The organism is Streptomyces sp. NPDC094147 (genome assembly GCF_044764265.1).
Classification (GTDB): domain Bacteria; phylum Actinomycetota; class Actinomycetes; order Streptomycetales; family Streptomycetaceae; genus Streptomyces.
In genome coordinates this window covers 228,724-285,356 of record NZ_JBIWHT010000007.1, presented here as the reverse complement: position 1 = coordinate 285,356, position 56,633 = coordinate 228,724, and the positions used below count along the sequence as shown (strand labels likewise).

Genomic DNA, 56,633 nt, shown 5'->3' with positions numbered 1-56,633 from the left:
AAACCGGGCTGGTCCTCACGCCACACCCGACATGAACCCGAAAGGGTCAGTAGGCGGCGCTGTGGATACGCCAACTGCCGCGCCGTGAGGTAGACGCCACCCCAGTCCACGACGAGCGCCGCCGCGTACAGGGCGGTCTGCCAGCCGCCGCCGATCAGTGCACCGGCGATCAGGAGGGTGCAGCCGCCGAGTACGGGAGGCCAGGACACCCTGACCTGGCGTTGTAGCCCCGCGTCGCCCCGTGCGAGGTAGCCGTAGAGCACAAGCTGTACGCAGCGCACGACCAGGTAGGCGCAGGCGAGGACCGCGGGTCCCGTACAGCCCGCCGGTAGCGTCGTGCCATGCCTGCGCCCCCTGACAGGCCCTGCCATAACGCCTCCTCGTGCCGAGCGGACGTGTCGTCACATCCAACCGGCGCGAGCCCAGTTGGCACCACCGGTGATCGTTTCCGGTCAGAGCACTAACGGTCGCGACAGCGAAGATCCAATATCTGGAAGTTGCTGATCACGGGACTGGTGGGTCGCGAGGTGTGCCGACGCCTCGGCGCATGTGGGAGGCCGAGTCGGCAGTGCTGGCGGTGGATGCCCTCACGTCCTGTCCGCAGGCAACCCTTCGACTCATTGATCTAGGCTTCCCAACCAGGTGACCGCCTGGAAGACCTTTAGGTACGTTGGCTCCCGTGAGTGAGACAGGAGAAGGACCAGAGCAGAGCAGCGGCGCGCTGCCGGAGGAGTCGATGGGGGTCGTGGAGGACACTCAGAACCTGCACGTGCTCACCAAGGCGGCAGTCGTCGCTGGGATCAAAGCTCTGAAGGCTCAGCGCATCCACGAGCACTTCCCAGCCTACCTTCAGCTACGCAAGTTGGCCGTTGCCGCCGACTCTCCGACGAACATCAATCCTGACTGGAAAGAAGTCAGCGACCTACTGAAGATGCCTGGTGGGCCGCCCACCAAGCCGCACTACCGGCCATTCAGCTCGGTCAACCGCAAGGACGAGGCAGGTTACTGGTACAACCGAAACCTTGCCGGAAGCTACGCCCCGAAGTCCATGAGGGCAACCTCGAACTTCATGCTCAATGCGAGCGGCGAGGGCTACGAGCTTCCGACCGATCACGCCCGGCAGGCTCTTACGAGGCTACTGAAGGGGGCGAAAGTTCCTGCCTGGGCTCTGGCGGCCTACTTCCTGCGCAACTATGGGTTTGTCTTTGAGGGCGAGGGCGGTCACGACGAGCTGATCACTGCCTTAAAGAGGGAATTCGGCTTCGAGCAGGGAACTGACTTCGACCTACTCTTCGACGAGCAGTCGATTCAGTTCACCGGCACCTGGTTCGAACCGTTCAACCAGGCGACCGGAAATGAATCCCAGCAGGATGGTGCACTCGATGACTGACGTGACCCTGATCAAGGGCATCCGGGAGTTGAACGCCGACGACCTGGACATCGGGTACGTCGCGCGCGCTCAGGCGTCGCATGGGTCCAGCGCCCCGGACGCCCCGCTGCTCCAGTCCGACGATCCTCGGCTTGAAACGATCCTCAGGCTTCTACGGCGTTTCGGGGGCGTGATTCTGAGCGGTCCCCCCGGTACCAGCAAATCGTGGTTGGCGGGTCAGGTCGCGGACAAGATCACGGGCGGCGATAGCGCCCGCCGTGCCGATATCCAGTTTCATGCGTCGTACCAGTTCGAGGATTTCATGGAGGGCTATCGCCCCAAGAAGGACGGCAGCGGGTTCGAGCCTCGCGACGGGGTATTCCTCCGCCTGGTGCGAGAAGCGCAACAGAATTCCGATGCGAACTATGTGATCGTCGTGGATGAATTGAGTCGTGCCGACGTCGGTCGTGTATTCGGTGAGGCACTCACCTACATCGAGCGGTCCAAGCGTGGCCAGCGGTTCAACCTGCCGTCCGGAGAGACCGTCTCGATCCCGCTGAACGTGTATTTGATCGCCACGATGAACCCACTTGATCGTGGCGTTGACGACGTGGACGCGGCGTTCGAACGACGGTTTGCGAAGGTCGATATGCCCCCCAGTCGAGATCTACTGGAGCACATTCTCGACAGCAACGGCTTCCTCGATGACAACATCCAACGGCGCCTACTCGGCTGGTTCAGCAAGATCAATGCCCGTGCAGCACAGACGCCAGCGGCTGCCCTTGGGCACGCGTATTTCGCTGACGCAGTCGACTCAGAGACCCTCCAAGAAGTCTGGGACTACCAGCTGAAATACCACGTTGACCGCGCGTTCAAGTACGACCCAGAGACCCGCACTGCAATGGTCAACGGCTGGTCAGCGATCTTCGAGACATCTGACGACGACAACCAGCCGCCGACTGCCGAGGAAGGCGGACCGGGGACTGATGCAACATGACGGTCCTCCCGCCTGATCGACTTACCGAGCCGAACCGGACCGTCATCCCATGCTCGGAGTATGGGATTATTAATGTTGCCCAGGAGGATATTCTCGGGCAAGACGGGCGCCTTGCTCTAGCACCTGGAGTACTGAACCACTACGTGCGAGTCGACTTCAAGGACGGCGAACTGCGTCTCGCCGCTAAGGGCATTACCGGCCTGATGCCGCTCACCAACCGAATCGCGATTCAGGTACGCCCGCGGTTCCCGGTCCGAAGTCTTACACACATGGTAACCGTGGCCGGCTTCGCACCAGCGGTGCTGCCGGCGCTGCGCGAGTACAAGCCGACCGACCAGTGGAATGACTGGCTTCTCGATGTGATGGCGGACGGGCTACTCTCCGCGTTGGACACCATCGCCCTTAACGGATTCCTTCGCACCTACCACCGCCGCACCGAGGACGGGTCCTACCCCCATGGCCGCATCGGCACCACGGCCACGATGCTCCGGTTCGCAGCGCGCGGTATGAACCATCGGGCGCAGTACTCCTGGTTCGAGCGGACCATCGATAACCCGCCCAATCGCTGCCTGAAGAGCGCCGTTTCATTCCTGCACAGCCGTTACATGAACGCGCCGCGCCACAAGGGCGTGCGAGGACGCGTAGCGCGGCTCGGGGAGGCACTGCGAATTCTCGAACATGTGACCCTGGAGAGCCACCCAATCAGCCTCAATGACCCGCAGGTGCGTGCTGAGGCTCCCATTCCCGAGACGCGGTCGTACTACCGATCCGCGCTCGATCTTGCCGTGGCAATCCTCAATCGCCGCGGCATAAGTCTCGACGCTCGTACCGGCGACCTCACCATGCCAACGCTGCTCGTGAAGACTGAGGACCTCTTTGAGCAGTTCGTCCGAGTCAGCCTACAGGCGGCGTTGGCCGACCATCCGAACCTGGCCGTCCTCGATGGCAACCGGGATCCTGGTCGACTGCCACTCTATGAGGACCTGCCAGATGCCGCGCGGCAGGTCCTTCCTGATCACGAGGTGCCGACAAAAAATGGCGAGCCGCCATACGCTGAGCCTGACATCGTGTTCCGGATGGACGACCGCACACACCCCATGGTCGCCGACGTGAAATACACCAACGTCAAGAACTTGGCCGACCGCTCCGAGGTCGAGCAGATCGTGCTCTACGGCATCCGTTACAGGAGTCCAGTTGTGATGACCATTCATCCGCGCCGAGCCGACGCGAAGAAGGGTCTCCACGTTGTCGGACGCATCGGATCAGTGGTTGTCGCTCAGTATCGGGTCGATCTCGGTGCCAACGACCTGGAGGCGGAGATGGCAGAGATGGCTACGAAGATCAGCGAGCTGATCGCTTCGTAACCCCCTTAGCCTTTCCCTGTTTCGGCACCTCCGGCTCCGGCACAAGCGGTACCAGGTCGACACCGATCGCGTCCTGGCCCATCGCAGTCGCGGTCTTCAGTGTGGTTCCGGTACCCATGAACGGATCAAGCACGACGCCACGGGCTGGGGTGCCGTGGCCGCAGTCGGTCCAGCCCACGGTCTCCTTCTTGGCGAAGGTGAACTCGCGGAAGTAGCCACCGAGAGCCGCCTTGGCTTCGGCAGCAAGCCGTTGCACCTCCTGCGTGTTCCGCCCGGTGCCGTTCTGGAACTTGGTGGCCTTGCCGACGTCAGATACGCCGGTCGCTTGGATTGCGCGAATGTGGTCGGGCGTCAGCCCGTGCTCCTTCGCCAACTCCATGGCACGGCGGGCCTGTGGCCGCTGCGGATCAAGTTGGTCGGTCCGCTCAAACACGCGGGTGCGGGGCTTGCCGCAGGTAGAGCACACCTGGGGCGGGCAGCCAAGCATGACAGCGCGGCGCACCAACTCCTGCGGGTATGGGGCAAGGTGTGTACCCATGTTCCGCTCGGGCATGATCTTCCAGACGTCGCCAGGGTTAGCACCGTTGCCCATGTACTCGCTGTAGCCGACCAGGTCGTAGTAATAGTTCGGCTTCAGGGCAAGGTGAATGATGTATTCATGGCGGTTTGCGAGGCGGTTCTTGGCCGGCTCGGGCATCCCGCCGTCCTTGGTCCAGATGATCCGGTTGCGGATCAGCCAGCCGCGCTGAACGGCGTCGAACTCCAGCAGCCCGGGGATGCCCATGAGCGACCGATTGTAGTAGGTGTCGCCGACATTGAGGAAGACCGAACCGGTCGGGCGGAGTACTCGCCTCCACTCGTCCAGGCATTCCATCATTGCCTCGACGTACGCCTGCGGCGTCGACTCCTGGCCGATTTGATCCTTGTGTCCGTAGTCACGCTTCTGCCAGTACGGGGGCGAGGTGACGATCATGTCGACCGAATTTTCCTTTAGTCCGGTCTCGCGGGCGTCACCAGTGACTACCTCCGCACCGGCGGGCGAGAGGGCCTTTTCCCAGTCCTCCAGACCGCTGACTCCGACCGTCGACAGGTTCCGCGACGTGACGGGCTTCGCATCATCAGCCTCAAGAGCCAGGGACACTCTCTTCTCCTTCTGCCAGTCAGCTGGCCTTCAGTTTGGTGAAAACGGGTGGAGGGGTCACCTAGGCACGACGGGCGTCGCCCTTCGCACACCCTCCGCCTGGGAGACTAGACGCGACCACCGACATTAGCCTCATCGGCGCTGCCCCGCGGGCAGGTCATGCCCTCATCCCTCTTCCCCGATGTTTCGTACGCCGAGACTGCCGAGAGCATGGGGAACCTCCAGCAGGGCATCGCGCTCCACGAGATCGTGATGAGCGAGGACGGGGCGCCAGCCACCCTGGTCGCGTCGGAGCACTCGGAAACCGCCCTGCCTGCCAGGTCGATCCGCTGCGCACCGACACTGGAATGTTAGCGCGTTAACGCTCGGATTGCAAGCGTGCTAACGGTAGGATGGCTTCCCTATGACCCCCGAGACCGAGCTGAAGCGCGCCATGCAGGAGGCTGACCCGCGCAAGCGCGCCGCACTCCTCGCTGCCTTGCTCGACCAGTTGGAAGCGGCGCGCAAGGATGCACTGACCGCACGTGATGCCACGGCGAGGGAACTACATTCGGCTGGTGCCAGCGGTGCGGAAATTCAGCGCCTCCTGGGCATCTCTCACGGCAGGGTCAGCCAGATTCTGTCGGGCTGGGACCAGCGCCGGGGCAAGGCTGCCCGCTAGCCGCGCCTGGCATCTCCCCGGCCCAGTTCCTCACGCACCTCCTGCCGCTGCTGGCCCGTCTACTTCTCTCGCGGCTCCAGCTCGGCTCAGCGGCGGCTGTTAAGTCGCCGATCATAGGCGGGGCAGGGTACAGGCATCGTCGGATCAAGGAACAGGTCCCACAGCGCCCGGACCAGGGAGTCCAGCAGGTCCGGGGAGTCCTCTGCCTCACCTTGGCCGACGAACGTCATCATCTGCTCCTCCAGCTCGGCGTACCTCCGAGCCGGACCGGCATGGTGTACGCGCGCCCGCTCGTACAGCTGCGCCACCGGCGCAACCCGCGCCCGCTTCCTGAGGTGCCGACTTGTATAGCGGTAGCGGAACGTCGTCGAGTTGGCCGCTCGTAGCGTTTCCGTAGGACGCCGGGCCGGGTGGCTCGTGAGGTCCCTGCCGCCGTTCCTGGCTGGCTCATCGGGAGTGTGCCGCCGTTCCGGCGGCGCCATGGAGAAGGTTCGCAAGGACCTCGCCCGCGATCTGGTGGCCGAGGTCCGTACGCTCGACAAGCAGCTCGTCGCCAACGCCACGGACCGCGAGACGCTCGTGACAGCTGCGAAAAGCACGCTCATGCACACGCCGGGGATCGGACCTGTGCTGGCCGCACGACTGATCGCCCACGTCGGACGGGCCAGCCGCTTCCCTACCGCCGCAGCGTTCTCGAACTACACCGGCACCGCCCCCGTGGAGATCGCCAGTGCCGACAAGTCCCGCCACCGACTCTCCCGGTCCGGAGACCGACAGCTCAACTGCGTTCTCCACACCATCGCCATCAGCCAGATTCGCATGCCTAACTCGCCCAGCCACGTCTACTACCAGCGGAGACTCTCCGAAGGGAAGACGCCCAGGGAAGCCCGGCGCTGTCTGAAACGGCGCCTGGCCGATCACGTCTGGAGGGTCATGCTCGCCGATGAACGACGATCCGTCCTCCTGTCGCCATCCCTTGACAGACACAGAGGCACTCCCGGCGGGCGGAGGCCGTCCGTACTCTGCTGGACCGTGGCGACGAGGACATCGTCATCCAGACAGCCACCACCCGCCCGAGAGTGCTCGGCCTGCCGTTCACCCGCTGGTCGGTGAAGAAACTCGCCGCCTGCCTATACCGGGCCCCAAACGGTACATACGTATCGGCTGTCGAGACCTGCGGTGTCTGCTGCTCCGGCGCCAGATCACCTTCCAGGGCACGAAGACGTGGAAGCAGTCCACCGGTCCGGACGCGGAACCCCCTCCTCGGCAGCCTCAAATCTAGGAGATCCCACAGGGGAGACCAAGACGAGCAAACCCCTTGGGGTACAAGGGCCCCCACACCTCAGTGGGCACCGATGTGCCCACTGATAGGCACAAAAAACGCCCTCCGAAACTGCGTTTCAGCAGGTCAGAGGGCGTTTATGGAGTGGAGCCTAGGAGATTCGAACTCCTGACATCTGCCTTGCAAAGGCAGCGCTCTACCAACTGAGCTAAGGCCCCGGATGAGGTGTTGCGGGAACAGAGTACCGGGTGGAGCGGGGGATCTCGCAAAAGGATTGGGACTCCCGGTGGACGACCACTCTCCGTAAGATGCTCGGCGAGGTTCGCACCCGTGAAGCGGCCTCACTGGGGAAGCGATGGGGAGACGCGCAATGGACGCAGCACAGCAGGAAGCGACCGCCAGAGCCAGGGAGCTTCAGCGCAGCTGGTACGGAGAGCCGCTGGGTGCGCTCTTCCGCCGACTGATAGACGACCTGGGGCTCAACCAGGCCCGGCTCGCCGCTGTACTCGGGCTCTCGGCGCCCATGCTGTCGCAGCTCATGAGCGGGCAGCGCGCCAAGATCGGCAATCCGGCCGTGGTGCAGCGCGTCCAGGCCCTGCAGGATCTGGCGGGACAGGTCGCCGACGGCAGTGTGAGCGCCGCCGAGGCCACCGACCGCATGGAGGAGATCAAGAAGTCGCAGGGCGGCTCGGTGCTGACCAACACCGCCCAGACGACGTCCAGTTCGGGCGCCCCGACGGTGCGTCGCGTGGTGCGCGAGATCCAGTCGCTGCTGCGTTCCGTGGCGGCCGCGGGCGACATCATCGACGCCGCCGACACCCTCGCCCCCGCCCACCCCGAACTGGCAGAGTTCCTCCGGGTGTACGGCGCCGGGCGCACCGCGGAGGCGGTCTCGCACTACGAGGCGCACCAGAGCTGACAGGGTCCGATCCAGGGGGGCGCCGGGTGGGTGAGGTCTTCGCCGGTCGGTACGAGCTGATCGACCCGGTCGGACGGGGCGGGGCCGGGGCCGTCTGGCGCGCCTGGGACCGGCGCCGGCGCCGCTACGTGGCGGCCAAGGTGCTCCAGCAGAGCGATGCCCACACCCTGCTGCGGTTCGTCCGCGAACAGGCCCTCCGGATCGACCACCCGCACGTCCTGGCCCCGGCCAGCTGGGCCGCGGACGACGACAAGGTCCTGTTCACCATGGACCTGGTGACCGGCGGCTCACTGGCCCACCTGATCGGCGACTACGGGCCGCTGCCGCCCCGGTTCGTGTGCACCCTGCTCGACCAGCTCCTCGCCGGTCTCGCCGCGGTGCACGCGGAGGGCGTCGTGCACCGCGACATCAAACCGGCCAACATCCTGCTGGAGGCCACCGGAAGCGGCCGCCCGCACCTGCGGCTCTCCGACTTCGGCATCTCGATGCGCAAGGACGAGCCCCGCCTCACCGAGACCAACTACGTGGTGGGGACGCCGGGTTACTTCGCGCCCGAGCAGATGATGGGCGCGGAGCCGGACTTCCCCGCCGACCTGTTCGCGGTCGGCCTGGTGGCGCTGTACCTCCTGGAGGGCCGCAAGCCGGACGCGCGGGCACTCGTCGAGTACTTCGCCGCCCACGGCACTCCAGGAGCCCCGCAGGGCGTCCCCGAGCCCCTCTGGCAGGTTCTGGCCGGGCTGCTCCAGCCGAACCCGCAGAACCGGTTCCGCACGGCCACGGGGGCCCGCAAGGCGCTGGCGCAGGCGGTGGAGCTGCTCCCCGAGCAGGACCCGGACGAGGAACCCGTCGAGGTCTTCGACCAGATCGGCCCCCTGCCGCCGGGCTTCGCCGAGGAAGGCCCCGACCAGCCGACCCCGGACGCGCCGGTCTCCGTACGGCAGAGGGGAGCACATGAACACGGCCATATAGGGCACGATGCGTCCCAACAGGGCGCACACTCTGATGAGTTGGCGTCCGACTACGCGCCACAGGGCACCGGCAGCCTTCCGCCGACCCCGCCCACGCCCCCCACCCAGGCCCCGCCTCGGGCGTACCCGTACCTGCCACCGCAGTACGAGCCGACCCCGAGGACCCCGGCGACCACCCCGTACACGGCTCCCTACCCCAACGCTGCGCCGTACCCCAATGCGGCGCCGCCGCCCCAAGTTCCCGTCCGGGGCGGCGATTTCAGGCCGCGGCGGCCGGGCCCGCCCGTCAAGGTCGCGGTTCCGGTGCTCCTGGTGGCGCTGGTGTGCTTCGCGGTCGGCTTCTGGGCGCTGACGCAGACCTGAGAGCCCGGGAGCCGCGGCGGTCAAGGACACCTACCAGGAGGCGGGCGGCCCGAACCCCTGCGGCGCCGGGGCGGCCGCGCGCCTGCGGGCCACCAGCGTCCACACCCCGAGCCCCGCCACCAGCACCGTGCCCGAGCCGATTCCGGCGGCCGCGAGAAGTTTCATCGCGCCGTCGTCGGCAGAGGGGGCGGCCGTCCCGAAGTCGGGCGCCCGGCCCGCGTACGCCGGGCCGGATGCCGCCGCGCCCCGGACGCTCAGCCGCAGGCTCACGTCGTACGGCGTGTTCCCGAAGGTCTGCCCGACCTCGGGGCTGAGCGACACCGCCAGGTAGTAGGAGCCGCTGAAGCGCATCGCCGAGACCGCGTCCGACGGCGCGAAGCGGTTCTCGTAGGCGACCGGCGCGAGCGGGTCGAGCGCGGCCTCCTTCTGCTTGCCGTCGTACGGCGCCGACGCCCCGGAGACCGGCCCGCGCCCGGGGTTGTAGAGCTGGAGGGACAGCGCGTTGCCGACGTAGCCGTCCTTGGCGGTCGCGATGCTGCCCAGGCCGGCGTCGGCGAAGAGCTGCTGCCCCCAGTCGAGCGGCACGCTGAAGAAGAGGGTTTCGCCCGGCTGGATCGTGTCCCTCCACTGTCCTTCGGACAGTGCGGTCGCGTCGTGGAAGCCGCTGCCGCCGTGGCGTCGCTGCGGGGCGCCGGCCGGCGGGGCCGGTGACGCGGAGGGCCAGCCGGTGGGCGCCGTGCTCGGCCCGGCGGTCTTCCTGGCGGGCTCGGTCGAGTAGCGCAGGTCCAGGCCCCAGTCGCCGGGCGTGGAGGTGGCGTCGCTCTCCCGCTCGACCACCATGTAGTACGTGCCCGGCTGCTGACAGGTCGACAGGCTTTTGCGCAGGGCTCGGTAGGCGTAGGCGGCGACGGGGTGCGGGTACTGCGCCGAGCCGATCGAACGGCGCTGGGAGTCGCAGTCGTTGCCGTCGGCGTCCTGGAGCGACACCTTGATGGAGTCGCCGTAGGCGAGCTTCGCGCCCGGGGGTCCCGGCACGGCGACCGCCGACACATAGGCGTCGCTCTCGGCGTCCAGGACGACCTGGAAATAGAGCTTGCCGTTCGGCTTGATGACCGACCTGTAGGCGGTGGCGGACCGCAGGAGGGGCCCGTCGGTGTTCTTCGCCGCCCCCGCCACGTCCCGCACACCGTCGGGGTACCGGTACGGCTGCGGCTGCCCGGCCGCGTGTACGGGTCCCGGCGCCGCGAGCAGCGCGCCGAGCGCTGCCGCGACCGCCCCGATCCTGTGCGCCGCCGTCCGGGACCTGCTGTGCCTCGTCCTCACGTCGCCCCGCCCCATCTTTGCCCTCGCAAGTCAATTATTCGCTTACGTGAACTAGCTCGCGCCCGGGACCGCTCCCACCCCCCGGGACAGCACGAAGCCCCGGCCACATCAGTGGCCGGGGCTTCGCAACTGGGTCTTCGGTCTCACACACCCGAACCTGCGGGCACGGAGTCGGTCGCCTCCGTCCACAGATCCTGCTCGGCGCGATCCGCCTGGATCTGGCGGTACACGAGGAGCCCGCCGATGGCGGCCAGTGCGACCAGGAGAAGCTTCTTCACCGCGCGACCTCGTCTTTCCTTGACGTAAGGGACCTCTGCCGCCCGACTATACACACCGATCGATATCAATCGGTGATGGTCCATCCGTGTGTAGTTGATCGGAAGATCCGCCGATACGGTGCGTCGCTCCTCGCCTCCTCCGCACTGCCCGCACATCATCGGATACAACGCAATTCGGGCAACCCAAAAGCACACACTGCTCACGGAAGAAGCGAGGAATCATGGCAACCAGCAAGCTCACGACGTGGTGGACCTCCCTCATCAGCGCGCTCGTCGCCCTCTTCGCCGCCTTCGGCTTCGCCGGCCAGGCATCCGCCGCCGCCCCCGCGGCTTCCGTACCGCAGAACGACGTGACGCACAACCGGAGCGAACCGCCCGCCTCCGTTGCTCCTACCGTGCACTGGGCCCTGCCGGCCCCCTCGGCCCTGCCGCCCACCATGAAGCAGCGCATCCGCGCCGAGGCCCACGGCGCCTCGCCCTCCTCCCGGCACCGCGCCGACGTCCACGACGGGCCCGAGGGGCCGCAGGAGCCCGGCGGAACCGGTGCGACCGCCACGAACACGGCGCCGGCGGGCGACGACGAGCCCGAAGACTCCACCGGGGCCGAGGCCCCGACCCCCTGACCCACCCCGCTCCGCCCGAGCTGCGAGCCCGGCAACTTCCCCAAGTTGCCGGGCTCTTCGGTGTTTCCGGGGGCCTGGCGCGCGCCCCTCTCCCTGCCCGGCCGCCCACGACGGGACGAAGCCCCCGCACACCGTGCCCCTACGGTCCGCGAAGCGATCCCGCAACCTGGGGCCTGCGACCCTCAGGCCCGCGCCGCCACCCCGCCCCCGGCCTGACACCCCTCCCCGGAAACGCCGAAGACCCCCGGGTATTCACCCGGGGGTCTTCGTCACTGTGGGGCTAACAGGATTTGAACCTGTGGCCTCATCCTTATCAGGGATGCGCTCTAACCAACTGAGCTATAGCCCCGCCGCGCTCTGCGGGATGTCCCGCGCGCTGACCTCTGAAGATTAGCGCACGGGACGGCCAGTCCCAAAATCGATGGCCGAGCGGCTGTGAACTGCGGCTACTCGTCCTCGGCGAGCGTGAGCTCGATGCCGCCCACGAAACCGGCCGAGAGGTTGTAGATGAAGGCGCCGAGCGTGGCCAGCGCCGTGGCGAGCACCACGTCGATCACCGCGATGATCGACGTGAAGAGCAGCACCCGCGGCAGCGACAGGAACGACTGGAGGTCGAAGCCGTTGGACTCGTTCGAGCCGGTGGCCTCGCTGATCGTGCCGCCGACCGTGGAGAACACGCCCATGGCGTCCATGACCATCCACAGCACCGCCGCCGCGATCACCGTGCAGATGCCGAGCGCGATGGACAGCAGGAAGCTGACCTTCATCACCGACCACGGGTCGGCCTTGGCCACCCGCAGCCGCGCCTTGCGCGTACGGGGCGTCGTACGCGCCCCGGTACGCGGCCGGCGCACCGGCTCGGACCGGCTGCCCCGCTGCGGCGCGGGATACGCCTGCGGCGGGTGGTAGGGCTGCTGGCCCTGCGCGGGCCGCTCACGCTCGCCGGGCAGCGGCCCGTTGGCGTGGCCCTCGTACTCCGTGCGGCCCTGTGGCCCCCGGGTGTCCGTCACCGTTACCCCCTGGGAGTCCGCGGCAGAGCCACGGGCACCGTTCGCTCCGGAAGCGGCCGCTCCGGCGCCCGTGGCTCCACTCACGCTTTACTCCTCGTGCTCCCCGGCCGAGGGCTGGGCGCCCTCGGCAGCAGCCTCGGCAGTAGCGCCCTCGGCGTCGTCGGCCCCGTCGACCTCTTCGGCCTCGCTGCCCGCCTCGGCGTTACGGGCGATACCGACCACGGCATCGCGCTTGCCCAGGTTGATCAGTTGGACGCCCATGGTGTCACGGCCCGTCTCCCTGACCTCGTTGACTCGCGTGCGAATCACACCGCCGCCGAGCGTGATGGCGAGGATTTCGTCGCTCTCCTCCACCACCAGCGCGCCGACCAGCGAGCCCCGGTCCTCCACGATCTTGGCGGCCTTGATGCCGAGGCCGCCGCGGCCCTGGACGCGGTACTCGTCGACGGGAGTGCGCTTCGCGTACCCGCCATCGGTTGCGGTGAAGACGAACGTACCGGGCCGGACGACATTCATCGAGAGCAGTTCGTCGCCCTCGCGGAAACTCATCCCCTTGACGCCGGAGGTCGCGCGTCCCATCGGGCGCAGCGCGTCGTCCGTCGCCGTGAAGCGGATGGACTGCGCCTTCTTGCTGACGAGCAGCAGATCGTCCTCGGCCGAGACCAGCTCCGCGCCGATCAGTTCGTCGTCGCTGCCGTCCGCGGTCTCCCGCAGATTGATGGCGATGACACCACCCGAACGGGGCGAGTCGTAGTCCTTGAGCGACGTCTTCTTCACCAGGCCGCCCTTGGTGGCCAGGATCAGATAGGGCGCCGCCTCGTAGTCGCGGATCGCGAGGATCTGGGCGATCTTCTCGTCCGGCTGGAAGGCGAGCAGGTTGGCGACGTGCTGACCGCGCGCGTCACGTCCCGCGTCCGGCAGCTCGTACGCCTTGGCCCGGTAGACCCGGCCCTTGTTGGTGAAGAACAGCAGCCAGTGGTGCGTGGTGGAGACGAAGAAGTGGTCGACGATGTCGTCCTGCTTCAGCTTGGTGCCCCGCACGCCCTTGCCGCCGCGCTTCTGCGAGCGGTAGTCCTCGGTCTTGGTGCGCTTGACGTAGCCGCCATTGGTGATGGTGACGACGATGTCCTCTTCGGCGATCAGGTCCTCGATGGACATGTCACCGTCGAACGGCACCAGCGCCGAGCGCCGGTCGTCGCCGAACTTGTCGACGATCGCGGCCAGTTCCTCGCTCACGATCATGCGCTGGCGCTCGGGCGAGGCGAGGATCGCGTTGTACTCGTTGATCTTCGCCTGGAGCTCGTCGTGCTCGGCGACGATCTTCTGGCGCTCCAGGGCGGCCAGCCGGCGCAGCTGCATCTCCAGGATGGCGTTGGCCTGGATCTCGTCGATCGAGAGCAGGCCCATCAGGCCCTCGCGCGCGATCTCGACCGTCTGGCTGCGCCGGATCAGGGCGATGACCTCGTCGATCGCGTCCAGCGCCTTGAGCAGGCCGCGCAGGATGTGCGCCCGCTCCTCGGCCTTGCGCAGCCGGAACTTCGTACGCCGGACGATGACCTCGATCTGGTGCGTCACCCAGTGGCGGATGAACGCGTCGATCGAGAGCGTGCGCGGCACGCCGTCGACCAGCGCCAGCATGTTGGCGCCGAAGTTGCTCTGCAGATCGGTGTGCTTGTACAGGTTGTTCAGGACGACCTTGGCGACCGCGTCCCGCTTGAGGACGATCACCAGGCGCTGGCCGGTACGGGAGCTGGTCTCGTCACGGACGTCCGCGATGCCGCCGACCTTGCCGTCCTTGACCAGGTCGGCGATCTTCTGCGCCAGGTTGTCCGGGTTGGTCTGGTACGGCAGTTCCGTGACCACCAGGCACTGGCGGTTCTGGATCTCCTCGACCGCGACGACCGCGCGCATCGTGATGGAGCCGCGACCGGTGCGGTACGCCTCCTCGATGCCCTTGCGGCCCACGACCAGCGCGCCGGTGGGGAAGTCGGGGCCCTTGATGCGCTCGATCAGCGCGTCCAGGAGCTCCTCGTGCGAGGCCTCCGGGTTCGCCAGGTACCACTGGGCGCCCTCGGCGACCTCGCGCAGGTTGTGCGGCGGGATGTTGGTCGCCATGCCGACCGCGATACCGGCCGAACCGTTGACCAGGAGGTTGGGGAAGCGCGCCGGCAGGACCGTCGGCTCCTGGTTGCGGCCGTCGTAGTTGTCCGTGAAGTCGACGGTCTCCTCGTCGATGTCGCGGACCATCTCCATGGACAGCGGCATCATCTTGCACTCGGTGTACCGCATGGCGGCGGCCGGGTCGTTGCCCGGGGAACCGAAGTTGCCGTTGGAGTCCACCAGCGGCATGCGCATCGACCAGTGCTGGGCGAGGCGCACGAGGGCGTCGTAGATCGAGGAGTCGCCGTGCGGGTGGTACGTACCCATGACGTCACCGACGACGCGGGCGCACTTGTAGAAGCCCTTCTCGGGCCGGTACCCGCCGTCGTACATGGCGTACAGGACACGGCGGTGGACGGGCTTCAGACCGTCCCGTACGTCCGGCAGCGCACGCGAGACGATGACGGACATCGCGTAGTCGAGGTAGGAACGCTGCATCTCCGTTTCGAGCCCGACGGGCTCGATGCGCAGAACAGGGCCTTCCTCGGTGGGTTCAGCGGTCGCGGGAGTGTTCTCGTCGGCCATTGCTGGTTCTCAAGTCCTTTCGAAGCGGTCAGCGACAGACCGAGTCAGATGTCGAGGAAGCGGACGTCCCGCGCGTTGCGCTGGATGAACGAGCGGCGTGCCTCCACGTCCTCGCCCATCAGCACCGAGAACAGGTCGTCGGCCTGGGCCGCGTCGTCCAGGGTGACCTGGCCGAGCACCCGGTGCTCGATGTCCATGGTGGTGACGCGCAGCTCCTCGGCGTTCATCTCACCGAGACCCTTGAAGCGCTGGATCGAGTCCTCGCGGATCCGCTTGCCGTTCTGCTTGCCGAGCTCGGTGAGCGCGTCGCGCTCACGGTCCGAGTACGCGTACTCGAAGTCGTCCCGGCCCCACTTGATCTTGTAGAGCGGCGGGCGCGACAGGTAGACGTGCCCGGCCTCGACCAGCGGCCGCATGAAGCGGAACAGGAAGGTCAGCAGCAGGGTGTTGATGTGCTGGCCGTCGACATCGGCGTCCGCCATCAAGATGATCTTGTGATAGCGGAGCTTCTCGATGTCGAAGTCCTCGTGGACCCCGGTACCGAACGCCGAGATCAGCGCCTGGACCTCGGTGTTCTGCAGGATCTTGTCGATCCGGGCCTTCTCGACGTTCAGGATCTTGCCTCGGATGGGCAGGATCGCCTGGTACATCGGGTTGCGGCCGGACTTCGCCGAACCACCGGCGGAGTCACCCTCGACGATGAAGATCTCGCACTTGGTGGGGTCGTTGGACTGGCAGTCCGAGAGCTTGCCGGGCAGCGACGCCGACTCGAGCAGCCCCTTGCGGCGGGTCAGGTCACGCGCCTTGCGGGCGGCGACGCGGGCCGTCTGCGCCTGGATGGACTTGCGGATGATGTCCGCGGCCTCGTTGGGGTTGCGGTCGAACCAGTCGGTGAGGTGCTCGTGCACCACCTTCTGGACGAACGTCTTCGCCTCGGTGTTGCCCAGCTTGGTCTTGGTCTGACCCTCGAACTGCGGCTCGCCCAGCTTGACGGAGATGATCGCCGTCAGACCCTCGCGGATATCCTCGCCCGAGAGGTTGTCGTCCTTCTCGCGCAGCAGCTTCTTGTCACGGGCGTACCGGTTGACCAGGCCCGTGAGCGCGGCGCGGAATCCCTCCTCATGCGTACCCCCCTCATGCGTGTGGATGGTGTTCGCAAAGGAGTAAACGCCCTCGCTGTACTGAGAGTTCCACTGCATCGCGATCTCGGCCGAGAGGAGTCGCTCCTTGTCCTCGGCCTCGATGTCGATCACGGTCGGGTGGATCAGCTCGCCCTTGCGCGAGTTGAGGTACTTCACGAAGTCGACGATGCCGCCCTCGTAGAAGTACGTCACCGAGAGGGGCTGCTGCTCCTCCGCCTCATCGGTGGAGTCCGCGCCCGAGACGGCCTTCGCCGACTCGCGCTCGTCGGTCAGCGTCAGGGTCAGGCCCTTGTTGAGGAAGGCCATCTCCTGGAAGCGCCGCGACAGCGTCTCGAAGGAGTACTCGGTGGTCTCGAAGATGTCGCCGTCGGCCCAGAAGGTGACCGACGTGCCGGTCTCCTCGACGGCTTCGTTACGGGCGAGGGGCGCCGTCGGGACACCGAGCTTGTAGTCCTGGGTCCAGCGGTGGCCCTCCGTCCTGACCTCGACCGCGACCTTCGTGGACAGTGCGTTCACGACGGACACACCGACACCGTGCAGACCGCCGGAGACGGCGTAACCGCCGCCGCCGAACTTGCCGCCCGCGTGCAGGACGGTGAGTACGACCTCGACGGCGGGCTTCCCCTCGGAGGGAATGATGCCCACGGGAATGCCACGGCCGTTGTCGATCACTCGTACGCCGCCGTCCGCGAGGATGGTGACGTCGATCGTGTCCGCGTGTCCGGCCAGAGCCTCGTCGACGGAGTTGTCGACGACCTCGTACACGAGGTGATGAAGACCACGCTCACCGGTCGAGCCGATGTACATGCCGGGTCGCTTGCGGACCGCGTCCAGACCTTCGAGGACGGTAATCGCGCTGGCGTCGTACGAGGCGGTGACCTCGCCGTTCTCGCCGACGGCAGTGGACGGGGTGTTCTCGTTGGGGTTGCCGGAATCGGCCACGAAGCGCCCTTTCTGGCACAGCACAAGCCTTCCCCTGTCAGGCAGGAGCGGCTGCGTCGTTCAGCGATGGTCAGCGTCGGGCACCGCCCGTGGGGGCAGGCGTCCGTCCGCTTCTTTCGGTGCGTCCCGCGAGGACGGCGGGATTATTGACCAGTCTACCGGTAGCGCCGACATGAATGGGGGTTTGCCGGTACCTGAGTCCGCATGTGCCGCCCTGAGCGGGCGCCTACCGACTCCCCATATTCGGGGAGGGGCCCCAAGAGCCTCACACGGGCTTTCAGCGCTTCGACCTGTCAACCTCCGACTACGGTGAGGGACGCCCCATGCCCCTCACGCGGTTTCAGGCCCCTCACATGCCCCGTTTTCGCAGGTCACCAGGGGTGCGGCGGAGACGCGTGGGACACCCCTCGGCGGGCCCGGACGTCTCCTCCGTCGCGGACGCCTCCTCTATACGGAGGTCGTCACGTCCCTATAGAGGTCGTCGCGAAGGAATCCGGGCACCGGCTCGCCCGGGGCATGCCGGCAGGCATCACCCGTAGGTGTCGCCCGGCCCGGTGCTCCCCGGCGCGCGCAGCTTCCCGTAGCGCTGCGGCGGTCCGCTCGGGCCGAACACCTTGATCAGCCGGACCGTGCCCTGCCCCAGGTCCGCGTTGAGCCGCGCCACCAGCTGAGGGGCGAGCAGCCGCAGCTGGGTCGCCCAGGCCGTCGAGTCGCACTGCACGGTGAGGACGGCCTCGGTCTCGTCGTACGACTGCGGCACGCAGTGGTTGGCGAGGTCGTCGCCGACGATCTGCGGCCAGCGGCCCATCACACCGCCCACCGCGGCCGGCGTCTCCCAGCCGCGCTCGCTGATCAGCCGGTTGATCGCGGCCCCCAGCGGCAGCGGGTCGCGCCCGTCCGCCCGCGCGCCGGAGCGCAGTCCGCCGCCCCGCCGGGCCTGCTTCTTCTGCTGCGCGGCCGCGCCCCGCGCCTTGGCCTGCTCCTTGGCCGCGCGCAGCGCGACCCGCGCCAGATCGACCCCGGAGGACTCGGGCACCTTCGGCGGCTCGGCTGATTCGGGCGCCTCGCTCATACCCGCGTCACCTCGCCCGCCGCGACCTCGTAGCGCACACCCGCGAGGATCCCCGGAACGTCGTCGTCCACCGCGGCCGTCACCAGGACCTGCTCGCCCGGAGCGACCAGCTCCGCGAGCCGTTCGCGCCGCTTGGCGTCCAGCTCGGCGAACACGTCGTCCAGGACGAGCACCGGCTCGTTGCCCTCGGCCCGCAGCAGGTCGTACGAGGCGAGCCGCAGTGCAAGGGCGTACGACCAGGACTCGCCGTGGCTCGCGTACCCCTTCGCCGGAAGCTCGCCGAGGCGCAGCGAAAGATCGTCGCGGTGCGGCCCGGCCAGCGTCACGCCCCGCTCGATCTCCTGCTTGCGGACGTCCGCGAAAGCCGCGATGAGCTGGCCGTACAGCTCGTCGCGGGTGTGCCCGGAGCCCGGCGCCGACGGCTTGTACTCCAACGCCACCGGCCCACCGCCCGGGGCGAGTTGCTCGTACGCCTTGTCCGTCAGCGGCTGCAGCGCGGCGATCAGGTCGAGGCGCTGGGCGAGGAGCTCGGCACCGGCCTGGGCGAGGTGCTGGTCCCACACGTCGAGTGTGGACAGGTCCATGCCACGGCCGCCGTGCCGGCGGGCCATCGCGGCGGACTTCAGGAGGGTGTTGCGCTGTTTGAGGACCCGGTCGTAGTCGGAGCGCACCGCGGCCATCCTGGGCGAGCGCGCGGTGATCAGCTCGTCGAGGAACCGCCGCCGCTCGCCGGGATCGCCCTTGACCAGCGCCAGATCCTCCGGGGCGAACAGCACAGTCCGTACGATCCCCAGCACATCGCGGGGTCTGACCTGCGAGGACCTGTTGATACGGGCCCGGTTGGCGCGGCCGGGGTTGAGTTCGAGCTCGATCAGCTGGGAGCGCTCGCCCTGGGTGACGGCCGCGCGGATGACGGCCCGGTCGGCGCCCATGCGTACCAGCGGCGCGTCGGAGGAGACCCGGTGGCTGCCGAGCGAGGCGAGATAGCCGACGGCTTCGACCAGATTGGTCTTGCCCTGCCCGTTGGCCCCCACGAAAGCGGTGACGCCCGGGTCGAGCGGAACCTCGACCCGGGCGTACGAGCGGAAGTCGGCCAGCGAGAGATGCGTGACGTGCATGGTGTCGCCGACCTCCCCCGGCTGACCTACTGCTCTTTACTGCTACTTGGACTCGACCGCGTGGCCGCCGAACTGGTTGCGCAGCGCGGCGATCATCTTCATCTGCGGGGAGTCGTCCTGCCGGGACGCGAAGCGCGCGAACAGCGAGGCGGTGATCGCGGGCAGCGGCACGGCGTTGTCGATGGCGGCCTCGACGGTCCAGCGGCCCTCGCCGGAGTCCTGCGCGAAGCCCTTGAGCTTGTCGAGGTGCTCGTCGTCGTCCAGCGCGTTGACCGCCAGGTCGAGCAGCCAGGAACGGATGACCGTGCCCTCCTGCCAGCTGCGGAACACCTCGCGGACGTCGGTGACCGAGTCGACCTTCTCCAGCAGCTCCCAGCCCTCGGCGTAGGCCTGCATCATGGCGTACTCGATGCCGTTGTGGACCATCTTGGAGAAGTGGCCGGCGCCGACCTTGCCCGCGTGGACCGAGCCGAAATCGCCCTCGGGCTTCAGCGCGTCGAAGACCGGCTGGACCTTCGCGATGTTCTCGGCGTCGCCGCCGTACATCAGCGCGTAGCCGTTCTCCAGGCCCCAGACGCCGCCGGAGACACCGCAGTCGACGAAGCCGATGCCCTTGGCGGCGAGCTCCGCCGCGTGCTTCTCGTCGTCGGTCCAGCGCGAGTTGCCGCCGTCCACGACGATGTCGCCGGGCGACAGGAGATCGGCGAGCTCGTCGATGGTGGACTGCGTCGCGGCGCCCGCCGGGACCATCACCCACACCACTCGCGGACCGTTGAGGCTGTCCACAAGCTCCTTGAGGCTGTGGACATCCGCGACGTCCGGGTTGCGGTCGTAACCGATGACGGTGTGGCCGGCGCGGCGGATGCGCTCGCGCATGTTGCCGCCCATTTTGCCGAGGCCGACGAGACCGAGCTCCATCACATGATCCTTTGACGTTGTGGCTTTCGTACCCGCGTCCGAGCCTACGCCGGGGCCTTGGCACACACCTGCGGGGTCAGCCGCTCAAACGTACGCCCCGGAGCCCGGGGCGTACGTCCGCGAAGCCACTCAGCCGGACAGCCGCACCGGCATGATCAGGTACTTGTACGCGTCGTCCGCCTCGGCGTCCAGCGCGGGCTTGCCGCTGAGCAGCGCCGGCTTGGTCGAGGTGGTGAAGGCGAGCTGGGCGACCGGGGAGTCGATCGCGCTCAGGCCGTCGAGCAGGAAGGTCGGGTTGAAGGCGATCGAGATGTCGTCGCCCTCCAGGTTGGCGTCGACCCTTTCCACAGCCTGTGCGTCGTCGCTGGAACCGGCCTCCAGGATGAGCACGCCCTGCTCGAAGCTGAGCCGCACCGGGGTGTTGCGCTCGGCGACCAGGGACACGCGCTTGACGGCCTCGACGAAGGGGGCGGTCTCGATCACCGCGACCGAGTTGAACTCGGTGGGGAAGAGAGTCCGGTACTTCGGCAGGTCGCCCTCAAGGAGGCGGGTGGTCGTGCGGCGGCCCGCGCCCTCGAAGCCGATCAGGCCCTCTCCGGCGCCGGAGCCGGAGAGCGCCAGGGTGACCGTGTCGCCGCTCGTGAGCGCCTTGGCGGTGTCCAGGAGCGTCTTGGCGGGCACCAGGGCGACCGCGGAGGCGTCCGGGTTCTCCGGCTTCCACAGGAACTCGCGGACCGCGAAGCGGTAGCGGTCGGTGGAGGCCAGGGTGACCGTGTCGCCCTCGATCTCGATGCGGACACCGGTCAGCACGGGCAGCGTGTCGTCGCGGCCGGCCGCGATGGCGACCTGGGCGGCGGCGGAGGCGAAGACCTCACCGGGAACGGTGCCGGTGGCGGTCGGCATCTGCGGCAGCGCCGGGTACTCCTCCACAGGAAGGGTGTGGAGGGTGAAGCGCGAGGAGCCGCAGACCACGGTCGCCCGTACACCGTCGGTGGAAATCTCCACCGGGCGGTTGGGGAGGGCGCGGCAGATGTCGGCGAGGAGGCGGCCGGAGACGAGCACCGTGCCGTCCTCGTCCACCTCGGCGTCGACCGAGACCCGCGCCGAGACCTCGTAGTCGAAGCTGGAGAAGCTGAGCGCGCCGTCCTCCGCCTTCAGAAGAAGGCCCGCGAGTACGGGCGCGGGCGGACGGGCCGGGAGGCTGCGGGCCACCCAGGCCACCGCCTCCGCGAGTACATCGCGCTCCACCCGGATCTTCACCGGAACCGCCTCCTGCTGTTGCTGGCTCGCCCTGCTGGCTTTCGTCGTCGGCTGTATCGCCGGGGACCAGTCTGACGTACGCCGCTGACACTCGGTGCGCGTCGGGGTCAAGTCGCGTCGAGCGGTGTCGGGAGCTCCGGCGGCGAGTTGTGCACAGGCCCCACTTCGAAGCGGATTCCGAGCTAACTCTAAGTGGGAGTAGTAGTAGGGCCTGTGGAAACCGTGGATAACCCCGTTTGCGCAGGTCACGCCCAGTTTTTTGTCCACCGCCCCTGTGGGTGGAGCCGGTGGACAACTCATGGTTTCTGTGGACGCCCGAAAGTTCTGCACAACCAATGCACAGGAGGGGGCCACTTCTCCCCAGGGCTGTCCCCAGCTTTACCCACGTTCCCCACAGGCCAACCCGCCTCCTTGGTGTGACGGCTTTCACTCGGTCCAGTGATCCCGGGTGTTTCCTTGCCGAACAGTGGACACGGGTGTGGAGAACGTGGGTGAAGCTGGGGACAACGGATCAAGACCTGTGGGTCGCCGGTGGACAACTTCACCCACAGCCTGTGGACAGAGATTTCATCCACAAGCTGTGGAGCGACGATGCCCACAAATCCACAGGCTGTTGACCTGGGGTGATGGAGTATCAGCCGCCGCGCCTGTGGAAGCAATCTGGACAACTTCGCGGTCCCCAGGGTGTGGACGGAAGAAAGTCCCCAGATCTGTGGAGAACCGCCCCTGACCAGCCGGTATTCGAACACCAAGGGCTCCGCCGGCCTCGTACACACGCTTCCCTCGGCCCCGTACGCACGTATTCCGGAGCCTCCTGAGGGCCTCTCGGCGGCCCGGAAGGGGCCCGCCCCGGGGGCCGGGAACGCCGAAGGGCGCCCGGAGAATCGATCCCTGGGCGCCCTTCGAGGTGTCCGCTGAGGCGCTGTCAGCCGTTCTTGATGCGGTTGGTGAGCTCGGTGACCTGGTTGTAGATGGAGCGGCGCTCCGCCATCAGCGCGCGGATCTTGCGGTCCGCGTGCATCACCGTCGTATGGTCGCGGCCGCCGAACTGGGCCCCGATCTTGGGCAGCGAGAGATCGGTGAGCTCGCGGCACAGGTACATGGCGATCTGGCGGGCCGTCACCAGGACCCGGCTGCGCGAGGATCCGCAGAGGTCCTCCACCGTCAGACCGAAGTAGTCGGCGGTCGCCGCCATGATGGCGCTCGCGGTGATCTCGGGCGCCGAGTCCTCGCCGCCGGGGATCAGGTCCTTCAGCACGATCTCGGTCAGCCCCAGGTCCACCGGCTGCCGGTTGAGCGAGGCGAACGCCGTGACCCGGATCAGCGCGCCCTCCAGCTCACGGATGTTCCGCGAGATCCGGGACGCGATGAACTCCAGCACCTCCGGCGGGGCGTTGAGCTGCTCCTGCACCGCCTTCTTACGGAGGATCGCGATACGGGTCTCCAGCTCGGGCGGCTGCACATCCGTGGTGAGGCCCCACTCGAAACGGTTCCGCAGCCGGTCCTCCAGGGTCATCAGCTGCTTGGGCGGCCGGTCCGAGGACAGCACGATCTGCTTGTTGGCGTTGTGGAGCGTGTTGAAGGTGTGGAAGAACTCCTCCTGCGTCGACTCCTTGCTCGCCAGGAACTGGATGTCGTCGACCAGGAGGATGTCCACGTCGCGGTAGCGCTTGCGGAAGGTGTCGCCCTTGCCGTCGCGGATCGAGTTGATGAACTCGTTGGTGAACTCCTCGGAGCTCACGTACCGCACCCGCGTGCCGGGATACAGACTGCGCGCGTAGTGCCCGATCGCGTGCAGCAGGTGGGTCTTGCCGAGGCCCGACTCCCCATAGATGAACAGGGGGTTGTACGCCTTGGCCGGAGCCTCGGCGACCGCGACGGCCGCGGCGTGCGCGAACCGGTTCGACGAGCCGATGACGAAGGTGTCGAAGAGGTACTTCGGGTTCAGCCGCGCGTGCGGCTCGCCCGGACCGCCCTGCGCGGGCGCCCCGCCGGACGGGGACGGTGCCAGATGGCCGGAGCCGCCGCGCTGCGGGGCCTGCGCGTCCGGCAGCTCCCGGCGCTCGGGCCGCTCATGGCGTTCGTGCCGCTGCTGCTCGTACGGCTGCGGCTTGGGCTGCTCGTACTGCGGGCGGTCCGGCTCGTACGGGCCGCGCTCCTGTTCGTACTGGCCCCGCTCCTGGCGCTCGGGCGGCTGCGGCGACCGGTAGTCGTGCTGCGGCTGCTGCGGGCGGGGGCTGCCGTAGGGCTCGCGCCACTGCTCGCCTGAGGGCTCGCGGTCCTGGAAGCCGCCGAGGCGGGGCTGCTGCCAGAGGTCTTCCTGGGCGCGCGGCCAGGCGCCGGGCTCGGGGCGCTGCTGGTACTCGCCGGGGTAGGCGGGGCGCACCGTGGGCAGCCCGTCGTCGGCGGGCCGGCCGTACGGGTCGTCCTGGTAGCGCTGCTGCTGGGGCTGCTGCTGCGGAGCCGGCGGCGCGGGCTCGCCCACGGAGTCGTCGACGGTGATCGCGATCCGGATGGTGCGGCCGCACTCGCGGCTCAGGGTCTCGCTGATCAGCGGGGCGAGCCGGCCCTCCAGAACGCGCTTGCCCCATTCGTTGGGGACGGCGAGCAGGGCGGTGTCGGCCACCAGTGCGAGCGGCTGGCAGCGCTCGATCCACTGCTTGTCCTTGGGCTCGATGCCCTGCTGCCCCTCCCCGAGGAGATGCTCCAGCACTCGTGGCCACACTGCGGCAAGATCGGCAGGTACGTCAGCCACAGGGCACGCTCTCTCGCAGGTCCCACGAATGTGTGGTTCTCGGGACGGTATGGGATGGCACAGACAGACAGGCAAGGACAGATGGGGAAAAGATTTCGGAGTTCAGCCACGGTAGTCGGGGCCACTGACGTGGTTCAAGTTGTTGTCCACAGCCTGTGCACAGTGGGCCCCGTCAAGACGCCGGTTTGACCGGATGGCGTAGCCGCGCGTACCGTAACCAGGTCGAGTTGTCGATGGCTGCTGCCGCCTGCCTCCGATGGGCAAAGATCACGATCTTGTGATCGTGAAGCGGTGCACACGGGCGTATACGCGAGCTACTCGTGGGCGCACGGTGACAGCCAGGCGATGTCCCGCCGCCAACGAATCATTTCTGGAGCCCCCGAGTGAGCAAGCGCACCTTCCAGCCGAACAACCGTCGCCGCGCCAAGACCCACGGCTTCCGCCTGCGGATGCGTACCCGCGCCGGCCGCGCGATTCTCGCGAACCGCCGTGGCAAGGGTCGCGCCAGCCTGTCCGCGTAATCGCGAACAGGTCATGACGTGCTGCCTACCGAGAATCGGCTGAGGCGGCGCGAGGACTTCGCGACCGCGGTACGCCGAGGACGCCGGGCCGGACGCCCGCTCCTCGTCGTCCATCTACGCAGCGGTGCAACGGACCCGCACGCGCCTGGGGAGAGCGCTCCCCCGACGCGTGCGGGTTTCGTCGTCAGCAAGGCCGTGGGCGTAGCGGTCGTCCGCAACCTGGTGAAGCGCAGGCTTCGCCATCTGATGCGTGAACGGCTTCCCCAGCTGCCCGCCGGTAGCCTGGTGGTCGTACGGGCATTGCCCGGTGCGGGTGATGCCGACCATGCACAGCTGGCCCGAGACCTGGACGCCGCTCTTTCGCGGCTGCTGGGAGGGGGCGCGCGATGAAGTACCCGCTGCTGGCCCTGATCAAGCTGTACCAGTGGACGATCAGCCCACTCCTCGGGCCCGTCTGCAGGTACTACCCGTCGTGTTCCCACTATGGATATACGGCGATCGACCGGCACGGCGCCGTCAAAGGCACTGCCCTGACCGCCTGGCGCATTCTGCGGTGCAACCCGTGGTCGCCGGGCGGCGTGGACTACGTACCGGAGCGCAAACGACCTCGATGGCACGAGGCGTTGCGCGCTGCCTGGCGCGGCAGGAAGGGCGGGATCTCCGCCGCTGAGACCAGCCCGGCCGCAGAGACTCCGCCCAATGCTCAAGGAGCCTGATTAGTGGACACGATTGCCAGTCTGTTCAGCTTTATCACCTGGCCTGTTTCCTGGGTCATCGTCCAGTTCCACAAGTTGTACGGCGCGATCTTCGGGCCGGACACGGGCTGGGCCTGGGGCCTGTCGATCGTGTCCCTCGTGGTGCTGATCCGTATCTGCCTGATCCCGCTCTTCGTGAAGCAGATCAAGTCGACCCGGAACATGCAGGCGCTCCAGCCGAAGATGAAGGCGATCCAGGAGCGCTACAAGAGCGACAAGCAGCGACAGTCCGAAGAGATGATGAAGCTGTACAAGGAGACGGGTACCAACCCGCTCTCCTCGTGCCTTCCGATCCTCGCGCAGTCGCCGTTCTTCTTCGCGCTCTACCACGTGCTCGCCGGCATCGCCAACGGCAAGACCATCGGCGTCATCAACCAGCCGCTGCTGCAAAGCGCCCAGAAGGCCCACATTCTCGGTGCCCCGCTGGCCGCGAAGTTCACCGACGGCGCGTCGAAGGTCGAGGCGCTCGGCGCCACGATGACCGACGTCCGGGTCGTCACCGCGATCATGATCGTGCTGATGTCGGCCTCGCAGTTCTTCACCCAGCGCCAGCTGATGACGAAGAACGTGGACCTGACGGTCAAGACGCCGTTCATGCAGCAGCAGAAGATGCTGATGTACGTCTTCCCGGTCATGTTCGCCGTGATGGGCATCAACTTCCCCGTCGGTGTCCTCGTCTACTGGCTGACCACCAACGTGTGGACCATGGGCCAGCAGATGTACGTCATCAACCAGAACCCGACGCCGGGTTCCAAGGCCCAGGCGCACTACCTGGAGCGACTGGTCAAGAGCGTCTCCCTGCACGGTGAGGTGCGCGGCAAGCGGCGGCGCACGGTCGTCCAGGCGATCGTGGCCAAGGGCCCGGATCGCAACGACAACGAGCGCAAATTCGTCACCAGCCTGTCCAAGCAGGGCTTCGCCGCCCAGGCCGACGGCAGCGTGCTGAAGAGCGACGCCGCGGCCGCCGAGGCCGAGGGCGGGGCGGCGCCGAAGCGTCAGCAGCCGAAGCGCCAGACCAAAGCCCAGCGTCAGGCCGCCGCGGTTCAGCAGGACGAGGCGACCGCGAAGACCTCGTTGGCGAAGGACTCCGGGGCCGCCTCGGACTCCGCGGACGAGGTGTCCGAGGAGAAGAAGGCCGAACCGCAGGACGCGAAGCCCCAGCCGGAAGCCAAGCCGAAGCAGGGCAAGCCCACCGCCGGCCAGGCACGAGCCAAGTCGGGTCAGCGCAAGGGTCAGCAGCGGCCCAAGCACCCGTCCAAGAAGTAAGAAGGAGTCCATCCCGTGACGGAAGGCACCACCTCCCCGGCCGCCGAGGGCGTCGACCCCCTTTCCCGCCTGGAGCAGGAAGGGGAGATCGCCGCCGATTACCTCGAGGGCCTGCTCGACATCGCCGACCTCGACGGCGACATCGACATGGACGTCGAGGCGGACCGTGCCGCGGTCTCCATCATCAGCGACAGCAGCAGCCGTGAACTGCAGAAGCTCGTGGGCCGCGACGGCGAGGTGCTGGAGGCGCTCCAGGAGCTGACGCGGCTCGCCGTGCACCGCGAGACCGGGGACCGCAGCCGCCTGATGCTGGACATCGCGGGTTACCGGGCCAAGAAGCGCACGGAACTCGCCGAACTGGGTGCCAAGGCGGCGGACGAGGTGAAGAGCACCGGTGCGCCGGTGAAGCTGGACCCGATGACGCCGTTCGAGCGCAAGGTCGTGCACGACGCGGTCGCGGCCGCGGGTCTGCGCAGCGAGTCGGAGGGCGAGGAGCCCCAGCGCTTCGTCGTCGTGCTGCCCGCCTGAGAGGTCCCGGTTTTCTCGGCCCCGTCTGTTCGCAGGCGGGGCCGATCTTTGTCAGCCTGATAGTCAGCCGCCACAGTGCGGTCACGCGTAGGTAGGGAAGGGACGGTCCCCGTGACGGAGGCAGAGGCAGCAGCGGAGCTTCCCCCGGCGCCGGAAGTGGCGCGGGCGGTTTTCGGCGAGTTCTTCCCGGAAGCCGTGCGGTATGCGGAGCTGCTCGCGGATGCGGGGGTCAAGCGCGGTCTCATCGGGCCGCGTGAGGTGCCGCGTCTGTGGGAGCGGCATCTGCTCAACTGCGCGGTGCTCTCCGAGGTCGTTCCGGAGGGCGTCACGGTCTGCGACGTCGGCTCGGGTGCGGGCCTGCCCGGTATCCCGCTGGCCCTGGTGCGTCCGGACCTGAAGATCACCCTGCTCGAACCGCTGCTGCGGCGCACCAATTTCCTCCAGGAGGTCGTGGAGCTTCTCGGTCTCGACCATGTGACCGTGGTGCGCGGCCGTGCCGAGGAGATGCTGGGCAAGGTTCCGCCGGTGCATGTGGTGACGGCCCGCGCGGTGGCGCCGCTCGACCGGCTGGCCGGCTGGGGCGTTCCGCTGCTGCGCCCCTACGGCGAGATGCTGGCGCTCAAGGGCGACACGGCCGAGGAGGAGATCGTGGGTGCGCGCGCCGCCCTGAGCAAGCTCGGTGTGGTGGAGACCACGGTGCTTCAGGTCGGCGAGGGCATCGTCGACCCGCTGTCCACGGTCGTACGGGTCGAGGTCGGCGAGAGCCCGGGCGGTGTGCGGTTCGCCGCGAAGCGCGCCAAGGCCGCCAGGACGAGCCGAACCCGGCGCCGCCGCTGAGCCATTGCCCCCTGGAGCCCGTGCCCTGTGGGCGGGTTCAGGGGGTTGAATGCTCCATAGAAGGCGGCATACGTACGCATTTCGGAGTGTCGTAACGGACTCCGGTGAGCGCGGATGCATCGTGTTTCACGTGAAACGTCGCTCACTGCTGCATGGAATCATCAGCCGCGGCCGTGCGGCTTCCTCGCCGCGCGACCGCAGGCCGTTCGCGGGGGGCCCTGAGTCCCCTGCGAGGGCTACGGAGTTGTCCACAGAGGTGGATTCATCCACAGAAGACCGGGCCTCGCTGGTTCACGACCCCGAAGACATGGGAGGCTCTGCTTATTGCGAGCCTGAAGTCGAGGAGAGTGAATCCTTGCGGTCCGACGCCAACATCGCGGGACCGATGACCGATCCGGTCCCCGGTCCCCGTACCGAATCGGCGGGGGAGGATGTTTCACGTGAAACGCCGCCCCCGATGGACGACACCCCCATCGGTCGTGCTGCCCAGCTGGCGGTGGAAGCTCTCGGCCGGGCCGGCGAGGGTCTGCCCCGGCCGGAGCAGACCCGAATCATGGTCGTTGCCAACCAGAAGGGCGGCGTAGGGAAGACCACCACCACGGTCAACCTCGCCGCTTCCCTCGCCCTGCACGGTGCGCGGGTACTGGTGGTCGACCTCGATCCGCAGGGCAATGCCTCGACGGCACTGGGTATCGACCACCATGCCGAAGTCCCTTCGATCTATGACGTGCTGGTCGAGAGCAGGCCGCTCGCCGAAGTCGTGCAGCCCGTCCCGGACGTCGAGGGACTCTTCTGCGCGCCCGCCACGATCGATCTCGCCGGTGCGGAGATCGAGCTCGTGTCCCTGGTGGCCCGGGAGAGCCGGCTGCAGCGCGCCATCCAGGCGTACGAGCAGCCGCTGGACTACATCCTCATCGACTGCCCGCCCTCGCTGGGCCTGTTGACGGTCAACGCGCTCGTCGCGGGGGCCGAGGTCCTGATTCCGATCCAGTGTGAGTACTACGCGCTGGAGGGGCTTGGCCAGCTGCTGAGGAACGTCGATCTGGTGCGAGGGCATCTGAACCCGGCGCTGCATGTGTCGACGATTCTGCTCACCATGTACGACGGCCGGACCAGGCTCGCCTCCCAGGTGGCCGACGAGGTGCGCAGTCACTTCGGCAAGGAGGTGCTGCGGACCAGCATTCCGCGCTCGGTCCGCATCTCCGAGGCGCCGAGCTACGGACAGACGGTGCTCACCTATGACCCGGGCTCCAGCGGCTCGCTCTCGTACCTAGAAGCTGCCCGCGAGATCGCCCTGCGCGGTGTCGGTGTGCAGTACGACCCCACGCACGCGCATGTGGTCAGCCAGAACAACCAGCACAGCATGTCGGAGGGGATCCAGTGAGTGAGCGACGTAGAGGATTGGGGCGTGGGCTCGGTGCGCTGATCCCTACCGCCTCGCAGGAGAAGCCGGGCTCCTCGGTGGGGACGGCTTCCACGTCCCCGTCCGCGGTGCCGCTGCTGACCGCGGAGCGGGGGGTGGCGGCCGCGAAGGTCGCGACGCTGCCGGCGGCTTCTGTTTCACGTGAAACATCGCTGCCCGAGCCGGAGGCCGCACCGGAACTGGTGTCGCCGGCCGGGGCGTTCTTCGCCGAGCTGCCGATCGACTCGATCACGCCGAACCCGCGCCAGCCGCGTGAGGTTTTCGACGAGGATGCTCTCGCCGAACTGGTCACCTCCATCAAAGAAGTCGGGCTTCTCCAGCCCGTCGTCGTCCGGCAGACCGGCCCCGAGCGCTACGAGCTCATCATGGGCGAGCGGCGCTGGAGGTCCTGCCGTGAGGCCGGACTTGAGCGGATCCCCGCCATCGTCCGGGACACCGACGACGAGAAGCTCCTTCTCGACGCCCTTTTGGAGAACCTTCACCGGGCCCAGCTGAATCCGCTGGAAGAGGCCGCTGCCTACGACCAGTTGCTGCGGGACTTCAAGTGCACCCACGACCAGCTGGCGGACCGTATCGGCCGCTCGCGGCCGCAGGTCTCCAACACGCTGCGGCTGCTGCGTCTTTCGCCGCCCGTGCAGCGTAGGGTCGCCGCCGGTGTCATCTCGGCGGGCCACGCACGGGCGCTGCTCTCGGTGGACGACACCGCGGAGCAGGACCGGCTGGCTCACCGCATCGTGGCTGAGGGCCTCTCGGTGCGGGCGGTCGAAGAGATCGTCAGCCTGATGTCCTCGGAGCCTCAGGCCGCTCCCAAGGCCAAGGGGCCGAGGGCAGGGACGCGTCTGTCGCCCGCCCTCTCCGATCTGGCCCACCGGCTCTCGGACCGCTTCGAGACGCGGGTGAAGGTCGACCTGGGCCAGAAGAAGGGAAAGATCGTCGTAGAGTTCGCCTCGATAGACGATCTGGAGAGGATTCTCGGCACCCTCGCCCCGGGCGAGGGACGGGTCCTGGAGAAGGGGCTCGCCGAGGAAACCTCGGAGGACGGCGACAGCTGAGTCCTGCGGCGCCGCTTGAGGGCGGGCCGTGTTCCCGGTCATACCGGAACACGGCCCGCCCTTTGCATGCGGACGCTACCCCTGCCATGACCGGGTGGATACGATGCGTACTGGTATGGCACATCCACCTTGATCCATCTTCTAGGGGGCGCGGGGGCCATGCGAACGGTGAGCCGCACTCAACTGGTGACAGCGGGTCTTGGCCTCGGGGCCGTCGGCGGATTCGTCGGGAGCCTGCTCCGGGAGCGGGGCGCGCTGACAGCCGCGCGGAGTGCAGCAGGCGAGGGAAGTGAGGAACAGCCTTCATGGGGCGTCGGCTCGTACCGCTCACGCTGGACAACCTTCCGGACCTCCCCAAGCGCTGCCGCTCCTGTGTCTTCTGGGAACTCGACCCGGTCAGCGGAGAGGCCGCGGTAAAGGCGGGTCGGCCCGAACTGGAGAAAGAGGCCTGGATCTCCGCCGTGCTCCTGGAATGGGGCTCCTGTGGACGGGTCGTCTATGTCGATGACATCCCGGTCGGTTACGTGCTCTACGCGCCCCCGGCCTATGTGCCCCGGGCCACGGCGTTCCCCACCAGCCCGGTGTCCGCCGACGCCGCACTGCTGATGACCGGGTGGATCATGCCGGGCTATCAGGGGCAGGGACTGGGGAGAGTGATGGTGCAGACGGTCGCGAAGGATCTGCTGCGCCGAGGCGTCAAGGCCATCGAGGCGTTCGGTGATGCCCGTTGGCGGGAGCCCGCCTGTGTGCTTCCGGCCGACCATCTGCTGGCGGTGGGGTTCAAGACCGTACGGCCGCATCCGAGGTATCCGCGCATGCGGCTCGAACTGCGCACGACGCTGTCCTGGAAGGAAGACGTCGAACTGGCCCTGGACCGACTGCTGGGCGCGGTTCAGAAGGAGCCGGCGCTGAGGCCGCTGTAGGAGTCGACTCCATGGAAAACGGGCCCGCCCCCTCAAGGAGGCGGGCCCGTTTCACGTGAAACAACGAGCGAGTTGAGACTTACTTCTCGCCGATGAAGCCGTCGAGGTCACGCAGAAGCGCGGCCTTCGGCTTGGCGCCGACGATCGTCTTGGCGACCTCGCCGCCCTGGTAGACGTTGAGGGTCGGAATCGACATCACGCCGTACTTGGCGGCGGTCGTCGGGTTCTCGTCGATGTTGAGCTTGACGATCTCGATCTCCTCGCCGTGCTCGGCGGCGATGGCCTCCAGCGACGGGGCGATCTGGCGGCACGGGCCGCACCACTCGGCCCAGAAGTCCACGAGGACGGGCTTGTTGCTCTTGAGGACGACCTCATCGAAGTCGGCGTCGGTGACGTTCTTCAGGGTGCCGGCCACGGCAGTCTCCTAAGGGGGTGTGGGAGGGGGAAGGGAGAAGCTGAGAGGAAGGCTCAGACGGTGGCTGCGGCCTTCTCGCCGTCCGCGAGGGCGGCGAGGAAGCGCTCTGCGTCCAGGGCGGCGGAGCAGCCGGTCCCGGCGGCCGTGATGGCCTGCCGGTAGGTGTGGTCGACGACGTCGCCGGCGCCGAAGACACCCGTCAGGTTGGTGCGGGTCGACGGGGCGTCGACCTTCAGGTAGCCCTCGTCGTCCAGGTCGAGCTGGCCCTTGAAGAGCTCGGTGCGCGGGTCGTGGCCCACGGCGATGAAGAGACCGGTCACCGGCAGCGGGGAGGTCTCGCCGGTCTTGGTGTTGCGCAGGGTCAGACCGGAGAGCTTCTGGTCGCCGTGGATCTCGGCGACCTCGCTGTCCCAGGCGAACTTGATCTTCTCGTCGGCGAAGGCACGCTCCTGCATCGCCTTGGAGGCGCGCAGGCTGTCGCGGCGGTGGACGATCGTGACGGACTTGGCGAAGCGCGAGAGGAAGGTCGCCTCCTCCATCGCGGTGTCGCCGCCGCCGACCACGGCGATGTCCTGGTCCTTGAAGAAGAAGCCGTCGCAGGTGGCGCACCACGAGACGCCGCGGCCGGACAGCTTGTCCTCGTTGGCCAGGCCCAGCTTGCGGTGCTGCGAGCCGGTGGTGACGATGACGGCCTTGGCCCGGTGGACGGTGCCCGCGGTGTCCGTGACGGTCTTGATGTCACCGCTCAGGTCGACGGCGACGACATCGTCCGGAACCAGCTCGGCGCCGAAGCGCTCGGCCTGGCCGCGCATGTTATCCATGAGTTCGGGGCCCATGATGCCGTCCTGGAAGCCCGGGAAGTTCTCCACCTCCGTGGTGTTCATCAGCGCACCGCCGGCGGTGACGGCGCCCTCGAACACCAGCGGCTTCAGCGACGCACGTGCGGTGTACAGCGCGGCCGTGTATCCGGCCGGCCCCGAGCCAATGATGATCACGTTACGGACGTCGCTCACGGGTTACTTCCTCGTCTCTGCGGACTGCCTACTGCCTGTCGGGGCCCCGGTCCAGGACTCTCACCCCACCCAACGGATCCTACGGGGGATGCATTCCCGAGCCGGACGGGCAGCACGGAGACTCGGCTTGCGCCCTGTCTCAGGGGCGGGGATAGGAGTGCGTCAGCAACAGCTTCCCCTGAGCCGGGGGCGTGGCAGTCACGCAGGTCGCGGCAACGACGTACGCCTCCACGTTGGCGGGATTCGCCTGGTCGGGCAGCACGACGAGATACGCCTTGATTCCCTCGTACGTGCCCTGCTCAGCCGCCAAAGGGGCCTGGGAGGGACGCCCGGTGCCTGCCTGGACACAGGACGGCACGCTCACGGCGGATCGGATGCCGGCCGCCGAGTTCTCGTCGCTGGGCGCCTTCTCCGTTGACGGCGCGATCTTGGCCGAGGGGGCGCTCTGGGCGGTCTGGCCGCCGTGCTGGGCCGCAAGCAGCGACTGGACCCGCCCTTCGAGCGTGTCCGAGGCGAAGACGTTGTCGCCGGGCCGGGGCGTACCGGACGCGTTGCTGTCGGCCCGGAGGGAAGGGGAGGGCGCCTGGTTGCTCTGCACGAAGAAGATCCCCGCTCCGATGGCCGCGGCGCCGAGCACCGCGCCGAGCACGGCCGTACGGCGGCGACGCGTCCTGGCGGACCGGCCGGGACCGGTGGCGGCGCGGCCGCGCCCGGCAGGGCGGTCGGCCACCGGGGCGTCGGGCCTTGCAGTGGCCGGGGCGGGACCGGCCGTGGACTCGCCCGCCAGGGCGGGTGTTTCACGTGAAACATGCGCCGTTTCACGCGCGGTGTCCTCCGGGGCCGTGGCGTTGAGCAGCGCCTCCGCGGCGAGCGCCGCATCGATGCGCCCCGCCACATCGGCGGGCATCCGCTGGGGCCCGGGCAGCGTGCCGAGCAGATCACGGATCTCTTCGAGCGAGGCCCGTACATCGGCGCAGAGAGCGCAGTCCTGGAGGTGTCGGCGTACATCCGCGGTACGGGCCGGCGGCAGGATGCCCTCGGTGAGTTCGGAGATCTCCGAGACGTCCGGGTGTTGTGTCGTTCCGGTCGTGGATGTCACGCGCGCCCACCTCCGCCCTTCACGGCAGCCGAATCGCTCGGTCCTGCGTTGTTTGTGCCCGACGCCGGTGGGACGGATGTCCCCGGCGTCCGGTTCCTTCCCCCACCGGACTCGCTGCTACCCCCCGCATCGCCGCGCAGATGAGTGAGCAGCGGTACCAGCCGTGCGCGCCCCCGGGCACAGCGACTTTTCACGGTGCCGGTGGGAACATCGAGCATGCGGGCCGCCTCCGCCACCGGATAGCCCTGCATGTCGACGAGTACGAGTGCGGCGCGCTGGTCCGGAGGGAGGGTCCCCAGCGCCTCGATGAGCTGACGGTGCAGGTCCTGGCGCTCGGCCGGGGCCTCGGCCGACTCGTGCGGCTCGATGAGCTGCTCAAGGCGCTCGGGATCGTCGACCGGGGACGTTTTGCGGGAAGCCGCCTTACGGGCCCGGTCGAGACAGGCGTTCACCGTGATGCGGTGCAGCCAGGTGGTGACGGCCGACTGACCGCGGAAGGTGTGGGCGGCCCGGTAGGCGGAGACGAGGGCGTCCTGGACGGCGTCAGCGGCCTCCTCGCGGTCGCCCAGGGTGCGCAGCGCCACCGCCCAGAGCCGGTCGCGGTGACGCCGCACGAGTTCACCGAAGGCGTGAGGGTCGCCGTCGACATGGCGCGCCAGCAGGTCCTGGTCGCTCAGGTCGCCCAGTGTGGCCTCGTCCAACGGTGAACCCCCTCCCCTGCCATTCGGTCAGCCGGCGAACTTCACATCCGTGATGCCTTGTTTGTAGCCCGGATTGCTGTAGCCGTCACTAGGCGCGTAAGGGGCATCGGTGATCCACAGCACCACGTAGCGCGTTTTCACCGGGGCTTTCGCCTTGAGGTCGGCCGTGGTGCCGCTGGTCGTCGTCGTCGCGATCTGCTTCATGTCGGCAACCTGATTGCTCGACGACATGGAGTCCGTTGCGTAGAGCGCGATCGTGGTGTGGTCTCCACCGAAGCGGAGCCCTATCGACGCGGTCGAGACGTCCTTCTCCGCTCCGAGGTCGTAGACGATTCCGACGCCCTGCTTGAAGGGAGCGAGTTTCGGTCCGTCGTCGAAGCTCTTGGAGCGCCAGAACGTCGAAGAGTCGCCATCGTAGGTTTTGTCCACGTCCTTGGCGTCCTGCGCAATTCCGTCCGGCGCGTACTCCTTAGCGTTCTGGATCTTGAGCGGGACGGGAGCCTTCGGCTTGTCGCCGTCGCCGTGGTCCGTCGTCTGGGTGTTGCCCGTCTCATTGGACCCGCCCTTGTCACGGTGGAGCAGGGTGTCCGCGAGCTGCCAGCTACCGAGACCCAGGGCAGCGATCAACAGGGCCGAAACGGCCCACTTGAGCGCCTTGCCGGTGCGGCCCTGGAGCGGTGGCGGCGGAACCGGCACGGGCTGGGGGGCGGGGCCGGGCCCGGCGGCCGGGCGGCCGTAGGTGCCCTGCTGGTAGGTGGTGCGCTGGTACTCGGGGGGCGCGGTGAACGCGGGCTCCGGCGGGCGGATGCGCGGCATCTCCCCGACGGCCTTGACCAGCTCGTCCGGGGTGGTGCAGGGCGGCTCCTGGCGGGACGCGGTGGCCCCGTCGTTGACCAGGGCCCGCATGGCGAGCTCGGAGAGGCCCCGGTGGACACCCGCCCGTACCTGGTCGGGGGCGATCAGGCCGACGCCCTTGGGTAGCCCGTGCAGACCGTAGGCGTCGCTCTCGTAGGGCCAGCGCTGGGTGAGCACGGCGTACAGCAGGGCGCCGATGGCTTCGGTGTCGGTGCGCTGCGGGGTGTCGGAGCTGATGCCGCGCAGCGCGGCGGCGACGGCGAGGCCCCGGATGCGGTACTGCCCGGTGGAGGTCCGCAGCACCGCGCTCGGGGTGAGCCGGAGGTGGGCGAGGCCCTCGCGGTGGGCGGCGGACATGGCCTGCGAGATCTGGGTGACCATCTGGTAGGCGTCGTGCGCCTCCAGGGGGCCGAGGGCGAGCAGGGCGGTGAGCTCGGTGGCGTCCGGCAGCCACTCGTGGACGACGTAGACGAGGTCGTTCTCCTCGACGGCGTCCAGGACCTGCACGAAGCGCGGGTCGCCGAGCAGCGCGGAGGACCGGGCGGCAGCCAGTACGGAGCGCGCCCGCGGATGGTCGGCGGGCAGCAGGTGGACGCCGACGGCCCGGCGGAGTTTCTCGTCGACCGCACGCCAGCTGCTGAAACCGTCCAGACGGGTGACGCACTCCTCAAGTCGGTAGCGTCTGGCGAGCTTGTGACCACTGTGCAGCTCGGGCGTCGCGATGGACGGCTCCGTGGCCTTGCGCTCGCCGCCGGTGCCGTTCGTGCTCTGCTCCGCAGTGTCTGCAGTGTCGATGGACTCCGTCACCCCGTCGGTCGTCGCCTTGTCCGCCTTGGCGGTCAGCGGGTTGTCGCCGCTGTTGTCGGCCACGTCGACGGCAGCCGTGCTACGTTCCGCCACCGTCGCTCCTGCCTCCCCATCCGTTGCGTGCTGTCGGCCAGCCATGCAAAGTCATGCCAATTGTGCCCACAGTCCGGCACTATGCACGACACGCGGCGGCCGACGATGGTTGTGCGCGGGCTCCGCCCTCACCGGCCGAGGCGGCCGCGCACCATTCCGACCATGGCGTTGAGCTCCTGGATGCGCATCCGCTTGGCCGCCACGAAGAAGACACCGAGCAGGACCGCACCGCCGACGACCAGCGCCACGACGGACCCTCCCGCACCCTCGCCCAGGAACTTCAGCAGACCGAAGCCGACCGCGCCACCGGCCACCGCGGCCGGCACGGCGGCCAGGCAGAGGCGGGCGTACGTACGCAGGACGTGCGCACCGTCCAGGTCGCCGCCCAGCCGGTTGCGCAGCCGCCGCCAGGCCACTCCGACACCCACGGCGTAGGCCAGACCGTAGGCGGCGGCCATGCCGACGACCGCCCACCGGGCGGGCAGCACCACGTAGCAGACGGCCGAGACGGCCGCGTTGACCGCCGCCACGATGACCGTGTTGTAGAAGGGCGTGCGGGTGTCCTCGTACGCGTAGAAGCCGCGCAGGACGACGTACTGCACGGAGTACGGAATCAGGCCGAGCGCGAACGCCATCAGGATGAAGCCCATGGACTGGGCGGCCTGGACGCCGCTGGAGGCGTACAGCAGGGTGCACATGGGGACGCCGAGCGCCAGGAACGCGAAGGCGACCGGCACGATCGCGACCGCGGAATTGCGCAGGCCCTGCGAGATGTCGTCGCGGACCGCGCCCGGGTCGTTGTCGTGCGCGGCGCGCGAGATGCGCGGCAGCAGGGCGGCCATGACGGAAACGGTGATGATGGCCTGCGGCATGCCCCAGATCAGCTGGGCATTGGAGTAGGCGAGGAAGCCGGCGCCGGAACGCCCCGATTCCTTGCCCGCCGCCGTGGCGAGCCGGGTGACGACGATGACTCCGGCCTGGTTGGCCAGGACGAACATGACGGTCCACTTGGCGAGCTTGACCGTCTTGCCGAGCCCGTGGCCCTTCCAGTCGAAGCGCGGCCGGAACCGGAAGCCGGTCTCCCGCAGGTAGGGAAGCATCGCCAGGGCCTGCACCACCAGGCCCAGCAGGGTGCCGATGCCGAGCAGCCGGACACCGTCGTGCGGGATCGTCTGGACGCCCATGTGGGACTGGGCGGAGGTGCCGTAGACCCAGATGAACAGGCCGAACGTGCAGATCATCACGATGTTGTTGAGGACCGGGGTCCACATCATCGCGCCGAACTTGCCGCGGGCGTTGAGGATCTGGCCCATCACCACGTGCACACCCATGAAGAAGATCGTGGGCAGGCAGTAGCGGGCGAACGTGACGGCGACGCTGTTGGCGGCCGTGTCGTTGGCGATGGTGGGCGACATCAGCTGGATCAGCAGCGGCGCCCCGAGGACCGCGAGGGTGACGATGGTGCCGAGCGCGACCATGACGAGCGTCAGGAGACGGTTGGCGTAGGCCTCGCCGCCGTCCTCGTCGTCCTTCATGGAGCGGACCAGCTGGGGCACGAACACCGAGTTCAGCCCCCCGCCGACGGTGAGGATGTAGATCATCGTCGGCAGGGTGAGCGCGATGGTGAAGGTGTCGCCGAGCAGTGCGGCGCCCAGTGCTGCCGTGATCACCAGGCTGCGTACGAAGCCGGTGAGCCGGGACACCAGGGTGCCCGCCGCCATCACGGCGCTGGACTTCATCAGGCTGGAGGCGCGGCCGCCCGACTTCCGGGGCGGAGCGGGAGCCGGTTCCGGCGCGGCCGGAGCCGGGGGCGGGCCCGCCTGCTGCTGGTCCCGGTAGAGGTGCGCGAACGCGTCCTGCTCGGGAAGCTCCTCGCCGGCCTGGGTGACCAGGTCGTCGACGCCCACGAACTGCGTGGTCCCGGCGTGGTCCCCGTAGGGCAGGTGGCGCGAGGGGCCCTCGGGCTCGGGCGGCGGGGTCTGCGCCCAGATCCGTGGGTCGGGCGCGTACTGCTGGGCGGCGGGCTGCTGGTAGAGCGGCGGCTGCTCGGCATAGGTGCCGGGAGGCGGCGGCGGATGGGCCGCGCGGTCGTAGAGCGCCTCGGTCACCGGATCCTGGGCGGAGAGGTCCTGCGACCGGTACGGGTCGTAGGCGTACGCGTCCTGGACGTAAGGGTCGGGCGCGGACTGCGGCGGCGGGACCGGCCCGGGCTGTGCGGGTGCCGGGGGCATGCCCCCGGAGGGCGCGGCACCGCTGCCAGCGCCCTGCCCACGGTCACCGTCGTACGGCGCGTTCATGGTTACCCCACCTCATCGTCCCCGGCCGACCGGCCACGACATAGCTCAATGGTCCACTTTCTCACCCGGGTCCGGTGCGGCCCCGCTTTCCGGACCGGTGTCCGGCGTCGGGTCACTCGGCTGCCCGGGATCGACGCCCGGCGAACCGTTCGACTGCCCGGGGTCGCCGTTGTCCTCGGATTCCTCGCGAGCCATGGAGCGCTTGCGGTGGGTGTACATCCTGATGCCCGCGAGCACCAGCAGCAGGACACCGCCGGCGATGACCAGCATCACCGTCGGAGTGATCTCGGAGACCTGGACGGTGAACTCCATCGGTTCACCGTACGGCGTGCCGTCCTCCGTGTAGAGACGCGCGGTCACTGGCACCGGACCGTTGGCGTTGGCGATGGCGGTGAACTTCACCGACTGACTGCGGTCGCCGTCCACCTTCACCGGCTGCGCGCCGATCGCGTCGCCGTCCTCGCCCAGCTGCAGGCGGGTCGGGCTCTTCGGCTGGAGTCTCAGCACCAGGTGGTCGACGCCCTGCACCAGCTTGTTCTGCACGGTGACGGCGATGGTGGCGCTGCGCCCCGACATCGTCGCGGTCGACTTCTGGATGAGATTGACCTGGTCGGTCAGACCGTCCAGGTAGAGCTGGACGCCGGAGCGGTAGTTCTGTGCGCCGCCCGAGTCGCCGCGCCAGGACGTCGACATCTCCCGGTTGATCGCGTTGCCGAAGGGCGTGACCACCCGGTCGGGTGCGGTCAGGATCACCTTGAACTTGTCCAGGGTGCCCTGGGTGTTCTTCATGTCCTGGAAGGCGTTGACCGGCAGTTCCTGCTGGCGCAGCGCATCCGGGTAGGCGCCGGCGCCGGGCACCTTCGTCGTGGCGAGCGGATCGGGCTTGGCGGTGGCCGCGGCGGACAGGTCGAGCGGCTGGGTCCAGCGCTGCGGATCCAGCGCGTGCAGTGCGGCGGCCATTGTCTGCGCCTGGCTGACGGTCGGCATCCGCTGCGGGGCCACCACGATGCTGCGCTGCTTGTCGGTGTCCTGGAGCGTGATCGCGAGGGTCTGTGCGAGGAACTCCTGCACCGCCAGGGTCGAGGTGTCCGCCATAGACATGTCGCCCTGGAATGCCGTGGAGAGCCGGGCGTCGGCGACGATCGCGTTGGTGCCGCCGCCGATCGGCCTGGCCGCCGTGGGAGCGTACGGGACCGCGCCGTCCCGCAGGCTGTCGCTGCGCGCGATCACGTTGTGCGCGCCGGCCGATGTCGCCACGTCGACGATGGACGGGTCGACGGCACCGTCCACGGGCCAGGAGTATTCGACCGACGGGGTCACGTGCAGGATCGTGTCGATGGTCTTCTGTGCCACCTCGGTGGCGCTCTGCAGATGACTCAGCGAGCCGGGGACGTCCCGGCCGTGGTGGGCGAGCGAGGCGAGATCGGGATCGGCGAACGGGAGGGCGACGACCTTCTCACCCTGGACCGCCGCCTCCAGCGAACTCAGCCACTCCTTGGCCACGTCCTGGCTGGTGCCGGCGACCAGGTTGTCGCCGACCTTGATCTTGTAGTTGCGGGTCATCGCGTCGACGGTGGCCAGCAGATCGGGGTCGATCACCCAGGTCACGGGCAGTTGCCTGCCGAGCGAGACCATCTGCTCCAGCTTGCCGCCGGGGCCGATCTCCTTCGCCAGGGAGTCGTCGGTGAAGACGGGCGTCTGCTGGGCGTCCGAGCCCGTCTGGGCGGTGAGGTGGGACGAGGAGACGAGCGGCCACAGAAAGGTGAGCTGGCTCTTCTTGCCCTCGATGGCCTCCGGCTGCCACGGCAGGAAGGTCCGCTGGATACCGAGCACCTGGTCGTACCGCTGATTCGCGGTCTGGCCCGACACGGAGACGCCGAGCTGGTAGACGCCGTCGTCACCGAGGCCCAGCTTGGAGACCGGTACGGACAGGGTGAAGTCCTGGCTGATCCCGGTGTCCAGCCTGGCGAACTTGACGGTGTACCCGTCGCCGATCTCCGCTGCGTCGCTGCTCGGGGAGTACCCCGTGCGGGCGGCCGCCTCGTCGATCGTGGTACGTCCGGACAGCTTCGGCCCCACCCGCAGTCCCACATGGGCGCCGGTGACGGCCTGGCTGCCCTTGTTGGTGACCCGTCCGGAGATCGTCAGCGTGTCGCTCTTGACGGGGGCCTTGGGGGCCACCGAGTCGAGTGACACTTGGACGTTCTGCGCCGAGGTGCTGTCCTCGGCCGCCTGCGCCGCCGGGGTGGCCGTGGCGGACAGCAGGCCCGCGATCAGCGGGGCGCCGACGAGCAGCGCCGCCGTGCGGCGCAGCCACCGGCGGGCAGGAGAGGGAGTCATCCCCTGGGAATCTGCCGCCTCGGCCACGCGCTCGCCCGTCCCTCGCTGTCGTCGCTGTCGGTTGCTGCGTCCACGCATGGTAACGATGCGCACTGTGGCGAAGTGCCGCGGACTGCTCCACATGATCGGAAGATTGCCGTACCGACGGGCCCGCCCGCATATCGGGGCCCGTAATAACGGTGACGCCCCGGTCGGCCGGGCCACGTACCCTTTTCTGTTGTGCCGAACGCCAACGAAGACAATCCCAGTGCACTGAGCCAGGTGCAGCGCCGCGCGGTGAGTGAACTGCTGCGGGTGTCCCCTGTAGCGGACGATCTCGCCAACCGATTCGAGGAGGCGGGGTTCTCGCTTGCCCTCGTCGGCGGCTCGGTCCGTGACGCGCTGCTCGGGCGGCTCGGCAACGACCTGGACTTCACGACCGACGCCCGCCCCGAGGACGTCCTGAAGATCGTGCGGCCCTGGGCGGACGCGGTCTGGGAGGTCGGGATCGCCTTCGGCACGGTCGGCTGCCAGAAGGACGGCTACCTCATCGAGGTGACGACCTACCGCTCCGAGGCGTACGACCGGACCTCGCGCAAGCCCGAGGTGTCCTACGGCGACTCCATCGAGGAAGACCTCGTCCGCCGCGACTTCACCGTCAACGCGATGGCGGTGGCGCTGCCGCAGAAGGAGTTCGTCGACCCGCACGGGGGCCTGGAAGACCTGGCCGCACGGGTGCTCCGTACGCCGGGAACGCCCGAGGCGTCCTTCTCCGACGATCCGCTGCGGATGATGCGGGCCGCGCGCTTCGCAGCCCAGCTGGACTTCGAGGTGGCTCCCGAGGTCGTCACCGCCATGACGGAGATGTCGGGCCGCATCGAGATCGTCTCCGCCGAGCGCGTGCGGGACGAGCTGAACAAGCTGCTGCTCTCCGCGCACCCGAAGAAGGGGCTGCGCCTGCTCGTGGACACCGGGCTCGCCGACCACGTACTGCCAGAGCTGCCGGCGCTGCGGCTGGAGAGCGACGAGCACCACCGGCACAAGGACGTCTACGAGCACTCGCTGATCGTCCTCGACCAGGCGATCGACCTGGAGCAGGACGGTCCGGACCTGGTGCTGCGGCTGGCGGCGCTGCTGCACGACATCGGTAAGCCGAGGACACGGCGGTTCGAGTCGGACGGCCGGGTCTCCTTCCACCACCACGAGGTGGTCGGCGCGAAGATGACCAAAAAGCGGATGGCCGCGCTGAAGTACTCGAACGAGATGGTCAAGGACGTCGCACAGCTGGTGGAGCTGCATCTGCGCTTCCACGGCTACGGGACCGGGGAGTGGACCGACTCGGCGGTGCGACGGTACGTCCGCGACGCGGGCCCGCTCCTCGACCGGCTGCACAAGCTGACCCGTTCGGACTGCACCACGCGCAACAAGCGCAAGGCGAGCGCTCTGTCGCGGGCCTACGACGGCCTGGAGGAGCGGATCGCCGAGCTTCAGCAGCAGGAGGAGCTGGATTCGATCCGGCCCGACCTGGACGGCAACCAGATCATGCAGATCCTGGGCATCAGCCCTGGTCCGGCGATCGGGCAGGCGTACAAGCACCTGCTGGAGCTGCGCCTCGAGAACGGGCCGATGGAGCACGATGCGGCCGTCGCTGCGCTCAAGGAGTGGTGGGCGGCGCAGGGCTGAGGTCATGTTTCACGTGAAACATGACCTGCCGACGGCATGACGAAGGGGCGGTGTTTCACGTGAAACACCGCCCCTTCGTGCCGAGTGCTACTTGGTGTCGCCCAGGCAGAGGGTGAAGGAGTCGCTCTTTTCCTTCCAAGTGAAGGCCGCCGTGGTCCCCGTGACGTTCTGGCAGGTCAGCTGGGGAAGGCTGGCACCCGGGCTCTTCTTGAGCACTTTGTGGGTCGCCTTGGCGTCCGTGCAGCTCACCTGCTGGATGTCGGGGCTGCTGTCGGTGCCCTTGTTGTACAGGCAGTCGCCGACGGCCAGCTTCTTGGCGTCTTCGCTGTTCTGGTTCAGATACCAGCCGCCGGCTATGACGACCAGGCCGACGACGGCGCCGATCACCTTGAGCACCGTCTTGCCGCCGCTGCGGGGTGGCGTGCCCTGCGGTGCCATTGGGACACCCTGGTAGGGCGCGCCCTGCGGCGGGAAGCCGGGCTGGCCGGGCTGCCCGTATGGCCCGGGCTGCCCAGGCTGCCCGTACGGGGCGTTCTGCCCGTACGGAGCGTTGGGGTTCTGGGCGTACGGGTTCTGGCCCTGGGGCGGCGTGGTCACTGAGAGGGTCCCCTCGAAAATGATGGCGATGTATGACGCCCGTAAGTTAGCGGGCCCCCGGGGTGACGCCGACACCGCAGATCATTCTGTGGCCCCGATGTGACACTCAGGGACACGAAACCTGGTCATAAAGGCCGCTACCGCCGCGTAGATGACGGACACCGCGATGACGAGGACGGCCGAGCGGCCGTCCGGCGGAAGCATCAGGGCGGCCACCGCTGCGGCGCCGACGAAGGCCATGTTGAACAGCACGTCGTAGAGGGAGAAGATCCGGCCCCGGAAAGCGTCGTCCACCGAGGACTGGATCACGGTGTCCGTGGTGATCTTCGCGCCCTGGGTGACCAGACCGAGGACGAAGGCGGCGATCAGTATCGGAACAGGGGCGAAGGGCAGCCCGAGCGCCGGTTCGAGCACCGCGGCGGTGGCCGAGCACACCACGATCCAGCGGTACTGGCCGAGCTGCGCCACTGCCCACGGGGTCATGACGGCCGCCGTGAAGAAGCCCGCTCCCGAGACGCCCACGGCGAGCCCGAGCAGCGCGAGACCGCCGGTAGGGCCCCTGTTCCCCGGCCCCGCCGCCCAGGCGTACCGGCAGAGCATCAGCAGCATCACGGTGAGTGCCCCGTAGCAGAACCGCATCAGCGTCATCGCGATGAGGACCCGCGCGGCCGATCTCCGTGCGTTCAAGTGCCGTACGCCGTCGGCCAGTCCCCGCGCCGTGGAGCCGATCACCGCGGCCAGGCCTGGCTGCACGGCCGTGGGGTCGGGCCCGAGCAGGCCGGGCGGCAGGCGCAGGGAGGCGAGTGAGGCGCAGAGATAGAGGACGGCGCCCAGGACGACGGTCGCGGCATCGGCGTCGATCACCAGGCGCAGCGCGAAGGCCAGCCCGCCGCCCGCAGTGGCGGCCAGAGTGCCGGCTGTCGGGGAGAGCGAGTTGGCCATGACGAGGCGCTCGGCGTCGACCACCCGGGGCAGCGAGGCCGAGAGACCGGCGAGGACGAAGCGGTTGACGGCCGTCACGGCGAGCGCGGAGGCGTAGAAGAGCCATTCGGGCGCGGATCCGAGGACGAGCAGCGCGGTGCAGCCGGCGAGGACGGCTCGCAGAAGGTTCCCGTACAGAAAGACCTGCCGTCGTCGCCAGCGGTCGAGCAGGACTCCCGCGAACGGGCCGACTAGTGAGTACGGGAGCAGCAGGACAGCCATGGCGGAGGCGATCGCGCCGGGCGAGGTCTGCTTTTCGGGGGAGAAGACGACGTACGTGGCGAGGGCGACCTGGTACACCCCGTCCGCGGCCTGGGACAGCAGCCGTACGGCCAGCAGATGCCGGAATTCCTTCAGACGCAGGAGCACGCGCAGATCACGTACGACGGGCATGTGGGCAAGCGTCACATACGGCAAGGGTCCCCGGGCGCACATGGCGCACGGGGACCCTCAGCAGTCCTCAGGGGTGCGAGCTCTAGCGCACGACCTCGCCCTTGATGAACTTCTCGACGTTGGCGAAGGCCTCGTCGTCGAAGTACTGGACCGGCGGGGACTTCATGAAGTAGCTCGACGCCGACAGGATCGGGCCGCCGATGCCGCGGTCCTTGGCGATCTTCGCGGCGCGCAGGGCGTCGATGATGACACCCGCGGAGTTCGGGGAGTCCCAGACCTCGAGCTTGTACTCCAGGTTCAGCGGAACGTCACCGAAGGCACGGCCTTCGAGGCGCACGTACGCCCACTTGCGGTCGTCCAGCCAGGCCACGTAGTCCGACGGACCGATGTGGACGTTCTTCTCGCCCATGTCGCGGTCGGGGATCTGCGAGGTGACGGCCTGCGTCTTCGAGATCTTCTTGGACTCTAGGCGGTCGCGCTCCAGCATGTTCTTGAAGTCCATGTTGCCGCCGACGTTGAGCTGCATGGTGCGCTCAAGACGGACACCGCGGTCCTCGAACAGCTTCGCCATCACGCGGTGCGTGATGGTGGCGCCGACCTGCGACTTGATGTCGTCGCCGACGATCGGGACGCCCGCCTCGGTGAACTTGTCCGCCCACTCCTTGGTGCCGGCGATGAAGACCGGGAGGGCGTTGACGAACGCGACCTTGGCGTCGATGGCGCACTGCGCGTAGAACTTCGCAGCGTCCTCGGAACCGACCGGCAGGTAGCAGACCAGAACGTCGACCTGCTTGTCCTTGAGGACCTGGACGACGTCGACCGGAGCCTCGGCGGACTCCTCGATGGTCATGCGGTAGTACTTGCCGAGACCGTCCAGGGTGTGGCCGCGCTGGACCTTGACGCCCTTGTTCGGGACGTCGCAGATCTTGATGGTGTTGTTCTCGCTGGCACCGATGGCGTCAGAGAGGTCGAGGCCGACCTTCTTGGCGTCGACGTCGAACGCGGCGACGAATTCCACGTCACCGACGTGGTAGTCGCCGAACTGGACGTGCATCAGACCCGGGACCTTGGCGGCCGGGTCGGCGTCCTTGTAGTACTCGACGCCCTGCACCAGCGAGGCGGCGCAGTTGCCCACGCCGACGATGGCTACACGAACCGAACCCATTCCGGTTGCTCCCTGTGTGATCTCTTCGAAGTCCTGCGGACGCAGGCCTTCAGTTGGCGGTGTCCTCGGACGGATCCGGCCGGGTGCTGTCCCGGTGCCGGGGCAGGCCGCCCGTCTCTCCTGATGTGTGGTCCTGCTGAGCCGAGCCGGTGGCGGGGCCGGATCGCTGATCCCGTCCCGCCCGCTCGCTCTCGATGAGCTCGTTCAGCCAGCGCACCTCGCGCTCCACGGACTCCATGCCGTGGCGCTGCAGCTCAAGCGTGTAGTCGTCAAGGCGCTCGCGCGTACGGGCCAGAGAGGCGCGCATCTTCTCGAGGCGCTCCTCCAGCCGACTGCGACGACCTTCCAGCACGCGCATCCGCACCTCTCGCTCCGTCTGGCCGAAGAAGGCGAAACGGGCGGCGAAGTGCTCGTCCTCCCAGGTGTCGGGGCCGGTGTGGGAGAGCAGCTCCTCGAAGTGCTCCTTACCTTCCGCCGTCAACCGGTAGACGATCTTGGCGCGGCGCCCTGCGAGTGAAGCGGCGAGCGCATCCTCGGGAGCGCTGCCCGGCTCCTCGATCAACCAGCCGTTGGAGACCAGCGTCTTGAGGCAGGGATAGAGGGTCCCGTAACTGAAGGCCCGGAAGATCCCCAGCGAGGTGTTGAGCCGCTTGCGCAGCTCGTAACCGTGCATCGGGGCCTCGCGGAGCAGACCGAGTACGGCGAATTCGAGGATGCCGGAGCGCCTGCTCATCCTTCGCCTCCTCGATCGTCGGGGACCTTTATGCCGTGCTGATGTATCGACTCGATACATCAGCACGATAGAGCCGAGTCGCAGCTGCGACAAGAGGGGCCATGGTGAACGGCGTCACATCGTCAATTCATAGGCAGCAACTTGCCTGATTTGGGGTGAACTTCGGCCCTGGGGCGGTTTTGGGCGTGCGTAGTCTGTGCGCCATGCAGACCACTGTGTGCCGAGTGACGTCAGGGGGCGTCGGCGTGTTCAGCGCCATCGGCACACGGGATGCAGCGTGGACGCGTCCTTCCCAGGGGCGCTCCGCACATCGGGGGGACAGGAACCCAGCTGCCGTTTCCAGGCGTTCTCGCCTGCCCGAGGAGTAGTCGTTCGATGAGCGAGCACCGTCGCAAACCGCCGCAGCCCCAGGGCGGTGGGCGTGCCGCGGCCCGGCGCGCCGCGCAGCAGCCCTCCGGTCGCAGAGCGGCTCGGCCGACGAGCGGATCTCCGGACCCTGCGGCTCAGTCGCCGTCCGGTGGGTACGGGGCGCCATCGGCGCCGAACGCGGAGGAACGCACCTATGGCGGGCGGGCCGAGGCGCGTCGTGCTCAGCGGGGCGGCGGCCGCAGGCGCGCAGCGGACCCCGGCGGCCCTCCTGGCGGACCCGGGCGCCGGTCCGGCAGGGGCGGCGGTGCGGGCGGAGGCCGGCCGCCCAAGAAGCGGTTCATCGACTACCCCCGCTACGGCAAGCACGGATGGCGCCGCTGGATGCCGTCCTGGAAGCTGGTCAGCGCCTGCTGCCTGAGCTGCTTCGGCCTGCTGGTCGTCTTCGTCGGCGTGGCGTACTACATGGTGGGCGTGCCGGACGTGGCTCGGGCGGCGACGGCCCAGAACAACGTCTACTTCTGGGCGGACAAGACGCAGATGGTCGCCACCGGTGGTGAGGTCAACCGCCAGATCATCCCCTACGAGCAGATCCCGGCGGCGATGCGGTACGCCGTCATCTCGGCCGAGAACAAGACGTTCGAGACCGACAGCGGCGTCGACCCCCAGGGCATCGCCCGCGCGGTGCTGAACATGGCGAAGGGCGGCCAGACCCAGGGCGGCTCGACCATCACGCAGCAGTACGTGAAGAACGCCCGCCTTGATGACCAGTCGCAGACGATCACCCGTAAGTTCAAAGAGCTCTTCATCTCCATCAAGGTCGGTGCGACCAAGAAGAAGAGCGAAATCATGGCGGGCTATCTCAATACCGCCTATTACGGTCGCGGCGCCTATGGCCTGCAGGCCGCGGCCCGTACGTACTACGGCAAGGACGCCAAGGACCTCGACCCGAGCCAGTGCGCCTTCCTCGCCTCGCTCCTCAAGGGCGCGACCTACTTCGACCCGGCCGGCGCGCCGGAGGTCGACCCGGCGGCCACCGCCCAGCAGAACACCAAGAACGCCACGGAGCGCTGGGGCTGGATCCTCGACCAAGAGGTCAAGGACAAGCACATGGACGCGGCCGAGCGCGCGAAGTACAAGATCTTCCCGATGCCCGACAAGCCGAAGAAGAACGCGAACCTCGGCGGGCAGATCGGCTACCTCGTGGGCCTCGCCCAGGGGTACGCGAGGAACGCCAACCCGGACATCGACCTGACCAAGGGCGGATACCAGATCTACACGACCTTCGACAAGAAGAAGGTCCAGGAGATGGAAGGCGTCGTCAAGCAGGTCCGGGACAAGAACATCGACCCGAAGAAGCGCCCCGACGTGGACAATTTCGTCCAGTTCGGCGCTGCTTCGGTGGACGTGAAGACAGGGGCCATCGTGGCCATCTACGGCGGTGAGGACGCGACCAAGCACTTCACCAACAACGCCGACGAAACCGGTGCCCAGGTCGGCTCGACCTTCAAGCCGTTCGTCCTCGCGGCCGGGATGGAGTACGGAAAGCGCGACCCGAACAAGTCCGCGCAGCAGAGCGACTCCGACCGGACGCCCGTCTCGCCGGACAGCATCTACAGCGGCAAGAACAAGCTGAAGATCAAGAACTACGACGGGACCATCTGGAAGAACCAGGACGGCAACGAGTGGCTGCAGACCAACGACGGTGACGAGTCCTACAACCCGCCGAGCTACGCCATCGATCTCCGCTACGCGATGCAGGAGTCGGTGAACACCCCGTACGTCCAGCTTGGTATGGATGTCGGCACCGACAAGGTGAAGCAGGTCGCCATGGCAGCGGGGCTGCACGACAGCAAGACCAGCATGGCCTCCTCCAGCGTGCCGTCGTTCTCCATCGGCACGTCGTCGCCCAGCGCGATCCGGATGGCCGGTGCGTACGCCACCTTCGCCGCGAGCGGCACGCAGCGCGACCCGTTCTCCGTCACGGAGGTGAAGAAGGACGGGAAGGTGATCTACGAGCACCAGGACCAGGCCAAGAACGCCATCCCCGCCGCTGTGGCCAACAACGTCACGGACGTACTGAAGACCGTCGTCGAAAAGGGCACGGGAACCAACGCGAAGCTCAGCGGCCGACAGGTGGCCGGCAAGACCGGTACCACCGACGGCAACCGGTCGGCGTGGTTCGTCGGATACACGCCGCAGTACTCGACCGCCGTCAGCATGTACCGGCTGGACGACAACGAGACCAGCAAGAAGCGCGAGTTCCTGAAGATGTTCGGAACGGGCGGTCAGGAAAAGATCCACGGCGCCTCGTTCCCGTCGACCATCTGGCACGACTACATGGAGCAGGCGCTCGGCGACTCTCCGGCCGAGACGTTCCCGGCCGCCGAGAAGATCGGCGACAAGGTGTACGGCGGAGGCATGTCCCCCAGCCCCAGCACGGTTCCGTCCCCGAGCGCGCCCGCCTCGGCGTCCCCGTCCAGCACACCCTCCGGCATCCCGTCGAAGTCGCCCTCCCCGAGTCCCAGCAGCTCGTGCAGCAAGTGGGACTGGACCTGCAACGACACCGGTGGCACCAACCAGGGCCCGACCAACGGTGGGACGGGCGGCTTGCCCAGCCCCAGCCCGTCGCCCAGTAGATCGAAACCCGGCAGCGGGCCGGGCGGCTGGTTCGCAGGAGCCGGCGGCTAGGCTGACTGACGACGAGGGGCGGTGTTTCACGTGAAACACCGCCCCTCGTCTCGTTTCACGTGAAACACACCGGTTGTTTCACGTGAAACACCACCGCTCCCCGTATCCACAGCGCCGTACGGCAGGATGTCGGGCATGACGAGCGAGACGAGCCCCCGTGTGCACGAGGACCGGCGCGGAGCCTCCGCAGAACCCGTCGTACGCCCCACGGAGCAGGACGAGGTCGCCGCGGCCGGAAGCCAGCTGATCGGCGGCCCGCTCGGCCGCTGGGCCCGGCCCGGCCACCACTGGCTCACCCCGATCAGAATCGTGGTGCTCGTCGCGATCGGCATGTTCGCCCTGGGGATGGCCCAGAAGCTGCCCTGCTACGACTGGGCCTGGTTCCGGGGAGCCAATTCGCAGTACACGCACGCCTGCTACTCGGACATCCCGCACCTGTACTCGCTCCGCGGCTTCGCCGACAATCTGGTGCCGTACTTCGACCGCCTCAACGGCGATATGAACTACCTCGAGTACCCGGTGCTGACCGGCCTGTTCATGGAAGCCGCCTCCTGGCTGACCCCGGGCAGCGGCGACATGCAGCACCGCGAGCAGACGTACTGGATGGTCAACGCGGGGATGCTGATGGCCTGCACGGCCGTCATCGCCGTCTGTGTGGCGCGGACGCACCGCCGCCGCCCCTGGGACGCCCTGCTCGTCGCACTCGCCCCCGCCTTCGCGCTCACGGCCACCATCAACTGGGACCTGTTCGCTGTCGCTCTCACCGCGGCGGCCATGCTGATGTGGTCGCGCTGCCGCTCGCTCGCCTTCGGCATCCTGATCGGCCTGGCAACGGCCGCGAAGCTCTACCCGGTACTGCTCCTCGGCCCGCTGCTCGTGCTGTGCTGGCGGGCCGGGAAGTGGCGGGAACTCGGGGCCGCGCTGCTCGGCGCCGCCGGTGCCTGGCTGGTCGTGAACCTGCCGGTGATGATGCTCGCGCCCGAGGGGTGGAAGAAGTTCTACACCTTCAGCCAGGAGCGGTCCGTCGACTTCGGTTCGTTCTGGCTGATCATTTCGCAGCGCACCGGCAAGGGCCTGGACACCGGCATGGTGAACACGCTGGCCACGCTCTTCATGGTCGTCGCCTGCGTGGGAATCGCGGTGCTCACCCTCACCGCGCCGCGCCGCCCGCGCTTCGCGCAGCTCGCCTTCCTGGTCGTCGCCGCGTTCGTCATCACCAACAAGGTCTACTCGCCGCAGTACGTCCTGTGGCTGATCCCGCTGGCCGCACTCGCCAGGCCGCGCTGGCGGGACTTCCTGGTCTGGCAGGCCGGTGAGGTCGTGTACTTCCTGGGGATCTGGCTGTACCTCGCGTACACGATGAGCGGTGACAAGCATCAGGGCCTGCCGCCCGAGGGCTACCAACTGGCCATCGCGGCCCATCTGTTGACGACCCTGTACCTGTGTGCCGTCGTGGTGCGCGACATCCTGATGCCGGAGCGGGACGTCGTACGGCGGGACGGATCGGACGACCCGTCGGGCGGGGTCCTCGACCGGGCCGAGGACGTGTTCGTACTGGGCCAGGCAGCGCATCCGCCGCGGCACGCGGCACAGCTCGTCGAGGGGCCGCGGGTCGAGTGGGGCACGAAATTCCCCGCGTCCTAGAAAAGGCTCGGGCCCCTGGCCGACGGCGGCTGTCGTCGGCCAGGGGCCCGATGTCTCGGGGCAGGCTGGTGCCTAGCGTTCGACCAGGCGGTCGAACTGCGTGGTGGTGTGGCGCAGATGGGCCACCAGCTCGTCGCCCACGCGCGGTTCCTGCGAGTCCGACGGCACGAACAGGATCGACACCTGCATGTGCGGCGGCTCCGCGAACCAGCGCTGCTTGCCCGCCCAGACGAACGGCGACAGGTTGCGGTTGACGGTGGCGAGCCCCGCGCGTGCGACGCCCTTGGCGCGCGGCATCACGCCGTGCAGGGCCTTCGGGGCCTCCAGGCCGACGCCGTGCGAGGTGCCGCCGGCGACCACGACCAGCCAGCCGTCGGAGGCGACCTTCTGCTGGCGGTAGCCGAACCGGTCGCCCTTGGCGACACGCGTGACGTCGAGGACGGCGCCCCGGTACTCGGTCGCCTCGTGGTCGCCGAGCCACAGCCGCGTACCGATGCGGGCCCGGAAGCGGGTCTGCGGGAACTGCTGCTGCAGCCGCGCCTGCTCCTCGGAACGCAGATGGCTGACGAACATGGTGTGCAGCGGCAGCCGGGCCGCGCGCAGCCGGTCCATCCACGCGATGACCTCCTCGACGGCGTCCGAGCCGTCGGTGCGGTCCAGCGGGAGGTGCAGCGCGAAGCCTTCGAGTCGTACGTCCTCGATGGCGGAGTGGAGCATGCCGAGCTCCTCCTCCTTGACGCCGTGGCGCTTCATCGAGCTCATGCACTCGATGACCACCCGAGCGCCCACCAGAGCGTGCACGCCGTCCACCGAGGAGACCGAGCGGATGACGCGGTCGGGCAGCGGCACCGGCTCCTCACCGCGCCGGAACGGCGTCAGGACGAGCAGATCGCCGCTGAACCAGTCCTTGATGCGGGCGGCTTCATAGGTGGTGCCGACCGCCAGGATGTCCGAGCCGAATCGGGACACCTCGTCCGCGAGCCGCTCATGGCCGAAGCCGTAGCCGTTGCCCTTGCAGACCGGGACGATTCCCGGGAACTGGTCGATCACGGACTTCTGGTGCGCCCGCCAGCGAGCGGAGTCGACGTAGAGGGTGAGCGCCATGGCCGTCCGGACCTTTCTGATGGCTGCGATGTGTCGGGGGTACGAGGAACGAGGTTACGCAACCGGTCAGCGGCGCGACATATAGATGTCCAGCGCCTTGTGGAGCAGCTTGTTCAACGGGAAGTCCCACTCGCCGAGATATTCGGCGGCCTCGCCTCCGGTGCCCACCTTGAACTGGATGAGGCCGAAGAGGTGGTCGGTCTCGTCCAGGGAGTCGGAGATGCCGCGCAGGTCGTAGACGGTCGCACCCATCGCGTACGCGTCGCGGAGCATCCGCCACTGCATCGCGTTGGACGGACGGACCTCGCGGCCGATGTTGTCGGAGGCGCCGTAGGAGTACCAGACGTGTCCGCCGACGACCAGCATCGTCGCAGCAGAGAGGTTTACTCCGTTGTGCCGCGCGAAATAGAGCCGCATCCGATTGGGGTCCTCGGAGTTGAGGACCGTCCACATGCGCTGGAAGTACGAGAGCGGACGCGGCCGGAAGTGGTCGCGCACCGCAGTGATCTCGTACAGGCGCTGCCACTCGGCGAGGTCCTCGTAACCGCCCTGGACGACCTCGACACCGGCCTTCTCCGCCTTCTTGATGTTGCGGCGCCACAGCTGGTTGAAGCCCTTGAGGACGTCATCGAGTGAACGGTTGGCCAGCGGAACCTGGAAGACGTAGCGCGGCTGGACGTCGCCGAAGCCGGCGCCGCCGTCCTCGCCCTGCTGCCAGCCCATCTTCCGCAGCCGGTCGGCGACTTCGAAGGCGCGCGGCTCGATGTGCGTGGCCTCGACGTCACGCAGGCGCTTCACATCCGGGTCCTGGATACCGGACTTGATGGCTGTCGAGTCCCAGCGGCGAATGACGACGGGCGGGCCCATCTTCACGGAGAACGCGCCCTGTTGCTTGAGGTGCGCGAGCATCGGCTTCAGCCACTCGTCCAGGTTGGGCGCGTACCAGTTGATGACCGGGCCCTCGGGCAGATACGCCAAGTAGCGCTTGACCTTGGGGAGCTGGCGGTACAGCACCAGACCGGCACCGACGATCTCGCCGTTCTTGTCGAACCACCCGAGGCTCTCGGAACGCCATTCCGTCTTGACGTCAGCCCACGCCGGGACCTGGCAGTGGCTCGCCGCAGGCAGGCTCTGGATGTACGCCAGATGCTGCTCACGGCTGATGGTCCTCAGGGTCAGGCTCATGCGGGGCGCTCCTCGGCAGGTGTGTCCCCATGGGTACAGGGGCTCCGGCTCTCGTGCCGAAGCCTACTGGGCCACAGGAGCGCCCCGGATGGCCGTACGGCACTGTGCCGTACGGGATCCCGTTGGTGGTGGGTGCCGTGCGGTGGTCAGCCGCCGACGACACCGCCGAAGAGGCCGCCGTGGGCCATGCCGAGGAAGAAGCCGATGGCAGAGGCGCCGATCCCCAGGATCAGCAGGAACCGCTCCCGGGTCGTCGCCGAGATGAACTGGCCGTACGCGCCCGTGACGATCCCGACGAGGCCGGCCCACGAGCTGACCAGGTGGAGGTTGTAGAACCACGCCGTGGCGAAGGCCAGCGCACCCAGCACGACCGTGACGGCCGCGAACGTGTCCTGGAGCGGATGGGCCTTGCCGTCGGTGGCGAAGAGGGAGACAGGGGCATTCGGACGCACTGCTTGTGCCATGGGGCACCTCCTGGCGGAAGGCGGCGAAGGGTGACGCCGCACACACCCGATCTGTACAGATTGCGTCCCCTGCCCACCGGATTTCAACCGGAAGCGGGTCAACAGGTACTCTGGACGGTCTGCACCGGTGTCAGCCGTGCCCGCATGCCGTCCCGCTCCTCGTGGAGGGGGATTGTCAGTGGTCGCCGATACCGTTGCTTACGCATCACGACCCTCCTGCCACGGAACGACCGTGGCCGCTGAGTCCAAAGGAGGTGGGTTCCACATGCGTCACTACGAGGTGATGGTCATCCTCGACCCCGATCTGGAGGAGCGCGCTGTCTCTCCCCTGATCGAGAACTTCCTCTCCGTCGTCCGCGAGGGCAACGGAAAGGTTGAGAAGGTCGACACCTGGGGCCGTCGTCGTCTCGCCTACGAGATCAAGAAGAAGCCCGAGGGCATCTACACGGTCCTCGACCTTCAGGCAGAGCCTGCGGTCGTCAAGGAGCTCGACCGTCAGATGAACCTGAACGAGTCGGTCCTCCGGACCAAGGTCCTCCGCCCCGAGACCCACTGAGCTTCCGCTCAGAGGTAATCGGGTCCGAGTAGCAACACAGCAGCCAGCAGCAATCCCCGCCGAGAGGTTCATCCATGGCAGGCGAGACCGTCATCACGGTCGTCGGCAATCTCGTCGACGACCCCGAGCTGCGCTTCACCCCCTCCGGTGCGGCCGTCGCGAAGTTCCGTGTCGCGTCCACTCCCCGCACCTTCGACCGTCAGACCAATGAGTGGAAGGACGGCGAGAGCCTGTTCCTGACCTGCTCGGTCTGGCGTCAGGCGGCGGAGAACGTCGCGGAGTCGCTTCAGCGAGGCATGCGCGTAGTCGTGCAGGGCCGGCTGAGGCAGCGGTCCTACGAGGACCGCGAGGGCGTCAAGCGCACGGTCTTCGAGCTGGACGTCGAGGAAGTCGGCCCCAGCCTCAAGAACGCCACGGCCAAGGTCACCAAGACCACCGGCCGAGGCGGCCAGGGCGGCTACGGCGGCGGAGGTCAGCAGCAGGGCGGTGGCAACTGGGGCGGAGCCCCCAGTGGCGGCCAGCAGGCCGGCGGCGGTGCCCCCGCCGACGACCCGTGGGCTTCCAGTGCACCGGCCGGTGGCGGACAGCCGCAGGGTGGCAGCGGTGGCGGCTGGGGCGGAAGCTCCGGCGGCGGCTACTCGGACGAGCCGCCCTTCTAGGGCAGCTCGTACTCCCACTTCTTGATCACACAGGAGAAACACCATGGCGAAGCCGCCTGTGCGCAAGCCTAAGAAGAAGGTCTGCGCTTTCTGCAAGGACAAGACCGCTTACGTGGACTACAAGGACACGAACATGCTGCGGAAGTTCATTTCCGACCGCGGCAAGATCCGTGCCCGCCGCGTGACCGGCAACTGCACGCAGCACCAGCGTGACGTCGCCACGGCCGTCAAGAACAGCCGTGAGATGGCGCTGCTGCCCTACACGTCCACCGCGCGATAAGGGAAGGGTGACCGAATAATGAAGATCATCCTCACCCACGAGGTCTCTGGCCTCGGCACTGCCGGCGACGTCGTTGACGTCAAGGACGGCTACGCTCGCAACTACCTGGTCCCGCGTGGTTTCGCGATCCGCTGGACCAAGGGTGGCGAGAAGGATGTCGCGCAGATTCGTCGTGCGCGCAAGATCCACGAGATCGCGACCATCGAGCAGGCCAACGAGGTCAAGGCTCAGCTCGAGGGCGTGAAGGTGCGTCTGGCTGTTCGCTCCGGCGACGCCGGCCGTCTCTTCGGCTCCGTCACCCAGGCCGACGTCGCTGCGGCGATCAAGGCTGCCGGTGGCCCGGACGTGGACAAGCGCCGCGTCGAGCTCGGTGCGCCGATCAAGACCCTGGGTGCCCACCAGGTGTCCGTGCGTCTGCACGCCGACGTTGTCGCGAAGCTTGGCGTCGAGGTCATCGCCGCCTAAGCGCAGCACAGCACAGAAAGGGCCGCACCCTCCAGGGTGCGGCCCTTTCGCTGTGTTTCACGTGAAACGGAGACCTTGTGTCTCACCCTGCTTGGCCGTTTCACGTGAAACACAGCGCCGGCGCGTTTCGCGTGAAACACGGTCAGCGTGTCGCACCGGTGACCAGCCAGCGGCCGGAGCGGGCTCGGAATGCCAGGGTTAGCATCCGGACCGTCATCATCAGGGCCATGGCCCACCAGAGCGCGGTCAGCCCGCCGCCAAGCGTCGGAACCAGGAGCGCCACCGGAGCGAAGACGACCAGCGTCAGCAGCATCGCGCGGGCCAGATAAGGGCCGTCGCCGGCGCCCATCAGCACGCCGTCGAGTATGAACACCACTCCGGCGAGCGGCTGGGTGAGGGCGACCACCAGCAGGGCGGGCAGCAGGGTGTCCTGGACGGTCCGGTCGCTGGTGAAGAGCGGGATGAAGGCGGGCCGGGCGGCCACGACAAGCACGCCGAGCACCACCCCGAAGGCGATGCCCCACTCCACCATGCGGCGACAGGCCTGCTTGGCTCCTGCCGCGTCGCCGGCGC

52 protein-coding genes, 2 tRNA genes and 2 pseudogenes (2 of these 56 only partly in view) are annotated in these 56,633 nt (G+C 68.1%); 26 read left to right on the top strand and 30 right to left on the bottom strand.

All coding sequences use genetic code 11. The features are described 5' to 3' along the window. Nucleotides 1–35, top strand: part of the annotated coding region (locus tag ACIQ8J_RS14735; protein ID WP_403607817.1) for a transposase (this coding region is incomplete at its 5' end). The annotated region extends 243 nt beyond the left edge of the window; 35 of its 278 annotated nt are in view. Between the two features lie 114 nt (nt 36–149). On the opposite strand, the pseudogene ACIQ8J_RS14730 reads toward ACIQ8J_RS14735, so the two are convergent. Continuing rightward, nucleotides 150–371, bottom strand: a pseudogene (locus tag ACIQ8J_RS14730) (hypothetical protein); the annotation flags it as partial. A 308-nt stretch (nt 372–679) separates the two neighbouring features. Here ACIQ8J_RS14730 and ACIQ8J_RS14725 point away from each other — a divergent pair. From ACIQ8J_RS14725 to ACIQ8J_RS14715, 3 genes are all read left to right on the top strand, one after another. Beyond that, the gene (locus ACIQ8J_RS14725; protein WP_403269667.1) at nt 680–1,390 is read left to right on the top strand and encodes a hypothetical protein; all 711 of its coding nucleotides are present in this window, start codon (nt 680–682) and stop codon (nt 1,388–1,390) included. After that, entirely contained in the window at nt 1,383–2,366 is a 984-nt protein-coding gene (locus ACIQ8J_RS14720) for an McrB family protein (RefSeq protein WP_403269664.1), read from the top strand. Before ACIQ8J_RS14725 ends, ACIQ8J_RS14720 begins: the two co-directional genes overlap by 8 nt. Before the next feature lie 143 nt (nt 2,367–2,509). After that, nucleotides 2,510–3,730: a hypothetical protein gene (locus ACIQ8J_RS14715; RefSeq protein ID WP_403269661.1), complete on the top strand. Its 1,221-nt coding sequence runs from the start codon at nt 2,510–2,512 to the stop codon at nt 3,728–3,730. On the opposite strand, the gene ACIQ8J_RS14710 is transcribed toward ACIQ8J_RS14715, so the two are convergent. Further along, nucleotides 3,708–4,871 carry a DNA methyltransferase gene (locus tag ACIQ8J_RS14710; RefSeq protein WP_403269658.1) on the bottom strand — a complete coding sequence of 388 codons (1,164 nt, stop codon included), beginning with the start codon at nt 4,869–4,871 and terminating at the stop codon, nt 3,708–3,710. The two genes, ACIQ8J_RS14715 and ACIQ8J_RS14710, sit on opposite strands and share 23 nt — an antisense overlap. A gap of 403 nt (nt 4,872–5,274) precedes the next feature. Here ACIQ8J_RS14710 and ACIQ8J_RS14705 point away from each other — a divergent pair, with 403 nt between their 5' ends. Continuing rightward, entirely contained in the window at nt 5,275–5,532 is a 258-nt protein-coding gene (locus ACIQ8J_RS14705; RefSeq protein ID WP_403269655.1) for a hypothetical protein, read from the top strand. Between the two features lie 86 nt (nt 5,533–5,618). Here the strand turns inward: ACIQ8J_RS14705 and ACIQ8J_RS14700 are convergent, their stop codons facing one another. Then, nucleotides 5,619–6,014, bottom strand: a complete 396-nt coding sequence (locus tag ACIQ8J_RS14700; protein ID WP_403269653.1) for a hypothetical protein — start codon at nt 6,012–6,014, stop codon at nt 5,619–5,621. On the opposite strand from ACIQ8J_RS14700, the gene ACIQ8J_RS14695 reads away from it, so the two are divergent. Continuing rightward, the gene (locus tag ACIQ8J_RS14695) at nt 6,013–6,645 is read left to right on the top strand and encodes a transposase (protein WP_403269650.1); all 633 of its coding nucleotides are present in this window, start codon (nt 6,013–6,015) and stop codon (nt 6,643–6,645) included. The genes ACIQ8J_RS14700 and ACIQ8J_RS14695 overlap by 2 nt on opposite strands. Next, a pseudogene (locus tag ACIQ8J_RS14690) lies at nt 6,555–6,787 on the top strand (hypothetical protein); the annotation flags it as partial. The gene ACIQ8J_RS14695 and the pseudogene ACIQ8J_RS14690, both read left to right, overlap by 91 nt. Nucleotides 6,788–6,959: 172 nt before the next feature. Here the strand turns inward: ACIQ8J_RS14690 and ACIQ8J_RS14685 are convergent. Further along, nucleotides 6,960–7,032: transfer RNA gene (locus ACIQ8J_RS14685), tRNA-Ala, on the bottom strand. A gap of 152 nt (nt 7,033–7,184) precedes the next feature. On the opposite strand from ACIQ8J_RS14685, the gene ACIQ8J_RS14680 reads away from it, so the two are divergent. After that, nucleotides 7,185–7,733 carry a helix-turn-helix domain-containing protein gene (locus ACIQ8J_RS14680; RefSeq protein WP_403269466.1) on the top strand — a complete coding sequence of 183 codons (549 nt, stop codon included), beginning with the start codon at nt 7,185–7,187 and terminating at the stop codon, nt 7,731–7,733. Nucleotides 7,734–7,759: 26 nt separating this feature from the next. After that, complete coding sequence (locus tag ACIQ8J_RS14675) at nt 7,760–9,064, top strand: serine/threonine-protein kinase (protein ID WP_403269463.1); 1,305 nt, start codon at nt 7,760–7,762, stop codon at nt 9,062–9,064. Between the two features lie 30 nt (nt 9,065–9,094). On the opposite strand, the gene ACIQ8J_RS14670 is transcribed toward ACIQ8J_RS14675, so the two are convergent. Both ACIQ8J_RS14670 and ACIQ8J_RS14665 read right to left on the bottom strand, forming a co-directional pair. Next, nucleotides 9,095–10,387 (bottom strand): hypothetical protein, encoded by a 1,293-nt coding sequence (locus tag ACIQ8J_RS14670; RefSeq protein ID WP_403269461.1) that lies wholly within the window; start codon nt 10,385–10,387, stop codon nt 9,095–9,097. A 143-nt stretch (nt 10,388–10,530) separates the two neighbouring features. After that, nucleotides 10,531–10,665, bottom strand: coding sequence for a DLW-39 family protein (locus tag ACIQ8J_RS14665; protein WP_003958712.1), 135 nt, complete (start codon nt 10,663–10,665; stop codon nt 10,531–10,533). A gap of 221 nt (nt 10,666–10,886) precedes the next feature. Here ACIQ8J_RS14665 and ACIQ8J_RS14660 point away from each other — a divergent pair, with 221 nt between their 5' ends. Continuing rightward, nucleotides 10,887–11,288, top strand: coding sequence for a DUF6344 domain-containing protein (locus ACIQ8J_RS14660; protein ID WP_403269458.1), 402 nt, complete (start codon nt 10,887–10,889; stop codon nt 11,286–11,288). A 275-nt stretch (nt 11,289–11,563) separates the two neighbouring features. On the opposite strand, the gene ACIQ8J_RS14655 is transcribed toward ACIQ8J_RS14660, so the two are convergent. From ACIQ8J_RS14655 to dnaA, 9 genes are all read right to left on the bottom strand, one after another. Continuing rightward, a tRNA-Ile gene (locus ACIQ8J_RS14655) sits at nt 11,564–11,637 on the bottom strand. Between the two features lie 97 nt (nt 11,638–11,734). Beyond that, the gene (locus tag ACIQ8J_RS14650) at nt 11,735–12,298 is read right to left on the bottom strand and encodes a DUF3566 domain-containing protein (RefSeq protein ID WP_403269455.1); all 564 of its coding nucleotides are present in this window, start codon (nt 12,296–12,298) and stop codon (nt 11,735–11,737) included. 87 nt (nt 12,299–12,385) lie between these two features. Then, nucleotides 12,386–14,983, bottom strand: coding sequence for a DNA gyrase subunit A (gene gyrA, locus ACIQ8J_RS14645; protein WP_403269452.1), 2,598 nt, complete (start codon nt 14,981–14,983; stop codon nt 12,386–12,388). 44 nt (nt 14,984–15,027) lie between these two features. Then, complete coding sequence (gyrB, locus tag ACIQ8J_RS14640; protein WP_403269449.1) at nt 15,028–17,091, bottom strand: DNA topoisomerase (ATP-hydrolyzing) subunit B; 2,064 nt, start codon at nt 17,089–17,091, stop codon at nt 15,028–15,030. 505 nt (nt 17,092–17,596) lie between these two features. After that, complete coding sequence (locus ACIQ8J_RS14635; RefSeq protein WP_403269447.1) at nt 17,597–18,139, bottom strand: DUF721 domain-containing protein; 543 nt, start codon at nt 18,137–18,139, stop codon at nt 17,597–17,599. Beyond that, the gene (gene recF / locus ACIQ8J_RS14630) at nt 18,136–19,257 is read right to left on the bottom strand and encodes a DNA replication/repair protein RecF (RefSeq protein WP_403269445.1); all 1,122 of its coding nucleotides are present in this window, start codon (nt 19,255–19,257) and stop codon (nt 18,136–18,138) included. The genes ACIQ8J_RS14635 and recF overlap by 4 nt, the downstream gene beginning before the upstream one ends. A 42-nt stretch (nt 19,258–19,299) precedes the next feature. Further along, a complete protein-coding gene (gene gnd / locus ACIQ8J_RS14625) occupies nt 19,300–20,175 on the bottom strand; it encodes a phosphogluconate dehydrogenase (NAD(+)-dependent, decarboxylating) (RefSeq protein ID WP_403269441.1) in 876 nt (291 codons plus the stop codon). 129 nt (nt 20,176–20,304) lie between these two features. After that, nucleotides 20,305–21,435 carry a DNA polymerase III subunit beta gene (dnaN, locus tag ACIQ8J_RS14620; protein WP_382583186.1) on the bottom strand — a complete coding sequence of 377 codons (1,131 nt, stop codon included), beginning with the start codon at nt 21,433–21,435 and terminating at the stop codon, nt 20,305–20,307. A gap of 925 nt (nt 21,436–22,360) precedes the next feature. After that, nucleotides 22,361–24,190, bottom strand: coding sequence for a chromosomal replication initiator protein DnaA (gene dnaA, locus ACIQ8J_RS14615; RefSeq protein ID WP_403269437.1), 1,830 nt, complete (start codon nt 24,188–24,190; stop codon nt 22,361–22,363). 383 nt (nt 24,191–24,573) lie between these two features. Between dnaA and rpmH the strand changes: the two genes are divergently transcribed. The 9 genes from rpmH (at nt 24,574) to ACIQ8J_RS14570 (ending at nt 31,495) form a co-directional block, all read left to right on the top strand. After that, entirely contained in the window at nt 24,574–24,711 is a 138-nt protein-coding gene (rpmH, locus tag ACIQ8J_RS14610) for a 50S ribosomal protein L34 (protein ID WP_006381191.1), read from the top strand. An 18-nt stretch (nt 24,712–24,729) separates the two neighbouring features. Continuing rightward, a complete protein-coding gene (rnpA, locus tag ACIQ8J_RS14605; RefSeq protein WP_403269434.1) occupies nt 24,730–25,101 on the top strand; it encodes a ribonuclease P protein component in 372 nt (123 codons plus the stop codon). Further along, a complete protein-coding gene (gene yidD, locus ACIQ8J_RS14600) occupies nt 25,098–25,427 on the top strand; it encodes a membrane protein insertion efficiency factor YidD (RefSeq protein ID WP_403269432.1) in 330 nt (109 codons plus the stop codon). The genes rnpA and yidD overlap by 4 nt, the downstream gene beginning before the upstream one ends. Before the next feature lie 3 nt (nt 25,428–25,430). Further along, nucleotides 25,431–26,732, top strand: a complete 1,302-nt coding sequence (gene yidC / locus ACIQ8J_RS14595; RefSeq protein WP_403269429.1) for a membrane protein insertase YidC — start codon at nt 25,431–25,433, stop codon at nt 26,730–26,732. A 15-nt stretch (nt 26,733–26,747) separates the two neighbouring features. Then, entirely contained in the window at nt 26,748–27,260 is a 513-nt protein-coding gene (locus ACIQ8J_RS14590; RefSeq protein ID WP_403269426.1) for a protein jag, read from the top strand. Between the two features lie 111 nt (nt 27,261–27,371). Further along, nucleotides 27,372–28,097 (top strand): 16S rRNA (guanine(527)-N(7))-methyltransferase RsmG, encoded by a 726-nt coding sequence (rsmG, locus tag ACIQ8J_RS14585; RefSeq protein WP_403269423.1) that lies wholly within the window; start codon nt 27,372–27,374, stop codon nt 28,095–28,097. Nucleotides 28,098–28,404: 307 nt separating this feature from the next. Next, nucleotides 28,405–29,481 (top strand): ParA family protein, encoded by a 1,077-nt coding sequence (locus ACIQ8J_RS14580; protein WP_399048829.1) that lies wholly within the window; start codon nt 28,405–28,407, stop codon nt 29,479–29,481. Next, the gene (locus ACIQ8J_RS14575; protein WP_403269420.1) at nt 29,478–30,572 is read left to right on the top strand and encodes a ParB/RepB/Spo0J family partition protein; all 1,095 of its coding nucleotides are present in this window, start codon (nt 29,478–29,480) and stop codon (nt 30,570–30,572) included. The genes ACIQ8J_RS14580 and ACIQ8J_RS14575 overlap by 4 nt, the downstream gene beginning before the upstream one ends. A gap of 305 nt (nt 30,573–30,877) precedes the next feature. Then, entirely contained in the window at nt 30,878–31,495 is a 618-nt protein-coding gene (locus tag ACIQ8J_RS14570) for a GNAT family N-acetyltransferase (protein WP_403269417.1), read from the top strand. 79 nt (nt 31,496–31,574) lie between these two features. Here ACIQ8J_RS14570 and trxA read toward each other — a convergent pair whose 3' ends face one another. The 7 genes from trxA to ACIQ8J_RS14535 all read right to left on the bottom strand — a co-directional run bounded on the left by trxA (nt 31,575) and on the right by ACIQ8J_RS14535 (nt 41,142). Next, complete coding sequence (gene trxA, locus ACIQ8J_RS14565; protein ID WP_403269415.1) at nt 31,575–31,910, bottom strand: thioredoxin; 336 nt, start codon at nt 31,908–31,910, stop codon at nt 31,575–31,577. 53 nt (nt 31,911–31,963) lie between these two features. After that, complete coding sequence (gene trxB / locus ACIQ8J_RS14560; RefSeq protein WP_403269412.1) at nt 31,964–32,923, bottom strand: thioredoxin-disulfide reductase; 960 nt, start codon at nt 32,921–32,923, stop codon at nt 31,964–31,966. A 139-nt stretch (nt 32,924–33,062) separates the two neighbouring features. Next, complete coding sequence (locus tag ACIQ8J_RS14555; protein ID WP_403269409.1) at nt 33,063–34,022, bottom strand: hypothetical protein; 960 nt, start codon at nt 34,020–34,022, stop codon at nt 33,063–33,065. Next, entirely contained in the window at nt 34,019–34,723 is a 705-nt protein-coding gene (gene sigM, locus ACIQ8J_RS14550) for an RNA polymerase sigma factor SigM (RefSeq protein WP_403269406.1), read from the bottom strand. Before sigM ends, ACIQ8J_RS14555 begins: the two co-directional genes overlap by 4 nt. A gap of 27 nt (nt 34,724–34,750) precedes the next feature. Next, nucleotides 34,751–36,478 carry a protein kinase family protein gene (locus ACIQ8J_RS14545; RefSeq protein WP_403269404.1) on the bottom strand — a complete coding sequence of 576 codons (1,728 nt, stop codon included), beginning with the start codon at nt 36,476–36,478 and terminating at the stop codon, nt 34,751–34,753. A gap of 128 nt (nt 36,479–36,606) precedes the next feature. Beyond that, nucleotides 36,607–38,775, bottom strand: a complete 2,169-nt coding sequence (murJ, locus tag ACIQ8J_RS14540) for a murein biosynthesis integral membrane protein MurJ (RefSeq protein WP_403269401.1) — start codon at nt 38,773–38,775, stop codon at nt 36,607–36,609. A 45-nt stretch (nt 38,776–38,820) separates the two neighbouring features. Next, the gene (locus ACIQ8J_RS14535; protein WP_403269398.1) at nt 38,821–41,142 is read right to left on the bottom strand and encodes a DUF6049 family protein; all 2,322 of its coding nucleotides are present in this window, start codon (nt 41,140–41,142) and stop codon (nt 38,821–38,823) included. Nucleotides 41,143–41,334: 192 nt separating this feature from the next. On the opposite strand from ACIQ8J_RS14535, the gene ACIQ8J_RS14530 reads away from it, so the two are divergent. Beyond that, nucleotides 41,335–42,777, top strand: a complete 1,443-nt coding sequence (locus tag ACIQ8J_RS14530; RefSeq protein ID WP_403269396.1) for a CCA tRNA nucleotidyltransferase — start codon at nt 41,335–41,337, stop codon at nt 42,775–42,777. An 87-nt stretch (nt 42,778–42,864) separates the two neighbouring features. Here ACIQ8J_RS14530 and ACIQ8J_RS14525 read toward each other — a convergent pair whose 3' ends face one another. The 4 genes from ACIQ8J_RS14525 to ACIQ8J_RS14510 form a co-directional block, all read right to left on the bottom strand. Further along, nucleotides 42,865–43,374: a hypothetical protein gene (locus ACIQ8J_RS14525; protein WP_403269393.1), complete on the bottom strand. Its 510-nt coding sequence runs from the start codon at nt 43,372–43,374 to the stop codon at nt 42,865–42,867. A gap of 81 nt (nt 43,375–43,455) precedes the next feature. Next, nucleotides 43,456–44,748: an MFS transporter gene (locus tag ACIQ8J_RS14520; RefSeq protein ID WP_403269390.1), complete on the bottom strand. Its 1,293-nt coding sequence runs from the start codon at nt 44,746–44,748 to the stop codon at nt 43,456–43,458. 82 nt (nt 44,749–44,830) lie between these two features. Continuing rightward, nucleotides 44,831–45,913 (bottom strand): inositol-3-phosphate synthase, encoded by a 1,083-nt coding sequence (locus tag ACIQ8J_RS14515; RefSeq protein WP_403269387.1) that lies wholly within the window; start codon nt 45,911–45,913, stop codon nt 44,831–44,833. A 49-nt stretch (nt 45,914–45,962) separates the two neighbouring features. Beyond that, the gene (locus ACIQ8J_RS14510; RefSeq protein WP_403269384.1) at nt 45,963–46,646 is read right to left on the bottom strand and encodes a helix-turn-helix transcriptional regulator; all 684 of its coding nucleotides are present in this window, start codon (nt 46,644–46,646) and stop codon (nt 45,963–45,965) included. A gap of 375 nt (nt 46,647–47,021) precedes the next feature. Between ACIQ8J_RS14510 and ACIQ8J_RS14505 the strand changes: the two genes are divergently transcribed. Both ACIQ8J_RS14505 and ACIQ8J_RS14500 read left to right on the top strand, forming a co-directional pair. After that, nucleotides 47,022–49,703 carry a transglycosylase domain-containing protein gene (locus tag ACIQ8J_RS14505; protein WP_403269381.1) on the top strand — a complete coding sequence of 894 codons (2,682 nt, stop codon included), beginning with the start codon at nt 47,022–47,024 and terminating at the stop codon, nt 49,701–49,703. Between the two features lie 135 nt (nt 49,704–49,838). After that, the gene (locus tag ACIQ8J_RS14500; RefSeq protein WP_403269377.1) at nt 49,839–51,347 is read left to right on the top strand and encodes a glycosyltransferase family 87 protein; all 1,509 of its coding nucleotides are present in this window, start codon (nt 49,839–49,841) and stop codon (nt 51,345–51,347) included. Nucleotides 51,348–51,419: 72 nt separating this feature from the next. Here the strand turns inward: ACIQ8J_RS14500 and ACIQ8J_RS14495 are convergent, their stop codons facing one another. From ACIQ8J_RS14495 to ACIQ8J_RS14485, 3 genes are all read right to left on the bottom strand, one after another. After that, a complete protein-coding gene (locus tag ACIQ8J_RS14495; protein WP_403269374.1) occupies nt 51,420–52,451 on the bottom strand; it encodes an alanine racemase in 1,032 nt (343 codons plus the stop codon). Nucleotides 52,452–52,517: 66 nt separating this feature from the next. Then, nucleotides 52,518–53,636, bottom strand: a complete 1,119-nt coding sequence (locus tag ACIQ8J_RS14490) for a lipid II:glycine glycyltransferase FemX (protein ID WP_403269371.1) — start codon at nt 53,634–53,636, stop codon at nt 52,518–52,520. A 146-nt stretch (nt 53,637–53,782) separates the two neighbouring features. Continuing rightward, nucleotides 53,783–54,100 (bottom strand): hypothetical protein, encoded by a 318-nt coding sequence (locus tag ACIQ8J_RS14485; protein WP_403269368.1) that lies wholly within the window; start codon nt 54,098–54,100, stop codon nt 53,783–53,785. Between the two features lie 265 nt (nt 54,101–54,365). Here ACIQ8J_RS14485 and rpsF point away from each other — a divergent pair, with 265 nt between their 5' ends. From rpsF to rplI, 4 genes are all read left to right on the top strand, one after another. Continuing rightward, nucleotides 54,366–54,656, top strand: a complete 291-nt coding sequence (gene rpsF, locus ACIQ8J_RS14480; protein WP_100575641.1) for a 30S ribosomal protein S6 — start codon at nt 54,366–54,368, stop codon at nt 54,654–54,656. 74 nt (nt 54,657–54,730) lie between these two features. Next, complete coding sequence (locus tag ACIQ8J_RS14475) at nt 54,731–55,315, top strand: single-stranded DNA-binding protein (protein ID WP_399048800.1); 585 nt, start codon at nt 54,731–54,733, stop codon at nt 55,313–55,315. A gap of 43 nt (nt 55,316–55,358) precedes the next feature. Then, complete coding sequence (gene rpsR, locus ACIQ8J_RS14470; RefSeq protein ID WP_005315025.1) at nt 55,359–55,595, top strand: 30S ribosomal protein S18; 237 nt, start codon at nt 55,359–55,361, stop codon at nt 55,593–55,595. An 18-nt stretch (nt 55,596–55,613) separates the two neighbouring features. Beyond that, nucleotides 55,614–56,060, top strand: coding sequence for a 50S ribosomal protein L9 (rplI, locus tag ACIQ8J_RS14465; RefSeq protein ID WP_114038679.1), 447 nt, complete (start codon nt 55,614–55,616; stop codon nt 56,058–56,060). 142 nt (nt 56,061–56,202) lie between these two features. Here the strand turns inward: rplI and ACIQ8J_RS14460 are convergent, their stop codons facing one another. Beyond that, on the bottom strand, nt 56,203–56,633 hold the 3' portion of the coding sequence (locus ACIQ8J_RS14460; protein ID WP_403269364.1) for an MATE family efflux transporter. The gene runs 919 nt beyond the window's last position; 431 of the gene's 1,350 nt are visible here — the last part of the coding sequence; its start codon lies off the right edge, out of view; the stop codon is at nt 56,203–56,205.

What these genes read in the sequence shown, in the direction of transcription:
- ACIQ8J_RS14720 (WP_403269664.1), top strand. Translation starts at nt 1,383, where the DNA reads ATGACTGACGTGACCCTGATCAAGGGCATCCGGGAGTTGAACGCCGAC.
- ACIQ8J_RS14705 (WP_403269655.1), top strand. Translation starts at nt 5,275, where the DNA reads ATGACCCCCGAGACCGAGCTGAAGCGCGCCATGCAGGAGGCTGACCCG.
- ACIQ8J_RS14695 (WP_403269650.1), top strand. Translation starts at nt 6,013, where the DNA reads ATGGAGAAGGTTCGCAAGGACCTCGCCCGCGATCTGGTGGCCGAGGTC.
- ACIQ8J_RS14700 (WP_403269653.1), bottom strand. Translation starts at nt 6,014, where the DNA reads ATGGCGCCGCCGGAACGGCGGCACACTCCCGATGAGCCAGCCAGGAAC.
- ACIQ8J_RS14680 (WP_403269466.1), top strand. Translation starts at nt 7,185, where the DNA reads ATGGACGCAGCACAGCAGGAAGCGACCGCCAGAGCCAGGGAGCTTCAG.
- ACIQ8J_RS14660 (WP_403269458.1), top strand. Translation starts at nt 10,887, where the DNA reads ATGGCAACCAGCAAGCTCACGACGTGGTGGACCTCCCTCATCAGCGCG.
- gyrA (WP_403269452.1), bottom strand. Translation starts at nt 14,983, where the DNA reads ATGGCCGACGAGAACACTCCCGCGACCGCTGAACCCACCGAGGAAGGC.
- ACIQ8J_RS14635 (WP_403269447.1), bottom strand. Translation starts at nt 18,139, where the DNA reads ATGAGCGAGGCGCCCGAATCAGCCGAGCCGCCGAAGGTGCCCGAGTCC.
- recF (WP_403269445.1), bottom strand. Translation starts at nt 19,257, where the DNA reads ATGCACGTCACGCATCTCTCGCTGGCCGACTTCCGCTCGTACGCCCGG.
- gnd (WP_403269441.1), bottom strand. Translation starts at nt 20,175, where the DNA reads ATGGAGCTCGGTCTCGTCGGCCTCGGCAAAATGGGCGGCAACATGCGC.
- yidD (WP_403269432.1), top strand. Translation starts at nt 25,098, where the DNA reads ATGAAGTACCCGCTGCTGGCCCTGATCAAGCTGTACCAGTGGACGATC.
- ACIQ8J_RS14580 (WP_399048829.1), top strand. Translation starts at nt 28,405, where the DNA reads ATGGGAGGCTCTGCTTATTGCGAGCCTGAAGTCGAGGAGAGTGAATCC.
- ACIQ8J_RS14570 (WP_403269417.1), top strand. Translation starts at nt 30,878, where the DNA reads ATGGGGCGTCGGCTCGTACCGCTCACGCTGGACAACCTTCCGGACCTC.
- murJ (WP_403269401.1), bottom strand. Translation starts at nt 38,775, where the DNA reads ATGAACGCGCCGTACGACGGTGACCGTGGGCAGGGCGCTGGCAGCGGT.
- ACIQ8J_RS14520 (WP_403269390.1), bottom strand. Translation starts at nt 44,748, where the DNA reads ATGCCCGTCGTACGTGATCTGCGCGTGCTCCTGCGTCTGAAGGAATTC.
- ACIQ8J_RS14515 (WP_403269387.1), bottom strand. Translation starts at nt 45,913, where the DNA reads ATGGGTTCGGTTCGTGTAGCCATCGTCGGCGTGGGCAACTGCGCCGCC.
- ACIQ8J_RS14510 (WP_403269384.1), bottom strand. Translation starts at nt 46,646, where the DNA reads ATGAGCAGGCGCTCCGGCATCCTCGAATTCGCCGTACTCGGTCTGCTC.
- ACIQ8J_RS14505 (WP_403269381.1), top strand. Translation starts at nt 47,022, where the DNA reads ATGAGCGAGCACCGTCGCAAACCGCCGCAGCCCCAGGGCGGTGGGCGT.
- ACIQ8J_RS14500 (WP_403269377.1), top strand. Translation starts at nt 49,839, where the DNA reads ATGACGAGCGAGACGAGCCCCCGTGTGCACGAGGACCGGCGCGGAGCC.
- ACIQ8J_RS14495 (WP_403269374.1), bottom strand. Translation starts at nt 52,451, where the DNA reads ATGGCGCTCACCCTCTACGTCGACTCCGCTCGCTGGCGGGCGCACCAG.
- ACIQ8J_RS14490 (WP_403269371.1), bottom strand. Translation starts at nt 53,636, where the DNA reads ATGAGCCTGACCCTGAGGACCATCAGCCGTGAGCAGCATCTGGCGTAC.
- ACIQ8J_RS14485 (WP_403269368.1), bottom strand. Translation starts at nt 54,100, where the DNA reads ATGGCACAAGCAGTGCGTCCGAATGCCCCTGTCTCCCTCTTCGCCACC.
- rpsF (WP_100575641.1), top strand. Translation starts at nt 54,366, where the DNA reads ATGCGTCACTACGAGGTGATGGTCATCCTCGACCCCGATCTGGAGGAG.
- ACIQ8J_RS14475 (WP_399048800.1), top strand. Translation starts at nt 54,731, where the DNA reads ATGGCAGGCGAGACCGTCATCACGGTCGTCGGCAATCTCGTCGACGAC.
- rpsR (WP_005315025.1), top strand. Translation starts at nt 55,359, where the DNA reads ATGGCGAAGCCGCCTGTGCGCAAGCCTAAGAAGAAGGTCTGCGCTTTC.
- rplI (WP_114038679.1), top strand. Translation starts at nt 55,614, where the DNA reads ATGAAGATCATCCTCACCCACGAGGTCTCTGGCCTCGGCACTGCCGGC.